General features: G+C 73.7%; 37 protein-coding genes and 2 riboswitches (1 of these 39 cut by a window edge). Of the genes, 27 read left to right on the top strand and 10 right to left on the bottom strand.

Translation table 11 applies throughout. The features are described from left to right. Nucleotides 1–79: 79 nt before the first annotated feature. The 3 genes from metE to ACFVFR_RS05760 all read right to left on the bottom strand — a co-directional run bounded on the left by metE (nucleotide 80) and on the right by ACFVFR_RS05760 (nucleotide 4,083). Complete coding sequence (gene metE / locus ACFVFR_RS05770; protein WP_383698398.1) at nucleotides 80–2,398, bottom strand: 5-methyltetrahydropteroyltriglutamate--homocysteine S-methyltransferase; 2,319 nt, start codon at nucleotides 2,396–2,398, stop codon at nucleotides 80–82. Between the two features lie 164 nt (nucleotides 2,399–2,562). Then, a riboswitch (cobalamin riboswitch) is annotated at nucleotides 2,563–2,782 on the bottom strand. A gap of 340 nt (nucleotides 2,783–3,122) precedes the next feature. Beyond that, nucleotides 3,123–3,443, bottom strand: a complete 321-nt coding sequence (locus ACFVFR_RS05765) for a DMT family transporter (protein WP_383698397.1) — start codon at nucleotides 3,441–3,443, stop codon at nucleotides 3,123–3,125. Nucleotide 3,444: 1 nt separating this feature from the next. Continuing rightward, entirely contained in the window at nucleotides 3,445–4,083 is a 639-nt protein-coding gene (locus tag ACFVFR_RS05760) for an FMN-dependent NADH-azoreductase (protein WP_383698396.1), read from the bottom strand. A 150-nt stretch (nucleotides 4,084–4,233) separates the two neighbouring features. On the opposite strand from ACFVFR_RS05760, the gene ACFVFR_RS05755 reads away from it, so the two are divergent. From ACFVFR_RS05755 to ACFVFR_RS05710, 10 genes are all read left to right on the top strand, one after another. Then, the gene (locus ACFVFR_RS05755; RefSeq protein ID WP_383698395.1) at nucleotides 4,234–4,824 is read left to right on the top strand and encodes a TetR/AcrR family transcriptional regulator; all 591 of its coding nucleotides are present in this window, start codon (nucleotides 4,234–4,236) and stop codon (nucleotides 4,822–4,824) included. A 186-nt stretch (nucleotides 4,825–5,010) separates the two neighbouring features. Next, entirely contained in the window at nucleotides 5,011–5,535 is a 525-nt protein-coding gene (locus ACFVFR_RS05750; protein WP_383698394.1) for a GNAT family N-acetyltransferase, read from the top strand. A 38-nt stretch (nucleotides 5,536–5,573) separates the two neighbouring features. Beyond that, nucleotides 5,574–5,772, top strand: a riboswitch (cobalamin riboswitch). A gap of 214 nt (nucleotides 5,773–5,986) precedes the next feature. Beyond that, the gene (locus ACFVFR_RS05745; protein ID WP_383698393.1) at nucleotides 5,987–7,486 is read left to right on the top strand and encodes a CoA-acylating methylmalonate-semialdehyde dehydrogenase; all 1,500 of its coding nucleotides are present in this window, start codon (nucleotides 5,987–5,989) and stop codon (nucleotides 7,484–7,486) included. After that, nucleotides 7,483–8,637 carry an acyl-CoA dehydrogenase family protein gene (locus ACFVFR_RS05740; protein WP_383698392.1) on the top strand — a complete coding sequence of 385 codons (1,155 nt, stop codon included), beginning with the start codon at nucleotides 7,483–7,485 and terminating at the stop codon, nucleotides 8,635–8,637. The genes ACFVFR_RS05745 and ACFVFR_RS05740 overlap by 4 nt, the downstream gene beginning before the upstream one ends. Then, entirely contained in the window at nucleotides 8,634–9,707 is a 1,074-nt protein-coding gene (locus tag ACFVFR_RS05735) for an enoyl-CoA hydratase/isomerase family protein (protein WP_383698391.1), read from the top strand. The genes ACFVFR_RS05740 and ACFVFR_RS05735 overlap by 4 nt, the downstream gene beginning before the upstream one ends. Before the next feature lie 80 nt (nucleotides 9,708–9,787). Continuing rightward, entirely contained in the window at nucleotides 9,788–10,825 is a 1,038-nt protein-coding gene (mmsB, locus tag ACFVFR_RS05730) for a 3-hydroxyisobutyrate dehydrogenase (RefSeq protein WP_383698414.1), read from the top strand. Then, complete coding sequence (locus ACFVFR_RS05725; protein ID WP_383698390.1) at nucleotides 10,822–11,685, top strand: enoyl-CoA hydratase; 864 nt, start codon at nucleotides 10,822–10,824, stop codon at nucleotides 11,683–11,685. Before mmsB ends, ACFVFR_RS05725 begins: the two co-directional genes overlap by 4 nt. A gap of 444 nt (nucleotides 11,686–12,129) precedes the next feature. After that, the gene (locus ACFVFR_RS05720; protein WP_383698389.1) at nucleotides 12,130–13,626 is read left to right on the top strand and encodes an alpha/beta fold hydrolase; all 1,497 of its coding nucleotides are present in this window, start codon (nucleotides 12,130–12,132) and stop codon (nucleotides 13,624–13,626) included. A gap of 357 nt (nucleotides 13,627–13,983) precedes the next feature. Beyond that, nucleotides 13,984–14,337 carry a DUF4190 domain-containing protein gene (locus tag ACFVFR_RS05715; protein WP_383698388.1) on the top strand — a complete coding sequence of 118 codons (354 nt, stop codon included), beginning with the start codon at nucleotides 13,984–13,986 and terminating at the stop codon, nucleotides 14,335–14,337. 975 nt (nucleotides 14,338–15,312) lie between these two features. Then, nucleotides 15,313–16,302, top strand: coding sequence for a sporulation protein (locus ACFVFR_RS05710; RefSeq protein ID WP_383698387.1), 990 nt, complete (start codon nucleotides 15,313–15,315; stop codon nucleotides 16,300–16,302). A 482-nt stretch (nucleotides 16,303–16,784) separates the two neighbouring features. Here ACFVFR_RS05710 and ACFVFR_RS05705 read toward each other — a convergent pair whose 3' ends face one another. Next, a complete protein-coding gene (locus tag ACFVFR_RS05705) occupies nucleotides 16,785–18,146 on the bottom strand; it encodes an MFS transporter (RefSeq protein ID WP_383698386.1) in 1,362 nt (453 codons plus the stop codon). A 678-nt stretch (nucleotides 18,147–18,824) separates the two neighbouring features. Here ACFVFR_RS05705 and ACFVFR_RS05700 point away from each other — a divergent pair. Together ACFVFR_RS05700 and ACFVFR_RS05695 are read left to right on the top strand one after the other, a co-directional pair. After that, the gene (locus tag ACFVFR_RS05700; protein ID WP_383698385.1) at nucleotides 18,825–19,586 is read left to right on the top strand and encodes a hypothetical protein; all 762 of its coding nucleotides are present in this window, start codon (nucleotides 18,825–18,827) and stop codon (nucleotides 19,584–19,586) included. Between the two features lie 830 nt (nucleotides 19,587–20,416). Continuing rightward, on the top strand, nucleotides 20,417–21,016 hold the full coding sequence (locus tag ACFVFR_RS05695; RefSeq protein ID WP_383698384.1) for an exonuclease domain-containing protein: 600 nt from the start codon (nucleotides 20,417–20,419) through the stop codon (nucleotides 21,014–21,016). A gap of 44 nt (nucleotides 21,017–21,060) precedes the next feature. On the opposite strand, the gene ACFVFR_RS05690 is transcribed toward ACFVFR_RS05695, so the two are convergent. Next, nucleotides 21,061–21,534: an Lrp/AsnC family transcriptional regulator gene (locus tag ACFVFR_RS05690; protein ID WP_383698383.1), complete on the bottom strand. Its 474-nt coding sequence runs from the start codon at nucleotides 21,532–21,534 to the stop codon at nucleotides 21,061–21,063. 81 nt (nucleotides 21,535–21,615) lie between these two features. On the opposite strand from ACFVFR_RS05690, the gene ACFVFR_RS05685 reads away from it, so the two are divergent. The 4 genes from ACFVFR_RS05685 (at nucleotide 21,616) to ACFVFR_RS05670 (ending at nucleotide 25,623) form a co-directional block, all read left to right on the top strand. Continuing rightward, a complete protein-coding gene (locus ACFVFR_RS05685) occupies nucleotides 21,616–22,632 on the top strand; it encodes an EamA family transporter (RefSeq protein ID WP_383698382.1) in 1,017 nt (338 codons plus the stop codon). A 1,002-nt stretch (nucleotides 22,633–23,634) separates the two neighbouring features. Then, nucleotides 23,635–23,856 carry a hypothetical protein gene (locus tag ACFVFR_RS05680; RefSeq protein ID WP_383698381.1) on the top strand — a complete coding sequence of 74 codons (222 nt, stop codon included), beginning with the start codon at nucleotides 23,635–23,637 and terminating at the stop codon, nucleotides 23,854–23,856. 106 nt (nucleotides 23,857–23,962) lie between these two features. Next, on the top strand, nucleotides 23,963–24,958 hold the full coding sequence (locus tag ACFVFR_RS05675; protein ID WP_383698380.1) for a sporulation protein: 996 nt from the start codon (nucleotides 23,963–23,965) through the stop codon (nucleotides 24,956–24,958). Nucleotides 24,959–25,080: 122 nt separating this feature from the next. Further along, nucleotides 25,081–25,623 (top strand): GNAT family N-acetyltransferase, encoded by a 543-nt coding sequence (locus tag ACFVFR_RS05670; protein WP_383698379.1) that lies wholly within the window; start codon nucleotides 25,081–25,083, stop codon nucleotides 25,621–25,623. A gap of 458 nt (nucleotides 25,624–26,081) precedes the next feature. Here the strand turns inward: ACFVFR_RS05670 and ACFVFR_RS05665 are convergent, their stop codons facing one another. Further along, nucleotides 26,082–26,657 carry a TerD family protein gene (locus ACFVFR_RS05665; RefSeq protein ID WP_383698378.1) on the bottom strand — a complete coding sequence of 192 codons (576 nt, stop codon included), beginning with the start codon at nucleotides 26,655–26,657 and terminating at the stop codon, nucleotides 26,082–26,084. A gap of 170 nt (nucleotides 26,658–26,827) precedes the next feature. Here ACFVFR_RS05665 and ACFVFR_RS05660 point away from each other — a divergent pair, with 170 nt between their 5' ends. Beyond that, nucleotides 26,828–27,058, top strand: coding sequence for a hypothetical protein (locus ACFVFR_RS05660; protein WP_383698377.1), 231 nt, complete (start codon nucleotides 26,828–26,830; stop codon nucleotides 27,056–27,058). An 81-nt stretch (nucleotides 27,059–27,139) separates the two neighbouring features. On the opposite strand, the gene tatA is transcribed toward ACFVFR_RS05660, so the two are convergent. Beyond that, nucleotides 27,140–27,433, bottom strand: a complete 294-nt coding sequence (gene tatA / locus ACFVFR_RS05655; protein WP_383698376.1) for a Sec-independent protein translocase subunit TatA — start codon at nucleotides 27,431–27,433, stop codon at nucleotides 27,140–27,142. A 147-nt stretch (nucleotides 27,434–27,580) separates the two neighbouring features. On the opposite strand from tatA, the gene ACFVFR_RS05650 reads away from it, so the two are divergent. Next, entirely contained in the window at nucleotides 27,581–29,176 is a 1,596-nt protein-coding gene (locus tag ACFVFR_RS05650; protein ID WP_383698375.1) for an LCP family protein, read from the top strand. 43 nt (nucleotides 29,177–29,219) lie between these two features. On the opposite strand, the gene mgtA is transcribed toward ACFVFR_RS05650, so the two are convergent. The 3 genes from mgtA to ACFVFR_RS05635 all read right to left on the bottom strand — a co-directional run bounded on the left by mgtA (nucleotide 29,220) and on the right by ACFVFR_RS05635 (nucleotide 33,114). Next, nucleotides 29,220–31,889, bottom strand: coding sequence for a magnesium-translocating P-type ATPase (mgtA, locus tag ACFVFR_RS05645; RefSeq protein ID WP_383698413.1), 2,670 nt, complete (start codon nucleotides 31,887–31,889; stop codon nucleotides 29,220–29,222). Next, on the bottom strand, nucleotides 31,879–32,241 hold the full coding sequence (locus ACFVFR_RS05640; RefSeq protein WP_383698374.1) for an ArsR/SmtB family transcription factor: 363 nt from the start codon (nucleotides 32,239–32,241) through the stop codon (nucleotides 31,879–31,881). Before ACFVFR_RS05640 ends, mgtA begins: the two co-directional genes overlap by 11 nt. A 294-nt stretch (nucleotides 32,242–32,535) precedes the next feature. Continuing rightward, a complete protein-coding gene (locus ACFVFR_RS05635; protein WP_383698373.1) occupies nucleotides 32,536–33,114 on the bottom strand; it encodes a TerD family protein in 579 nt (192 codons plus the stop codon). 1,807 nt (nucleotides 33,115–34,921) lie between these two features. On the opposite strand from ACFVFR_RS05635, the gene ACFVFR_RS05630 reads away from it, so the two are divergent. The 9 genes from ACFVFR_RS05630 to ACFVFR_RS05590 all read left to right on the top strand — a co-directional run. Continuing rightward, nucleotides 34,922–36,310 carry a nitroreductase family protein gene (locus ACFVFR_RS05630; RefSeq protein WP_383698372.1) on the top strand — a complete coding sequence of 463 codons (1,389 nt, stop codon included), beginning with the start codon at nucleotides 34,922–34,924 and terminating at the stop codon, nucleotides 36,308–36,310. Between the two features lie 4 nt (nucleotides 36,311–36,314). Then, nucleotides 36,315–37,754 carry a class I adenylate-forming enzyme family protein gene (locus tag ACFVFR_RS05625; RefSeq protein WP_383698371.1) on the top strand — a complete coding sequence of 480 codons (1,440 nt, stop codon included), beginning with the start codon at nucleotides 36,315–36,317 and terminating at the stop codon, nucleotides 37,752–37,754. A gap of 28 nt (nucleotides 37,755–37,782) precedes the next feature. Further along, the gene (locus tag ACFVFR_RS05620; RefSeq protein ID WP_383698370.1) at nucleotides 37,783–38,046 is read left to right on the top strand and encodes a phosphopantetheine-binding protein; all 264 of its coding nucleotides are present in this window, start codon (nucleotides 37,783–37,785) and stop codon (nucleotides 38,044–38,046) included. Next, on the top strand, nucleotides 38,039–38,755 hold the full coding sequence (locus ACFVFR_RS05615; protein WP_383698369.1) for a dihydrodipicolinate reductase C-terminal domain-containing protein: 717 nt from the start codon (nucleotides 38,039–38,041) through the stop codon (nucleotides 38,753–38,755). The genes ACFVFR_RS05620 and ACFVFR_RS05615 overlap by 8 nt, the downstream gene beginning before the upstream one ends. After that, entirely contained in the window at nucleotides 38,752–39,501 is a 750-nt protein-coding gene (locus ACFVFR_RS05610; RefSeq protein ID WP_383698368.1) for a class II aldolase/adducin family protein, read from the top strand. The genes ACFVFR_RS05615 and ACFVFR_RS05610 overlap by 4 nt, the downstream gene beginning before the upstream one ends. A 129-nt stretch (nucleotides 39,502–39,630) precedes the next feature. Beyond that, complete coding sequence (locus ACFVFR_RS05605; protein ID WP_383698367.1) at nucleotides 39,631–40,770, top strand: acyl-CoA dehydrogenase family protein; 1,140 nt, start codon at nucleotides 39,631–39,633, stop codon at nucleotides 40,768–40,770. Between the two features lie 67 nt (nucleotides 40,771–40,837). Beyond that, nucleotides 40,838–42,217, top strand: coding sequence for a condensation domain-containing protein (locus ACFVFR_RS05600; RefSeq protein ID WP_383698366.1), 1,380 nt, complete (start codon nucleotides 40,838–40,840; stop codon nucleotides 42,215–42,217). Continuing rightward, on the top strand, nucleotides 42,214–43,293 hold the full coding sequence (locus ACFVFR_RS05595) for a polysaccharide deacetylase family protein (RefSeq protein ID WP_383698365.1): 1,080 nt from the start codon (nucleotides 42,214–42,216) through the stop codon (nucleotides 43,291–43,293). Before ACFVFR_RS05600 ends, ACFVFR_RS05595 begins: the two co-directional genes overlap by 4 nt. A 328-nt stretch (nucleotides 43,294–43,621) precedes the next feature. Further along, on the top strand, nucleotides 43,622–43,820 hold the 5' end (the start) of the coding sequence (locus ACFVFR_RS05590; protein WP_383698364.1) for an MFS transporter. It continues 1,052 nt past the right edge of the window; 199 of the gene's 1,251 nt are visible here — the first part of the coding sequence; it begins with the start codon at nucleotides 43,622–43,624; its stop codon lies beyond the right edge, outside the window.

The following is a 43,820-nucleotide window of genomic DNA, read 5'->3' as shown; positions in this document are numbered from 1 at the left end:
GGGGCGGCGCCCCCCCCGCGGGGGCGGGGGGCGGGGGGGGTGGCCCCCCGGGCGGCCCCCCGCCGCGCCGCCCGCCCGGTCAGGCCCCGGACAGCTCCGCGCGGACCGTACGGGCCGCGGCGACCAAACTCGCCAGCGACTCCCTGGTCTCGGGCCAACCCCGGGTCTTGAGCCCGCAGTCCGGGTTGACCCACAGCCGCTCGGCCGGAATGGCCCTCAGGCCCGTCCGCAGCAGCGCGGCGGCCTCCTCCGCACTCGGCACACGCGGCGAGTGGATGTCGTACACCCCCGGGCCCGCCTCGCGCGGATAGCCGTGCGCGGCCAGCTCGCGGGCCACCCGCATGTGCGAGCGGGCCGCCTCCAGGCTGATGACATCGGCGTCCAAGTCGTCGATGGCCCGCACGATGTCGCCGAACTCGGCGTAGCACATGTGGGTGTGGATCTGCGTCGCCGGCTCCACACCGGCCGTGGTGAGCCGGAACGCCTCCGTCGCCCACGCCAGGTACGCGTCCCGGTCGGCGGCCCGCAGCGGCAGCGACTCGCGCAGCGCAGGCTCGTCCACCTGGATGACAAGGGTGCCCGCCGCCTCCAGGTCGGCCACCTCGTCCCGCAGTGCCAGCGCCACCTGGCGCGCGGTCTCGCCCAGCGGCTGGTCGTCACGGACGAAGGACCAGGCCAGCATCGTCACCGGGCCGGTCAGCATGCCCTTGACCGGCCGGTCGGTGAGGGACTGGGCGTACGTCGTCCACCGCACCGTCATCGGCGCCGGGCGGGAGATGTCGCCGGCCAGGATCGGGGGCCGCACATAGCGGGTGCCGTACGACTGGACCCAGCCGTGCTGGGTGGCGAGATAGCCGGTGAGCTGCTCGGCGAAGTACTGCACCATGTCGTTGCGCTCGGCCTCGCCGTGCACCAACACGTCCAGGCCAGCCGCCTCCTGGAAGGAGACCACCTCCCGGATCTCCGCCCGGACCCGCTCCTCGTATCCCGCCGTATCCAGCCGACCCGCGCGCAGGTCGGCGCGCGCGGTACGCAACTCCGTGGTCTGCGGGAAGGAACCGATCGTCGTGCTGGGCAGCAGCGGCAGGTTCAGCCGCGCCCGCTGTGCCGGTGCCCGCAGCGCGTACGGCTGGGAGCGGCGGGCGTCGGCCGCGGAGACGGCGGCGGCGCGCGACCGGACCTCGGGGTCGTGGGTGATGCGGGAGTGGGCGCGCGAGGCCAGGTCGGCGCGGTTGGCGGCGAGTTCGGCGGCGATCGCCTCCGTGCCCCGTGCCAGGCCCGTGGCCAGGGTGACGACCTCGGCGACCTTCTGCCGGGCGAAGGCCAGCCAGCGCAGGACCTGCGGATCGATGTCGCGTTCGAGCGCGGTGTCCAACGGAACGTGCAGCAGTGAGCAGGAGGCGGCCACGTCGACGCGGTCGGCCAGGCCCAACAGGGTGCCCAGGGTCGTGAGCGAGGCCGCCAGGTCACCCACCCAGACATTGCGACCGTCCACCACACCGGCGACCAGCCGCTTGCCGGGCAGCCCGCCGACGGCGGCGAGCGCCTCCAGATGGGCCGCCGCGCCCCGCGTGAAGTCCAGCGCGAGCCCGTCCACGGGCGCCTTGGCGAGCACCGGCAGGGCCTCGCCGAGCTGGTCGAAGTACGAGGCGACCAACAGCCTGGGCCGGTCGGTCAGCGCCCCCAGGTCGCGGTAGGCGCGCTCGGTGGCGCCCAGTTCGGCCGGCGAACGGTCCTGTGTGAGGGCGGGCTCGTCGAGCTGTACCCACTCGGCACCGGCCGCCCGCAGATCGGCCAGCACCTCCGCGTACACCGGCAGCAACCGGTCCAGCAGCGTCAGCGGGTCGAAGTCGTCGGCCACCCCCGGCGCCGGCTTGGCGAGCAGCAGGTAGGTGACGGGGCCGACCAGCACGGGCCGGGCGGTGTGCCCCAGCGCGAGGGCCTGCGTCAACTCCGCGACCTGCTGGGTGGAGTCGGCCGTGAACACCGTGTCCGGGGCCAACTCGGGCACCAGATAGTGGTAGTTGGTGTCGAACCACTTCGTCATCTCCAGCGGCGCCACCGCCTGGGTGCCGCGCGCCATGGCGAAGTAGCCGTCCAGCGCGTCAGCGGCGACGGCCGCCCGGTGGCGCTCGGGGATCGCGCCGACCATGACGGTCGTGTCCAGGACGTGGTCGTAGTACGAGAAGTCGCCGGTGGGCACCTCGTGGACACCGGCGTCGGCGAGCTGGCGCCAGTTCTCGGCGCGCAGCGTCGCGGCGGTGGTGGTGAGGGCGTCGGCGCTGGTCCGGCCCTGCCAGTAACCCTCGATCGCCTTCTTCAGTTCCCGGTTCCGCCCCTGACGGGGGTAGCCGTACACGGTGGCCCGTGCTGCCGCGGCTGCGGGCTTGGTGGTCACGGAGATCTCCTTCGCGAGATGAATCCCTGAGATCCCGGCGACCGGACGCGCGAACGAAGGAGTGGACCACCAGGCGGCGACGTCCCCGCGCGGCACAGCGCGACCGTTCGCCTGGTATGCACGCCGACCCTCCCGCGAGGTCACCGGAACAGCCGTCCGCGTGGGTACGCGCACGGGCAGCGGGCAGGTCTTCGGACTCGCGGGCGCGTCCCTGAACACGAGACACCTACTGGCCGTCGCTTCCCAGGTCCCAACGGACCCAGTGCGTATGACGGCGGTCGTTCCCACTCACCGCTGCGGGGCAGTCCCGGATTCCCACCGGGTTCCCTCTTACGACGCCTCCCGCCTGGCGGACGGGGGCGAACCTGCTGCACGGGGCAGCCTAACGGCAGACGCGACCGAGCGGCGAGAGCGCCCGTCACGCGCCGGGTGAGCTGGGCCACCCGACAAGGAGGCCGGCCGGCGACCGGGGCTTTGGCCACCGCCGTGTGGTCGCCGCCGTCCTGGCGACGGCGACCACACCCGCCAACTCCGCCTTGAGCGGGGAAGGGAAGGCGCGGCCGGACGTGGCCGTGCCCCGCCTTCCCGCCGACACACCCCCCGCCCCACACCCTCGGCCCCCACGTGGTCCGGCCGCACACACCGCCGCTCCACGCGGCCCCGGGTCGGACGGCCCGCGCCTACGAGCGGGAGGGCGCCGGGATGTGCCCACCCCGCCGCGGGCTCACTCCGGGTTGGTCACCCGGGCGAGGACGACGCCACCCAGGATGAGGGCCAGGGCGACCAGCCGGCCCACGGACAGGGGGTCCTTGTGGACCACGATGCCCAGGCCGATGGCGCCCAGGGCGCCGGCGCCGGTGAAGACGGCGTAGGCGGTGCCCACCGGCAGCGTCTGCATGGCACGGGAGAGGAAGTAGACCGCCACCGCCATCAGCACGAAGCACAGCAGGGTGGGCAGCGGGCGGGTGAAGTTCTGGGTCGGCTTGATCGACTGCGACCAGGCGATCTCGACCAGACTCGCCAGCCCGAGGAGGTACCAGGCCATCTCAGTACTCCCCGCCCAGCGTCCGGGCCCGCTCCAGCGCGTGGGCGTAGGACTCCTCGTGCTTCGCCCGCAGGTGGGCCATGTTCGGGTCGAGCCGCGCGTTGGCCAGCTCCGCGTTGACGAAGACGGTGTCCCGCACGGCGAAGTGCCCGGCGAAGAAGTCCCGCAGATACCGCTCCTGGTAGTCGAACCTCTCCTTCGGGGCGCCCGGCGAGTACGCACCGCCGCGCGCCGTGGCCACCACGAACCGCCGCCCCGCCAGCGACATCCTCGGGAACGTCACCTGGTCGAGCCACGCCTTCAGGGGCGCGGGCACCGAGTAGTTGTACATCGGTGTGGCGATCAGGACGGTGTCCGCGGCGACGAGTTCGGCGAGCAGCGGCTCGACCACCGCCCAGGCCGCGACCTGTGCCGGGGTGCGTGCCGCTGTCCCGAGGCGGTCGATGTCGGTGATCCCCTCGGCGATCACGTGGTCGCACAGCTCGGTCCACGCCTCGTCGATGAACGGCACCGGGTCGGCCGCGAGGTCGCGGTGGACGTAGGTGCCGTCCGGATGGGCCGCGCGCCAGGCGGCGGCGAACGCGTCACCCACCTCCCGACTCAGGGAGCGACGGCGGGCGCTGGTGTCCAGATGCAGCATCGAGTTCACAATCCGACTCCGTTCACGGTGCGTGTGTTGCGGTCCTACGGCGTAACGGCACGTGCCGTGCCGTACGAACGGGCTGATCGTGCAGCATGCGGCGATCTCATGTCAACGGCACGTGCCGTGCCGATGGGTTAGCGTGGGTGGGTGACAACTGCTCCCCAACCCCCGCCAGGCGGTCGCCCCGACCGCACCCAGGCCGTGCTCCAGGCCACGCTCGACCTCGCCCAGGAGGTCGGCTACGCCAAGCTCAGCATCGAGGCCATCACCGCGCGCGCCGGCGTCGGCAAGCACACCGTGTACCGGCGCTGGCCCTCCAAGGGCGCCGTCTTCCTGGACGCCCTGCTGTCCACCCTCCAGACCGACCTCAGCTATCCCGACACCGGCGACATCGTGGCCGACCTGCGCACCCAGATGAACGCCTCGCGATCACTGCTGAGCACGGGCTCGTTCGGGCCGCTGTACGCCGCGCTCGTCGGTGAGGCCCAGCACGACCCCGCCATCGCGCAGGCCCTGCACGACCGGTGGATCAAGCCACTGACGGACGGCACCCGCACGCGCCTGCGCGCGGCCCAGGAGGCGGGCCAACTGAGGTCGGACATCGACCTGGACACGGTGATCGCCCTGCTCTACGGCCCGATGTACTACCGCTTCCTCCTCATCCCCGGCCCCTACGACGCCGCCTTCGTCGACGCCGTCCTGGAGGTCGCGTTCGCCGGGCTGCGCCCGACGGTCTGAGCCCGCTGCCCCCCGGCGGCGGGGTCGAGGCGGCGGCCGGTGACAGGCCGCCGCCACACCCGACCGCCCGGGGTGGCGCCGCGCGCGCCCGGCGAGCCGGGCCGGCCCACCCGCGTGCCGGCAGGGCGCCCACCCGCACCAGCCCCGGGGCCGTGCGGGTGGGCGCCCGTCTGGCAGGCTGCCCCCGTGATCATCAGACGCGCGCAGGAGAAGGACCTTCCCAGCTTCCTGGGGCTGGCGGCCCAGGTCGAGCACTGGTTCGGACCGATGGTGGACGACCCCGGCTTCCACCGCGCCCTGACCGAGCACATCCACCGTTCGGCCGCGCTGGTGGCCACCCCAGCGCGGCCCGAGGCCGGGCCCGACGCCCCGCGCGACGCGGAGTCCGGCGCGGGCCCCGGCCCCGGAGTGGACCTCCTCGGCGGGCTGCTGTTCGGCGGCCAGGCCCCGACCTACCACGTGCACTGGCTGGTGGTCTCGGCCCAGGCGCGCGGGGGCGGCGTGGGGCAGGCGCTGATGGCCGAGGCCGTCCGTCGGTTCGGCCGCGAGCCGGGCCACATCGAGGTCGTCACCTTCGGCGCGGACCATCCGGGCGCCGTGACCAGCGGTGCCCGTGTCTTCTACGAGCGCCTTGGCTTCACCCCGGCGGAACCCGCCGAACCAGGCCCCGAAGGTGGCTCGCGACAGGTCTACCGACGGGCCGTCAACTGAGCGGAGTGGTTCGGTCCAGAAGGGTCTGGACTTACTAGGACGTCCAACTATATCGTCGTGACCAAGGCCCGCGGTGTCAGGGAAGCCGGTGCGATTCCGGCGCGGTCCCGCCACTGTGACCGGGGAGTGCGTGCTCAGGGAGCCGAACGCCACTGGTGGACGAGGTGTCCATCGGGAAGGCGGAGGGCGCGCGTTGATCCGGGAGTCAGGATACCGGCCGCGGGATGTTCCGTGTTTTCCACGAGGATGGAGCAGACACGCATGGCACCGGTCCCTACCCGTGACCCAGGCGAACCGACGGAGCGGGTGGCGTAGACACGCCCTCCTCTGACGCTCCGTGACGGCTCTTCGGCCTTCGCGTCCCACGGCACAGCCAGCGCGCCCGCCCCACCGGGTGGCGCCTTCGGCCTGCCGTGCCATCCCGGTTCCCACCTGACGAGAGCAGGCTCTCATGGTTCACGAACTCACCCACTTCGTCGGCGGCGCACCCACCCCGGGCACCTCCGGGCTCTTCGCCGACGTGTACGACCCGAACACCGGCTCCGTGCGAGCCCGCGTCCCGCTGGCCGGGCGCGCCGAGACCGAGGCGGCCATCGCGGACGCCGAGGAGGCCCAGCGGGAGTGGGCGGAGTGGAACCCGCAGCGGCGCGCGCGGGTGCTCCTCAGGTTCCTGCGACTGGTCGACGACGAGCGCGACGCGCTGGCCCGTACGCTCTCCGCCGAGCACGGCAAGACCGTGGCCGACGCGCACGGGGACATCCAACGCGGCCTGGACGTCGTGGAGTTCGCCGCCGGCATCCCCCACCTGCTCAAGGGAGAGTTCACCGACAACGCGGGCACCGGCATCGACGTGCACTCCCTACGCGCGCCGCTCGGCGTCACCGCCGGCATCACACCGTTCAACTTTCCCGCGATGATCCCGCTGTGGAAGGCGGCCCCGGCCATCGCCTGCGGCAACTCCTTCATCCTCAAACCCTCCGAACGCACCCCCTCCGTCCCGCTGCGCATCGCCGAACTCTTCCTGGAGGCGGGCCTCCCGCCGGGCGTGCTGAACGTCGTCCACGGCGGCGAGGAAGCGGTGAACACCCTCCTGGAGGACCCGCGCGTACAGGCCCTCGGCTTCGTCGGGTCCACCCCGATCGCCGCGAAGGTGTACGCCACCGCCGCCGCCCACGGCAAGCGCGCCCAGTGCTTCGGCGGCGCCAAGAACCACATGATCGTGATGCCCGACGCCGATCTCGACCAGGCCGCCGACGCGTTGATCGGCGCCGGCTACGGGTCGGCGGGCGAGCGGTGCATGGCGATCTCGGTGGCCGTACCCGTCGGCGAGGAGACCGCCGACGCGCTCGTGGCCCGGCTGCGGGAGCGTATCGGTGCCCTGCGGATCGGCCGCTCCGACGACCCCGAGGCCGACTTCGGCCCGCTGGTCAGCCGTGACGCCCTGGACCGGGTGCGCCGCTACGTCGACATCGGCGTCAACGAGGGCGCCGAACTCGTGGTCGACGGACGCGAGGTCACCCTCCCCGGGCACGAGGACGGGTTCTTCGTCGGTGCCACCCTCTTCGACCGGGTCAGCCCGCGCATGCGGATCTACCGCGAGGAGATCTTCGGCCCGGTCGTGACCGTCGTCCGCGCGGCCGACTACGCGGAGGCGTTGCGACTGCCCAGCGAACACGCCCTCGGCAACGGTGTCGCGCTGTTCACCCGCGACGGCGACACCGCGCGCGACTTCACCCGCCGGGTCAACACCGGCATGGTCGGCGTCAACGTGCCGATCCCGGTGCCCGTGGCGTACCACACCTTCGGTGGCTGGAAGCGGTCCGGCTTCGGCGACCTGAACCAGCACGGGCCCGACTCCGTCCGCTTCTACACCCGTACCAAGACCGTCACCTCGCGCTGGCCCTCTGGGGTCAAGGAGGGCGCGAGCTTCACCCTCCCGACGATGGGATGAGCACGGTGACCGGCGCACTCACCAAGGACCAACTCGCCCTGGCCGAGGTCACCCTGGACTTCGCCGAGGAGCACCTGGCCCCGCACGCCCTGGCCTGGGACCGCGACAAGCACTTCCCCGTCGACGTGCTCCGCGCGGCGGCGGCCCTGGGGCTGGGCGGCGTCTACGTCCGCGAGGAGGCGGGCGGCTCCGCCCTCAGCCGCGCCGACGGCGCACTCGTCTTCGAGGCCCTGGCCACCGGCTGCCCCACCATCGCCGCGTACCTGTCCATCCACAACATGGTCGGCTGGATGATCGACCGCTACGGCGACGAGCGGCAGCGCGAGCGCTGGCTGCCCTCGCTGTGCAGCGCCGCGTCCCTGGGCAGTTACTGCCTGACCGAACCCGGGGCCGGCTCGGACGCGGCGGCGCTGACCACCCGGGCCGAGCGCGACGGCGACCACTACGTCCTGACCGGCGTCAAGCAGTTCGTCTCCGGCGCCGGCGCCAGCCACGTCTACCTCGTGATGGCCCGCACCGGCGCCCCCGGGGCCGGCGGAATCAGCGCGTTCGTCGTCGAACGGGACGACGCCGGGCTCTCCTTCGGGCCCAACGAACCCAAGATGGGCTGGAACGCCCAGCCCACCCGACAGGTCGTCCTGGACGGCGTACGCGTGCCGGCGGACCGCCTCCTGGGCGCCGAGGGCGACGGCTTCCGCATCGCCATGAACGGACTCAACGGCGGCCGGATCGGCATCGCCGCCTGCTCGCTGGGCGGCGCCCAAAGTGCCCTGCACCGCAGCCTGGCCTACCTCACCGACCGGCAGGCGTTCGGCAAGCCCCTCGTGGAGGCCCAGGCCCTCCAGTTCCGGCTGGCCGACATGGCCACCGAGCTCGCCGCCGCCCGCGCCCTGGTCCGCGAGGCCGCCGCCGCGCTCGACCGGGGCGACGCCACCGCGCCGCACCAGTGCGCGATGGCCAAGCGGTTCGCCACCGACACCGGCTACTCGGTCGCCGACCGGGCCCTGCAACTACACGGCGGCTACGGCTACCTGAGCGAGTACGGCGTCGAGAAGATCGTCCGCGACCTGCGGGTCCACCAGATCCTGGAAGGAACCAACGAGATCATGCGCGTGATCGTGGCGCGAGAACTGACCGGAGCACGGCGATGAGCACAGCCGACGACAGCGTCCTGCTACGCCGGGAAGGGCGCGTGGCCCACCTCGTCCTCAACCGCCCGCAGGCCATCAACGCCCTGACCCACCCCATGGTGCGCGCCATCGACGCCGCCCTGACCGCCTGGGCACAGGACCCCGGGGTCGAGACGGTCGTCCTCACCGGCGCCGGCGAGCGCGGCCTGTGCGCGGGCGGCGACATCCGGGCCATCTACCAGGACGCCCGCCAGGGTGGCGACGCCTCGCGGGCCTTCTGGCGGGACGAGTACCGCCTCAACGCCCGTATCGCCCGCTACCCCAAGCCGTACGTCGCGATCATGGACGGCATCGTGATGGGCGGCGGCGTCGGTGTCTCCGCCCACGGCAGCTCGCGCGTGGTCACCGAACACTCCCGGGTCGCCATGCCCGAGACCGGCATCGGCTTCGCCCCCGACGTCGGCGGTACCCACCTGCTCGGCCTGGCGCCCGGCGAACTCGGCACCCACCTGGCCCTGACCGGCACCCCGGTGTCGGCGGGCGACGCGCTCCGGTGCGGCCTGGCCGACCACTTCGTCCCGCGCGTCGCGCTGCCCGCGCTGCTGGCCGACCTGGCGCGACACCCCGTACGCGACGCCCTCGCCCGGCACGTCCAACCAGCGCCGGCCGGTCAACTGGACGCGGCGCGCGCCTGGATCGACGCGTGCTACCAGGCCCCGACCGTGGAGGAGATCATCGCCGAACTCCTCGCCCACGGCGCGCCCGAGGCCAGGGAAGCCGCCGAGACGCTGCTGGCCAGGTCGCCCACCGCGCTGAAGGTGACCCTGACGGCGATCCGTCGGGCGCGCCGCCTGGGCTCCCTGGAGGCGGTGCTCGACCAGGAGTACCGCGCCTCGTGCGCCGCCCTGACCTCGCACGACCTGGTGGAGGGCATTCGCGCGCAGGTCATCGACAAGGACCGGGCGCCGCACTGGCGCCCCGGCACGCTCGCCGAGGTCAGTGACGCGCACGTGGCCCGCTACTTCGCCCCGCCCGGCGACCAGGAACCACGCCTGGCGGCCGACGCCCCGACCGTGGAGGTGCCGTGGTGAGCGGCCAGGGCGACACGACCGGCGACCGGCACCGCGAGCCGCCCGCCGGCGGCGCCGGGGGGAGCGGTGGCGCGGGCGATCTGGCCGGCGCCCGGGACATCGCGTTCGTCGGGCTCGGCCACATGGGTGGCCCGATGGCCGCCAACCTGGTGCGGGCCGGCCACCGGGTGCGCGGCTTCGACCTGTCGGCCGCGAGCCTGGCCGCCGCGGCCGAGGCCGGCGTGCGGCCCGCCGCGTCCGCGGCCGAGGCGGCGGCCACGGCACAGGTGGTCATCACCATGCTGCCGGCCGGCCGTCACGTCCTGGCCCTCTACCAGGAGGAGGGCCTCCTCGCGGCGGCCCGGCCCGGCACGCTCTTCCTCGACTGCTCCACCATCGACGTCACCGACGCCCGCCGCGCCCACCAGGCGGCCGGCGCCGCGGGCCACCGCGCGCTCGACGCCCCGGTGTCGGGTGGCGTGGTGGGCGCCGAGGCGGGCTCCCTGACCTTCATGGTCGGTGGCGGGGAAGAGGAGTTCGCCGCCGCCCAGCCGCTGCTGGCCGCCATGGGAGGGAAGGTGGTGCACTGCGGTGCGGCGGGGGCCGGCCAGGCCGCGAAGATCTGCAACAACATGATCCTCGGCGTCTCGATGATCGCCGTCAGCGAGGCGTTCGTACTCGGCGAGAGCCTGGGCCTGAGCCACCAGGCCCTCTACGACGTGGCCGCCACCGCCTCCGGCCAGTGCTGGGCGCTGACCACCAACTGCCCCGTGCCGGGCCCGGTCCCCACCAGCCCGGCCAACCGCGACTACCGACCCGGCTTCGCGGCCCCTCTGATGGCCAAGGACCTGGGCCTGGCCGCCGACGCCCTGCGCGCGGCCGGCATCCCCGCCGAACTCGGTGTGCGTGCCGCCGAGTTGTACGCGGGTTACGCCGCCGACGGCGGAGCCGACCGGGACTTCTCCGGCATCGTCGAGACCCTCAGGAGGCGACCGGCCGACAGCGCCCCGCGCGCGGCGGAGCCGGCGACGAGCGGGCCCCACACCGACTCGGCTCACCCGGGCTCGGCGCACACCAACTCGGCCCACCCGGACACGCGCTACCCGGACGCGCACCACGAGGAGAGGAACGGGACATGACGGACCGCACCCACCCCACGGGCTCCGCAGGCCCCACCCACGCCGCCGAGCCCGCGTCCACCGCAGCCGCCCCGCCCGACGACCTCCCCGCGTACGAGACCGTACGTGTCGAGCGCATCCGCCGCGTGGCCCTGCTCACCCTGAACAGGCCGAAGGCGCTCAACGCGCTGAACCTGCGACTGATGACCGAGGTCGTCGACGCCACCACCCGGCTCGACCGGGACCCGGGCGTGGGGTGTGTCGTCATCACCGGATCGGCCAAGGCGTTCGCGGCGGGTGCCGACATCAAGGAGATGCGCCCACGGGGCTATCTGGACATGTACCTCAGCGACTGGTTCGCCGCCTGGGACCGTCTCGGGTCGCTGCGGACGCCCACCGTCGCGGCGGTCTCCGGATACGCCCTGGGTGGCGGCTGTGAGCTGGCCATGCTCTGCGACATCCTGCTCGCCGCCGACACGGCCGTCTTCGGACAGCCGGAGATCAAGCTCGGCGTCATCCCCGGCATCGGCGGCTCCCAGCGGCTGACCCGCGCGGTGGGCAAGGCCAAGGCCATGGAACTGTGTCTGACCGGCCGCACCATGGACGCGGAGGAGGCCGAACGGGCCGGCCTGGTCTCCCGCGTGGTACCCGCCACGGAACTGCTGACCGAGGCCCTGGCCGTCGCCGAGACGGTGGCCGGGATGTCGGCACCGGTGGCGATGATGGCCAAGGAGGCGGTCGCCCGATCCTTCGAGACGACGCTGGCGGAGGGCGTCAGGTTCGAACGCCGCCTGTTCCACGCGGTGTTCGCCACCGAGGACCAGAAGGAGGGCATGGCCGCCTTCGTGGACAAGCGACCACCCGCGTTCCGCCACCGCTGAACGGGGCGGCTCCGGGGCCCGCCCTCCGGGGCGGGATGGGTGAGCGCCGGCCTTGGCGCCCTTCGCCTCACATGGTCACGACCGGGTCCGGATCCGGTTCGCCGGTGATGCCCGAACTCTCCGGCCCACACCCGCCCCCGTGGCCTACGCCCGCCGTGAGGCAGGCGCCCGCGTGTGCCGTACGGCGTGACCCGGCTCGTCGGCCGGAGGAGTTCGACGGGCCGGGTCGCGCCGAGGGTGGGGCGCCCGTATCCGGTGACAGGCTCGCGCGCCAGTGGCCGGGCGGACCGGGGTGTGGGAGCACGCGCCCCCGTGGCGCCCGAGGCAGGGTGTGACGCCGTGCGCTCACGTCGTGCCGGAACGGGGTATGAGCCATGCGCCTTGTTACGTTCCCATCATGTGCCCATCGCGGCACCACCATGCGTGGCCGAGACAGTGACGGCCATGAACACGAGCTTGCTCACGGGCACGAGCCCGCGACCGCGACGGCGGGCACCCGCCGTCCTGCTGGCCCTGGCGGCCTCCGCCACCCTGGCCGTCCCCGGCGCGGCAGCCGCCCACCAGCCGACCGGGACCACCGCCCCCGCCTCGTCGATCCGCTGGGGCGCCTGCCCCAAGGGCGACCCGCCCTACCCCGACCCCAGCCCCAGGGCCCGGTGCGCGACGGTCAAGGTCCCCCTGGACTGGTCGAAGCCGAAGGGGCCCACGATCGGCCTCTTCGTGGCCCGTTACCAGGCCACCGACCCCGCGCGGCGGATCGGCGTGCTGACGTCCAACCCGGGCGGCCCGGGTGCGCCCGGCGCCGACGAGGCGCTGTACGCGGACGACCCCGTCAGCGGCTACGACCCCGCCATGCTCCGACGCTTCGACATGATCGGCTTCGACCCGCGCGGCATCGGCCACAGCCAGGGCGCCCGCTGCGACGACTCGATCACCGACGCGCTGCCCACCCGCCCGCGCGACACGGCCGACTTCGCGCGGCTCCGCACCCTGAACGGCAGGCTGGCCGACAGCTGTCTGCGGCGGACCGGGCCGCTCGCCGCGCACATGGACGGCGAGAGCGTGGCGCGCGACATGGACGCCATCCGCACCGCCCTGGGCGAACGCCAGATCAGCTTCATCGGCCACTCCTACGGCACCTTCCTCGGAGAGCGCTACGCCCGCCTGTTCCCGGCGAACCTGCGCGCGCTGGCCCTGGACAGCGCGATGGACCCGAGCCGGCCGAGCGCGGAGCGCTATCTCACGGACGGCAGCGTCACCACCGAGAAGACCCTGAAGCGGCTCGCGACCTGGTGCGCCAAGAACGCCTCCTGCGCACTCCGGGGCAGGAACGTCACGGCCGTCACCGACGAACTCTTCGCCCGCGCCGACGCCGGCACCCTCCGCGAGCCGGGCCCGGACGGGCCGACATCGGCCACGGTCGACGCCGACGCGCTGGCCAACTTCCTCACCTTCGCGCTCGGCAAGGGCAGCCAGCCGGAGGCGGCGCGGCAGTTGGCCGCCCTGCACTCCGGCACGGGCGAGGTCTACCTGACTCCCGCCGGCATCAACGTCGACAGCCAACTCGTGCTGTGCCGGGACTACGACTTCCGCATCCGCGACTTCGCCCAGTACCAGGCCATGTTGCGGCGGGTCGCCCAGGCCGCCCCCCACGTGCGCTACAACGCCCAGGCCCTGGACACCGTCCTCGGCTGTCAGGGTTGGACCATGCCGCCCAAGCCCCGACCCGCCCAGGCGGCGGGCGACCTGCCACCGGTCCTGGTGGCCAACGCCACCCACGACCTGGCCACCCCGCTGCCGGGCGCGCGCCGCATGGCCCGCGCCTTCCCGAAGGCCACCCTGCGCACGGTGGACGTCGTGGGGCACTGGCTCTACCGCAGGGGCGCGACCGAGTCGACGATGCGCGCGATCGACACGTACCTGACCCACCCCCGGGGCTAAGCCCCACCTACCCCAGCCGGGCCCGGACGCCGTGACGTCCGGGCCCGGCCCCGTGCCACCCGGCTCACCCTGGACCCCGGCGAGGTGTCGCGCGCTCGGACCCGGCCGACCTGACCGGCGTCGAGAGCGGCCGGCACGCGACCAGGCGCACGCGAGCACGCGAGACCGCCGCCCCCCACGGGCGAGGGTGAGCGCGGGAAAGAAGCGGGAGTGCCGTAGCATCCAGCGCCGGGCGTGGGGCGCGAGACCGTCACCGCCGACACGGCGTCGCGGAGCGAGTGACGGAGGCCGGACGCCGGGGCCGACGCGAACAGGGAACGAGGGGGAGACGCCGTGCGGGGTGCCGAGGGTGTGCGGATGGCCACGGACGAGGCGGGGGAGGGCAGGCCGCGAGGGGCCGGGCGCAACCGCCCGGCGCGGACCAGCGCCTACTTCGCGCTCGCCAGCTTCGGCTCACTCGCCAACCTCGCCGGGCCCGTCGGCTGGGTCAACCCCGGAATCTTCGTCGTGATGGCGCTGCTGTGCGCGCTGGTGGCCGTCGTCGCGGGCCATCTGGGACGCTTCCGGGGCCGCCGACTGGGCGGCGAGGGACGCGGGTTGGCACTGGTGGGCCTGCTGGCCGGATGGGTGCTGTTGGCTGTCTGTCTCCTGCTGCTCCTGGCGGTCGTCGGGCTGGTCGCGGGACTGGCCGTACTTGTCGACAGCGCGTGAACGACCAGGCGTACGGGGGCCGGGACGTGCCCGGGGACGGGGTTGTGGAGTCGTCGCCTGGTCCGGTGGGTGGACGGGCGCGCGGCCGGCGGGCCCGTGTGAGGGTGTCCCGGTGGGGCGGCCGGCTGTCCGCCCGATCACCCGCGTACGCCCCCGGGCCGGGGACAACGCGCTGATCGGCGGCTTTTGTGTGGCCCATCCAAGTGCGTGCGCCACAGCCGCCGTTCGGTCTGAGCGCCGTCCCGGGGCGGTGCGCGCGGGCGTGTGGGGGCGACACAGGACGCGCGGTCGCGGGTGGGAAGAGGCATGATGGCGCCAGCCGGCCCCGCACGGTCGGCCCCTGGGAGCGGATGAGTACCTGTTTTCGGACGTTGTGCGGCCGAGGCCGCTGGCGTACGCGAGGGCGCGGGCGTCGCTCTATGCTTCTACAGCTGTGTAGAAGCTGGGTTCGGGGAGGCACCGCCGTGCGGCGCGAACAGGGGCAGGGGAGGGACGCGGCACCATGAGCGTCCCCGGCGCGTGCCCGTTCGCCCCGGCGCCGCGTCCTCGGCGAGCGCCGTCCCACGCCGTGGTGCGGCGGCCCGGGTCCGCGCGCTCCGCCGCGTCCGGCGTCGGGACCAGGAGCCGTGCGACGGGAGGGCAGTTGACCCGTGCCCGGGCGGACGCGCCCGCGCACCCCAGGGCGCACGCCGCCGACCGGGCGCAATCCCCGGCCGAGGCGCGGGGTGGACCCGGGCCCGACGGGGCACGCACCGGTTGGACCCCCGGCGCGCGCCCGACACACGCGAACCCGGGAGCCCACCGGCGTCGCCGTGGTCACCCAACCCACCGGCGTGCGCACCGTGTTGCCCCGCGAACCGGCGGGGTGCCACGGGCGCTTCCCGTACCGCCGGTGCGTACCGCGCGACCGGACCGGCTCGCCCGTGCGACACCACCCACCCCGCCCCTGTTACCCATGTGAAGGAGAACGCCGCGATGGTGTTCACGAACGCGCCCACCCCCCTCGGCAGGGGCGGCCCCAGCCTGTTGACGACCCTCATGCCGGGGGCCGCGCTGCCGGGAGGCGGCCTCACCGGCCAGATCCGCCTCCAGGGCGGCGTCGCCGACTGCGACATCGAGCGCCTCACTCTGGAGCTGATCGCGCGGGTCGGCGGCGCGGCCCCGGCCGAGCGGCCCGAGGGGGAGGTGGTCTGTGGGCGGTTCACCCTGCCGGGCAGCTTCCGGCTGGGCCGGGGCGAGCAACGCAGCCTCCTCTTCGACATCCGGCTGCCGTGGGAGACGCCCGTCACCTGCCTGGCCGGGCGGGCCCTGGGCGTCGCGCTCGGCGTCCGCACCGAACTCGCCGCCGTCGGGGCGAAGGGCAGGAGCGACCTGGTCCCGCTGGCGGTGGCCCCGCCGCCGGTGCAGGACTCCCTGCTGACCGCGTTGGACCGGCTCGGCTTCGGCTTCCGCGCGGCCACGTTGGAGTACGGGCTCGTCCACGGCACGAGCCAGCGCCTGCCGCTGCACCAGGTGTTCGGGCTGGCCCCGGCGCCCCGGTACGCGGCGGTGATGCGGGAGCTGGAGGTGACGTTCCTGACCAACCCGGGTGGCGTGGAGGTCATCCTGGAGGCGGACAAGCCCGGTGGCCTGTTCGCCCACGGCCACGGGCAGCTCAACCGACATCTCGTCAGCCACGGTGACGCGGCGCGCCGCGACTGGGACACGACGGCCGAGATGTGGGTGCGGCAGATGCTCGCCAGCCACGGACACCACAGCCTGCCCGCCCCGGCCGGGCCCGGCGGCAGCCCGCGCCGGGCACGCGCGGACGAACGGCAGGCGGGGCGGGAGCGGCGGCGGGCCGAGACAGGCGCCGGCCCGAGCGGCGACGCCGTCGGCCCGCCGCGCCAGGCGGCGCGTACCGCCCAGGCCCCGGCGCTGGGCGCGGGCAGCGCGGACGCACCCCGCACCGGCCCACCCGCGTAGCGGGACGCGGTGGGCCCGTGCCGATCGAAGGCGTCGGCCCGGAGTGAGCCCGTCGCCCACCGCACCGGAACGCGACCGGCCGGTGACGGCGACAGGGGGCGCGCCCGGTGGTTGTGTCAGGTGGCGGCTGGCGGCGGTGGCGTCGCGTGGACGGGTTGGGACCTCACGGCCGGCCGAGGGCGCCGCGCCGACCAGCGGCGGTAGCGGTCCGGAGCACGCCCGCGCGCGGGGCAGGGTGGCCCGACGGTCGGTGGACGCGGACCCAGCCTGGCGCGCACGCGAGGTGGGATCGCGCTTCACACCCGCGCGCCCACCCGTGTGCGGCCACGCACGCCCACGCACCCACCCGCGCGGCCCCGGGCCACCGGTCGGGTGGCGGGGGCGTGAGACGGTGCGCCTCGCCGACGCGGGCGCGGACGCTTGTCGCGGGTCCACGCGGCGGGTTGGCCTCCGGCACACCCGGCGCGGCGGACCGGTCGGACTCAGGGCACGTGTGGGCGAGGGGGCCAGCGTGTGTGGAGGTCGTCGATGACGAACGGGTGGGTGTGTCGCCAACCGGGGCCCACCGGTTGGGCGTCGGCCAGATGGGGGTGCCCGCGCGCCAGGGTGGTGTGTACGTGCGGCACGCGGGAGGCGTCCGGTGTCGGCCACAGACGCCAGCCGACCAGCGCCGCGCCCAGGGCGACCGCGCCCAGCACCAGGGCCACCGGGGCCAGGCCCAGGGCGACCCCGAGCCAGCCCGCCACCGGGTAGGTGAGCAGCCAGCAACCGTGCGTGAGGGAGAACTGCGCGGCGAAGACGGCGGGCAGGTCGGCGGCCGAGGCCGAGCGGCGGATCAGGCGACCGGTGGGGGTCATGACGACCGACTCCGCGACACCCAACGCCCACCAGGCGGCGAGCAACGACGGCCACCGCCAACCACCCGGCCCGGCCCAGGTGAGCGCGGCGAGCCCGAGCAGCAGGACGGCGGAGGTGAAGGCGGCGGGCAGCATCAGCGTCGGCTCCCCGACGCGGCGCAGCAGGGTGGGGAGCAGCAGCGCGGCCACGATGGAGCCCGCCCCGTACGCGCCGAGCGCCACCGGCACCTCGGAGGTGGCGCGGCCGAGGACCTCGCGTACGTAGACGATGGTGTTGACCATCACCATCGCGCCACCGGCGGCGATGGCGAGGGTGAGAGCGAGCAGCGCCCGCAGCCTGGGTGTGGCGACGAAGACGCGGATGCCGCGCGTGGCACGGGCGGTGAAGCCGGCGGCGGCCCCGACCGGGTCGGGCGTGGGCCGGGGGAGCGCGGCGGACAGCACGAGGCCGGCCGAGGCGAGGAAGCCGGCCACGGTGCCCAGGAAGAGCCAGTCGTACGTGATGCGCGACAGCAACGCGGCGGCCAGCAGCGGGCTGAACAGGATCTCCAGGTCGTACGCCAGCCGCGAGAGGGACAGGGCGCGCGTGTAGTCGTCCTCGGCGGGCAGCAGTCGGGGAATCAGCGCCTGGAAGGCGGGCGTGAAGGTGGCCGACGCCGCCTGGAGCGCCAGGATCAGCACGTAGACCTGCCACACCTCGTCGACGAACGGCAACGCCAACGCGACCACGGCGCGTACCAGGTCGGCACCCACCAGCACGGGGCGCGGCGGCAGCCGGTACGCCAGAGCACTGACGAGGGGGGCGAGCCCCACGTAGGCCACCATCTTGATCGCGAGCGCGGTGCCGAGCACCGATCCGGCGTGCGCTCCGGCGAGGTCGTAGGCCAACAGGCTCAGCGCCACCGTGGCCAGGCCCGTCCCCACCAAGGCGACGACCTGCGCGGTGAACAGACGGCGATAGCCGTGGTGGCGCAGCACGGACAGCATGGGGCCTCCCTCGTCGACACCCTGACGCCTCGCTGTGCGCCTGCCACTGTAATCAGTGGGTGCGCACGAGCGCACCTGTTGACGCGACCTCACCGCTGGCGCCCCGTCAGGCCGCCATCCGGTGGCATCCGTTGACGGCATCCGACCCGTGTGCGGGGCCGCGTGTCGGGCGCGGGGCGGCCGGGCCCCGCGCTTCGCCGTTGCGGGCGGGGTGGGCGGCGACGGGGCTGTCGGTCGGTGCGTGGGGGCCGGTGTCGTGGTGGCGCCGTCGGGCGGTGGTCCGGGGGGCCCGGTTCGGTCGTTCTGGACCTCGCTTCCGGTCCGACCCGGTGGTGGCCGTCGCGTGAGGCGGCCCGGGTCGCGGAACGTGCGGCGATCTCACGGGCCCACGGGCGCGGTGGCGTGCTCGTAGTGCGCGGGTCGTGGGGCGTGCGCGAGGGCGCGCCCGGCCCGGAGCGGACGGCGTCGGCCGCTGGCGCATTCCCTCCCCTTGGTTTCTACAGTGCTGTAGATTCTGGAGCCTTGACGAGAACAGCGGAGCCGAGGGGTGAACATGACACCTGCGCGAAACCCCTGGCCGCGAGGGCGCGCTGACGGAGACGGGGCCCGGCGACGCCGGGCCGGGCCGACCGGTCCGGGCGCGCCCACCCCGCCCCTTCCGACGACCGGGGGATCACCATGACGAGCACGCCGGACCTGCGCGACGAGGACCAGGCCAACTTCGACCGCGTGCTGCGCCAGGCGTTGGCCACCGCCGAGATACGGGCGTCGCTGCGCCAAGGCGTCCACACCACCGTCATCACCGACTGGCTGCGCGAACGTGTCGAGGAGGGGCGAGCGGAGATCGCCGCGCACGCGGCGCCGGAGTACGCGCGCCACCTCCGGGCGCGCGACGCGGTGGCCGGCGCGTCAACCGCGTCCCGCTCCGGCCGTGGTCCGCTGGTCGGCCCGCTGGCGCGGGCGCGCCGCAGACTGCTGCCCGCGCTCGCGGTCCTCGCGCCGCTGTTGGCGACCATGGCGGCCGTGGTCTTCCTGCTGCTCGGATACGTCCTGGAGGCCGCCGACTCCGGGCCGGAGCTGGCCGACGCGCTCGTGCGCGCCGGCTGGGCCGCGGCGGTCATCGCACTGCTCACCGGGGCGGTCGCGGCGGCGGCCCTCCTGGTCACGGCGTTGCGACACCGCTCCGCACCGCTGGCCGGCCCGGACCGTGCCGCGCGGAGCGCCGCCGCCGACCGGGCCCGCGAGGACTGGCAGCGGGCCCTGTTGGAGCGCGGCATGATCCCCTTCCTGCGGGCGCGGCTGCGCGAGCGGGAGCAGCCGGGCCCGGGGCAGCGGGCCGAGCGCCGCCCACCCCGCTCACGCATCGGCTACGCCAGCCCCGACTACGCCAGCCCCGACTTCTCCGGGCCGCGCGCCGACCGGCACGACGCCGACGCCTGACCGTCCCCGACCTCGCGACCCTTCGCGGGCTGTGGCGCCGCGCCCCGTACCCCGTCGCTCGACCCACACCAGGTGGTGGCCCGCGCCATCGCCCAAGCCCCCCGACGTGGCACTTGGCCACCGCACCCGGCGCTCCGAGGGGAACGCGCAGGACCGTGCTCGGCCTCGGCGGACTCGCCCTGCTCCTCGTCGTCGTGGTCTGGTCCTGGGCGCGAAGCGGCTTCCGGAGTCGGTCCGGTCGACGGGAAGGGCGTCCCGCGTCCTCACGTGAGAGGCCAGGGCGTCCGTGTCGGAGGAGCGCGAGCGCGGGAGGCCCCGCGCGATCCGGCTCGACCCCCGCGCCGTCGTCACCGCACACGCCACCGACGATCCGACCAACGCGCCGCCCCGCCCCGGCGGATGGCGGCCCCGCCCGTCCGCTCCGGCGGCCGACGCGGGCGGCGTCCACCTCCGCGTCACTCACCCGCGCGCCGCTCGCCCCCGACCGAACGGGGCGGACGGCGCGTCGGTCCGCGTACGGCCGGCGACGCGCGGAAAGCCGCATCGAAACGGTGAGTGGCCAATCGGTGACGAAGTGCGAAGGAAGGCGGTGTAGCGGCATCGGCCGTCGCTAGCATGACGCCCGGATCTCCGTGCCCCGCGCCGCGCGCCGTTCCCGCGTACGGGAAAGTGCGCGGGAGTCGCCTTTCGGGGCAACCGCCGCCACCGCCAGGAAAGGTGGGCATGCCGAGAAGGCGTCGCCAGTCGATCGGCACCATGTGTTCTCCGTACGCTGTGCTCGCGCGCAACACTGGGGATTTCCCGCGCACCCGCCGCAAGGAGGAGCCGCTTTGTCGACCTTTGTTCTCTTCGATCTCGAATTCACCACCTGGTCCGGAGCCCTGGAGCAGGACTGGTCGGCGCCGGGCCAGCTCCGCGAGATCGTGCAGATCGGAGCCTTACGTCTGCGCGACGACCTCAGCATCGTCGAGGAGTACGAGGTGCTGGTGCGTCCCGTGGTCAACCCGGAGCTGTCCCCGTACTTCACCGAACTCACCGGCATCACCCAGCGGGAGGTGGACCAGGACGGGCTTTCCCCCGCCGCCGCGCTCGGCGATTTCCTGACCTTCTGCCGTGGTCAGTCCGTCCTCTCGTACGGCAATGACATGGTCGTACTCGGCGAGAACGTGGGCTGGGCGCGGGCACGCGGAGAAGAGGTGAAAAGCGGCTTTCTCGCTGCCAATTTCCTCAATATCCGGCCCTGGTTGAACGCCCTCGCGCCCGCCACCGCCACCGCGAATGTCGGGCGGCTGTGGAAGGTGCTCGGGCTGCCGAAGCCCTTCACCGGCGAGGAGCACTCCGCGCTTTTCGACTGCTATTCCTTCGCCGCCGCCCTCAGGCACCTGTACGCGGGCGGCGCCACGCTGCCGCCGGGCTGCGTCCTCGCCTGACCCCGACCCGAGGCGGTCTCGCGGTGGACGCGAGGGGGCGGACATCACTGGGCGCACGTGGTGTCCGGCCCCAACGGGCGCTCGAAGACCGTACGCAGCACGATGGTGGTGCTCGTGCTGCGTACGCACGGGATCGCGCGGATGCGGTCGAGCGCCTCGGCCAGCGCGTGCGTACCCGAGACACGCACCTTCAGCCAGTAGCAGTCCTCACCCGCCACCTCGTGGACCTCCAGCACGCACGGCTCGTGTTCGAGCCGCTTGTTGATCACGTCCTTCGCCTCCTGGTTCGGCTCGAAGCGCACGGCGACGAACGCCGCCGTGGTCGCGTCCACGCTGGCCGGGTCCAGGGCCGCGCGGTAGCCGAGAATCACCCCGTCGCGTTCAAGTCGCTGGAGCCGTTCGCGAACTGACGGTTCGGACAGCCCGACGATCCGAGCCAGTGCCCGGACGGTCTGCCGACCGTCCGCCGTCATCGCCCGCAGGATCGTCCGATCGATGTCGTCCAGCTGTCGCCTCATAATGACAACTTGCCCTTCGTGGCGGATCAACTTACCCTCGCAGAGCCATACTACGTAGCTTGCCTTAGTAAATGAGGCCAGATGCTCACTGAGCCTAAGTTGACGTCTACGCGGAACTCCCTCCTCCCCTGGCTGGCGTTGGTCACGGTGTGGGTGGTCTGGGGGTCCACGTACCTCGGCATCCAGATGGCCGTCGACACCATCCCCCCACTCCTCATGGCCGGATTCCGGTATCTCATCGCGGGCGTGGTGATGTACGCGATCGTCGCGCCCCGCCACGCCAGTGGCGCGAATCGGCCGTCCAGGTTGCACGTACGCTCCGCTCTCATCGTCGCCGCCCTGATGCTGGTCGGCGGCAACGGTCTGCTCAGCGTCGGCGAGACCACCGTGGACTCCGGGCTCGCCGCCCTCATCGTGGCGACCGTCCCGGTCTGGATGGTCCTGATCAACGCGGCGGTGACCAAGACACGGGTCACGCTCACGATGGCCCTCGCGCTCGTCCTCGGGACGGTGGGCGTCGGCGTGCTCGTGGGCGGGCCGGGCGCCGACGTGGACACCGGTGGGGCCGTGCTCGTCCTCATCGGGTCGCTGTGCTGGGCGGCGGGTTCGGTCTACGCCCGCCGCGCCCCGCTGCCCCCGCACCCTCTGGTGGTGGCGTCGCTGGAGATGGTCATCGGCGGCGTCCTGCTGGTGGTCATCGCCGGAGTCAAGGGCGAGTTCGGCGAGATGGAGTTCGCCAACGTCTCCACCGAGTCGATCGTCGGGTTCCTGTGGCTGGTCGTGGCCGGCTCCATGCTCGCCTTCACGGCGTACGGCTACGCCAACGCCACCCTGCCCAACGACACGCTGGCCACCTACGCCTACGTCAACCCGGTGGTCGCGGTCGCCCTGGGGACCCTGCTCGGCGAGGAGGACCTCAGCCCGAACCTGCTGCTCGGCGGGGCCGTCATCGTCAGCGCGGTGGTCCTCATCGTCGGCGGACGGGCCATCGCCGAGCGCGTCAAACGTCGGGGCGCGCCGCCCGTCGGCCCGCCCGACGCGGCCACCGACGCCGACGCGGCCAACCAGTCGTCGCTGCCGAAGGGTTCGTCCCGATGAGCCGAAGACGCGTCGAGTGTCGCCGGCGTCCGGACGTACCGCGAGCCGAGGTGCCGTAGCGCCGCACGGTACGTCGAGCGCACAGCCGCCCTGACAACGGTGTCTGGCTCTGGGGGCCCGCCCCTGGAGCGGACGGGACGTCGAGTCGCGCGCGACCCACCACCGGGCAGGTCAGCCCCCCCGCAGTACGGGCGGAGCTGGCCGGCCCGGCGTCGTGCGGGCCGCGACCAGCACCCACGGCCCGAGCGGCTCCCGAGGCCCGCTGCCCGTACGCGGGGTGCGGGGTGCCGCTTCGAGGGCGCGCGCGTCGAAGGGCCGTGCGCCGGAGGCTTCCGCCGGTCCGCGCGCGTTCGTCGTTCCCTGGTGGATCTCCCGGCGCGTCAGGAGCCGTCGTGGCGCGCGGGGTTGGACGGTGCCCGCCGCTGGCGCATTCGCTCCCACCCGTCTCTACAGTGCTGTAGATTCTGGGATCTCGTCAGGTGGAGCGAACCGGAGGATGGTCGTGGCAGTCGTGCTGACGCGGGGCGCCGACGGGTGTGCGCGGACGCTGGACCTGAGGATGACGGTAGCGCCCGGCCGGGTGCGCCGCGAGGTGCCCGAGGCCGGGCCCGTCCGGCAGGCCCGTACCGTGCCGACCGCCGGGCGCCCCGCCCCCGTCCGATGTGAGCGCCGGCGCGCCGGCCCCCGCGTCGACTGACGCCGCGCCCCTTCGGGCGGCGCACCCCCACCCACCGAACGGCCCGGCCACCAGCCAGCGGCCACCCGACGCGCACCCGCCTCACGCGAGGCCACGCGGCCGGGGAGCCGCGCGGGACGCGAGGGGCCGTGACCTGGTGGGCGGAGGAATCCTGACAGACCGTACACACGTGGCGCGCGCGACCAGCGTCACGTCCCGGACGGCCGCGCCTTACCCGGACCGCCGGGCGGCGCGGGCCGGTTCGACGGCGGACCGCGCCGTGGTCCGTTCGAGGCACTACCGACACGACACCCAGGGAGATGGCGATGGCGGCGATAGATCTTGGCAAGGTGCTCGACAAGGCGTGGGCGGACAAGGATCTCCCGGAGATCCTCGCCGCGCCGGTCTCGGCCCTCAAGGGCGTCTCGGACCGCGACGGCGAGTTGCTCCAGGAGGCGTTCGGGGTCAGGACCGTGGCCGATCTGGCCAAGGTGAAGTACTTCCACTGGGCCGCGTCCCTCGCGGCGCTGGACGCCACGACCTCGTAGGCCAGGTGGTGGGCGGCGGCTCCCGGACAGTGGGGGCCGCCGCGGCCGTGCGCGGCACGGCACAACGGATCACGACGTGAGAGCGATGGAGAGGGAGAGCGCCGCGATGGTGTTCACACGACTGCTGAGAGCCTTCGGGGTGGGTGGCCCCTCGGTGGATACGGTCCTGGACGAGGGTGCGGTGCTGCCCGGTGGTGTGCTGTCCGGCCGGGTGCGGGTGGTGGGCGGATCGTCCGCCGTGGAGATCGAGCACGTCACGCTGGAACTGGTGGCCCACGTCGAGGCGGAGGGCGGTGACGAGGAGCGCGAGGGCCTGGTGGCCTTCCAACGCGCCACGGTCGACGGGGGGTTCCGGCTGGCCGAGGGCCAGGAGCGGGAGGTGCCCTTCACGCTGTCGCTGCCGTGGGAGACGCCGGTGACCGAACTCCACGGGCAGGGCCTGGGAGTGGTGCTCGGCGTCCGCACCGAACTCGCGGTCTCGGGCGCCAAGGACAAGGGTGACCTGGACCCGCTGCGCGTTGGCCCGCTACCGCTCCAGGAGGCGGTCCTGGAGGCGTTCGGCCAACTCGGCTACGGATTCGTCTCCGCCGACCTGGAGCTGGGGCACATCAACGGCACCAGCCAGAGCCTGCCGTTCTACCAGGAGATCGAGCTGAGCCCGCCGCCGGAGCACGCGCACGCGGTGCAGGAGATCGAGGTGACCTTCCTGGCCACTCCGGCCGGCATGGAGGTGGTCCTGGAGGCCGACAAGCGCGGCGGGCTCTTCTCCGACGGGGGCGATGTCGTCCACCGCTTCACCGTGGCCCACCAGGACGCCGACCGACCGGATTGGATCGCGGTGGTGGACTCCTGGGTGCGCGGCATGGTGGAGCGCCGTGGCCAGGCGTACCAGGGCGGGCACGCCTCCTACGAGGGGCACCCCGCCGCGCACCACCCCGTCGGGCACCACGCCGACGGACACCGGTCCGGTCCCGGTACGGGGGCCGTGGTCGCCGGGGTGGCGGCGGGCGTGGCCGTCGGCGTCGTGGGTGGCTTCGTCGCCGCCGAGGTCATCGACGAGATCGGCGACGCCTTCGAGGGGGACGAGGGCGAGGAGGACTGACCGCACACGGGGTGGCGGCCGGCGCCGCCGGCGCCCTCCGCCGCCCCGTATCGCCACCCCACCTGCGGTGACGGCTGATTATTGGTTTGCCGCCAGCACGTCCGGCCGGGTAGGAAGCTCGCATGCTACGAGGCAGCAAGGTCGGGCTCCGGGCCCGGCACGAGGACGACGTTCCGATCCTTCGGACCGAGCTCTACGACGACGTGGTCAACGCCGCGCGGGCCGAGGGCGGACCGCCGCGGCCGATCAAGCCCGACTCGAAGGACCCGCGACTCGTGGTGGACGAGTCGCAGCAGGGGGTGGTGTCGTTCTCCGTGGTCGAGCTGGAGCGCGGCTCGCTGGTCGGGACCGCGACGCTGTGGGGGATCGACACCCACAACCGGGCCGCCCACATCGGCCTCGGCCTGCTGCCGTCCGCCCGTGGCAAGGGATACAGCACGGACGTGGTCGCGGTGCTGTGCTACTACGGCTTCGCCGTACGCGGCCTGCACCGGTTGCAGATCGAGACGCTGGCGGACAACACCGCGATGCTGCGCTCCGCCGAGCGCAACGGCTTCGTCCGCGAGGGTGTGCTCCGCGGCTCGTCCTGGGTGCTCGGCGAGTTCCTGGACCAGGTGCTGCTCGGGCTGCTCGTGGAGGACTGGAAGCCGGAGGCGTCGAGCTGAGGCGGGTGCGGGCCGTCGGCCCGTGCCCGTTCGCCGGCGGGGCGACGATGGGGGGCGGGCAGCACGGGGAACCCGGGTGCGGCGGCGAACAGCCGCCTCCTGGAGTGGGTGGGTGAACCGTGCGCGCCTCGGCACGCCGGTGAGGCCGACGCTCCGGGGCCATGGCGGGTTCGCCAACCGGAGGTACCGGCTCGACACCGACCAGCGGTCGTTCGCGGTGAGGGAGCTGAACCTCGTCGAGCGTCGCTGGACCCCTCCCGTCGAGGACGTGTTCGCGTGCGAGCGGGCGGCCTCGCAGCCGGCGTCCCGATACCGGAGCCGATCTCGGCCAGCCACACCACGCGCCCGCACCGGTACCTGACGGCCTCGCGCGCACGCGCGTGGGGCCGTCAGGTACCGGTCGACCGGGCCGCCGGAGGGCCCGGAGGCGGCGGCCCGGTCGGGCCGTGGGGGTGGCTCTAGACGTTGACGCCGAAGTCCGAGGCGATGCCGGCCAGGCCGGAGGCGTAACCCTGGCCGACCGCGCGGAACTTCCACTCGGTGCCGTGCCGGTACAGCTCGCCGAAGACCATCGCGGTCTCCGTCGAGGCGTCCTCGGACAGGTCGTAGCGGGCGATCTCGACGCCGCCGGCCTGGTTGACCACGCGGATGAACGCGTTGCGGACCTGGCCGAAGCTCTGGCCCCGGGCGTGGGCGTCGTGGATGGAGACCGGGAAGACGATCCGCGTCACCGTGGGGGGCACGGCCGCGAGGTTCACCTTGATCGACTCGTCGTCCCCCTCACCCTCGCCGGTCAGGTTGTCGCCGGTGTGCTCGACCGAACCGTCCGGGCTGGTGAGGTTGTTGTAGAAGACGAAGTGCTGGTCCGAGAGCACCTTGCCGGACTCGCCGCACAGCAGGGCGGACGCGTCCAGGTCGTGGTCGGCTCCCGTCGTCGTCCGGACGTCCCAGCCGAGGCCGATCAGGACGGCGGACAGGCCCGGTGCCTCCTTGCTCAGCGAAACGTTGCCACCCTTGGACAGGGAAACACCCATTGTTCCTCCTTCGTCATGCGATGTGTCGCGTTTGTTCCCGCACCCGACTCCAACGTTGGGTGCGGCACCAAAGTTCCTATGATTGCGCAACTCTCGATCTAATCGAGTGCGGCATGCGTCACGCGCCTCGCGGGCTGCTTCCATTGTTGCGCAACATCTAAAGTGTCGGCATGGACGCTGACGCGAAGACAGGGCGGGAGCTGGCGCGGCTTGAGGGTGGGCCCGCGCACGGGGTGCGCGTGTGGGTCGCCGAGGGCTCGCCGGTCCTGCAGATCGCCTATCCCTGCGAGTTGGAGGGCGCCCCGCCGCGCGTGCGGGCCGACGCGCTGTACATCTACCGCCTCGCGCCCCGCGTGGCCGGCGCGCCGCCGCGTTACGGCTTCGACGGGGCCAGCCCCTGACGGGTGGGGCGGCGGCGGATCGGGCGCTGAGGGGTTACTCCTCGGCGGAGTCGGAGGGGTCGGCGGGTTCGGTGCGTCACGCTAGCGCGCGACGTCGCCGGGCCCGTGGCTCCGTACGCCGCCGGGTGGGGCGTCAGGGGTGGGCGCGGGGGTGGGGGTACCGGCGGGGATGACGCGTGGCGTGGGCTCGGCGGGAGCGTCGGGCGCGGTGGACGCCGCGTCCTCCTCGCGCATCGCGCGGGCCTCGCTCTTGAGGATGCGGAGCGACTTGCCCAGCGCGCGGGCGGTGTCCGGCAGCTTCTTGGAGCCGAACACCACGGCGATGACGAGTCCCACCATCAACAGGTGCCAGGGCTGTAGGGCGTTGCGGAACACCGCTTCACCTCTTTCTCTCTTCGACTGCGGAGCGGCCGGGCCGCTGGGGTCGGCCACTGGAACTTTATTGCTATATTGCGCAACTGTACAACTGTTGTGGTGGGTGGGAACCCCGCGTCGGCGGGGTGGGACGGGGGAGTGCGCACGATGACAGGCAGTCGCCGACGCAGGGCCACACCGCCGCGCGAGCGGACCGACGGGCCCCTGGGCCCCACCGGCCGCGCTCCGGGACCCGCCGGCCAGCCTTCCGGTCGGGCGGCGGCCCGGGCGGCGACTCGGGCCGCGGGGCGCACCGGGCGGCGGAGCCGACGGCGGCGTGGGCGGTTGGTGCTCGGGATCGTGCTCGCGCTGGTGGTGGTGATCGCGGCCGGGGCGGGGTGGATCTACCTGCGGCTGAACGCCAACATCGAGACCTTCGACGCGGACGGCATCGCGGACCACCGCCCGCCCGCCGCCGCTCGGGGCGAGAACGTCCTGGTCATCGGCTCGGACGCGCGCACGGACGGCAACAGCGAACTCGGCGGCGGGGACAAGGGCGACGTGGGGCGCTCGGACACCGCGTTCCTGCTGCACGTGTACGGCGACCGTGAGCACGCCGTCGCGATCTCCATCCCCCGTGACACCCTCGTGGACATCCCACCCTGCCGGCTGCCCGACGGGACCTGGACCGCGCCCCAGCCGCGCACCATGTTCAACGCCGCCTACTCCGTGGGACAGACAGCCAAGGGCAACCCCGCGTGCACCCAGAACACCGTGGAGAAGCTCACCGGGCTACGCGTGGACCACACCCTGGTCATCGACTTCAAGGGCTTCGCCAAGCTCACCGACGTCGTCGGCGGTGTCGACGTCTGCCTGCCGCAGGACGTGTACGAGAAGGACCTCAACCCGCACCGCACCACCCGGGGCAAGCGCCTGTTCGCCAAGGGGGAGCAGCGGGTCGCCGGTCAGCGGGCGCTGGACTACGTACGCATCCGGCACGGCATCGGCGACGGCTCCGACATCGGCCGCATCAAGCGCCAGCAGGCTTTCGTGGGCAGCCTGTTCAAGAAGGTCAAGAGTGACGGGCTCACCCCGACCAAGGTGCTGCCGCTGGCGGATGCCGCCACCCGGTCCATGACCGTCGACCCCGGGCTCGGCTCCGTCGACAAGCTGGCCTCCTTCGCCCTGTCGCTGAAGAACGTCGACCTGCACCACACCAAGTTCCGCACCCTTCCCTGGCGGTACGAGGGCGCGCGGGTGGCCGTCGTCGAACCGGAGGCCCGGGCCCTGTGGGACGCGCTGCGCCACGACCGGACCCTGGACGGCGCGGACGCCAGCGGCAAGGGCCCGGATGGCGAGCGCCCCACCCCGACCCCGAGCACCGCACCGCCCGTCTCCGGCGCCGGCATCGCCGTCGCCGTCTACAACGGCACCTCCGTGCCCGGCCTGGCAGCCGACGTCGCCACGCTGCTGCGCGACCACGACTTCACGGTCACCGGGACCGCCACCGGCCAGGGCCGCGCCACCACGGCCGTCGAGTACGGCCCCGGCCAGCGCGCGCGGGCCCAGACGGTGGCCCGGCTGCTGCCCGGCGCCGAACTGCGCCCCGGCAGCGGCCCCGGCCTGAGCGTCCTGATCGGCCAGGACCACGCCGAGCGCCCCTCGCCGACACCCACCACCGAGCCCCCCACCCCGCCGGCCCACCTGACGAAGGACGTACGCGCCGCCGACGACGACCTGTGCGCGGACCTCTCCTACGGCTGACCACCCACCCCACCCCACGCCACGCCCCGAGCCGCCGAGGGCGTCACCAGCCGGGCCGCTCCAGGGTCGCCTGGCGACGTGCGTAGCGCCCCCGGAGCGCCACCAGGGCCACCGCGTACAGCCCCAGGACGCCGGCGAGCAGCGGGTAGTACGCGGCCGGTGGTGGGGCCATGCCCCACAGCGGGCCCAGCGGAGTGAGCGGGAGCAGGACGCCGAGTGCGGCCAGCGCGGCGGCGGCCCAGCGCACCGGGCTCGGGGCCCGTCCCTCGGCGGCGTGCCGGCCGGTGCGCAGGAGGACCATCACCAGGGCCTGGGTCAGCAGGTTCTCGGTGAACCAGCCGGCGTGGAACGCGGCCTGCCCCGCGCCGCCGAGCGAGCCGTGTACGCACCAGGCCAGGACCGCGAAGGTGGCCAGGTCGGCCACGGCTCCCAGCAGTCCGAAGCCGGTGATGAAGCGCAGCAGGTCGCGCGGGCGCAACAGGACCGGGCGGCGGAGCGCGCGCGGGGTGGGCCGGTCGTAGGCGAAGGCGAGCTGTGCCGCGTCGAAGCACAGGTTCTGCACCAGGACCTGGGTCGGCAGCATCGGCAGGAACGGCAGGATCAGGCCGGCCGCGAGCATGGCGATGACGTTGCCGAGGTTGGAGGAGAGGGTGATGCGCAGGTAGGTGGAGATGTTGCCGCTGCTGTGCCGGCCGGCCAGGACGGCGTGGTCGACGGCGGTCAGGTCCCGGGTTGTCAGCACCGCGTCGGCGCTCTCGCGGGCGAAGTCGGCCGCCCCACAGGGGGCGATGCCCACGTCGGCGGCGCGCAGCGCGGGCAGGTCGTTGACGCCGTCGCCCAGGAACCCGGTGGTGTGCCCGTGCGCGCGCAGCGCGGCGATGACGCGGGCCTTGTGCGCGGGGGTGCAGCGGGCGAAGACGGTGGTGCGCCGCGCCAGGTCGGCCAGCTCGGTGTCGGTGAGGGCGTCGATGGTGTGCGCCGAGCACACCTCGCCCGGGCCGACGGGCAGGCCGAGGTCGTGGCAGGCGCGGGTGGCGGTGCCGGGGTGGTCGCCGGTGAGGACCTTGACGCTCACGCCGTGGTCGGCGAGCGCGGCCAGGGCCTCGGGCGCGCTGGGGGCGAGCGCGTCACGGAAGGTGAGGAAGCCGTGGAAGGTGAGGCCGCGTTCGTCGGCCGGCGTGTAGTCGCGGGGGCGGGCACGGCGCTCGGCGGTGGCGACCGCCAGGACCCGGAGCCCCTGGTCCGCGTAGCGGTCGGCGGCCTCCAGCAGGCGCCGCCGCGCGTCCTCGGCCAGCGCGCAGCGCTCCAGTACGGCCTCCGGGGCGCCCTTGACGACCAGGGTGTGGGTGCCCAGCGCCGGGCCGCGCACGACGGCGGTGCTCACCCGGCGCAGCGCGTCGAAGGGCAGCGCGGCCACCCCCTCGTGCGCCACCAGCGCCTCCTCGTCGACGCCGTCCGCCGTCAGGATCGCCTCGTCGAGCGCGTCGGGCGCGGGCAGGTCGGCCAGGTGCAGGGTCCACCACGCGTTGACGGCGGCCCAGTGCGCGACCGTCTCGTCGGCGCGGCCCTTCGCGTCGTAGGCACCGGCGACCACCGGCCGGTCCTCGGTGAGCGTGCCGGTCTTGTCCAGGCACAGCACGTCCATGGCGCCCAGGTCGTGCAGGGCCGGCAGCCGGCGCACGATCACGTCGTGCGCGCGGGCCAGCCGGGACGCGCCACGGGCCAGGCACGTGGTGACGATGACGGGCAGCATCTCCGGGGTGAGCCCGACCGCCACCGCGACGGCGAACGGCAGGGTCTCCAGGCCCCGCCCGCGCAGCGCCGCGCCGGCCATGAGGACCAGTGGCGGCGTCAGCAGCATGAACCGGACCAGCGTCCAAGAGATGCCGTGCACCGAGCGGTCGAAGGCGCTCGCCCGCTGGGGGCCGACCGGCGTGTGGGCGCGGGCGAACTCGGTCGCGGAACCGGTGGCCACCACCACGGCGGTGGCCGTGCCCGTGGCGACGCTGCTGCCCTGGAAACACAGGTGGGGCCGCTCGAAGGGGCCGTCGGCCAGCGGGCCCGGCGCGTCGACAGCCGCCTTGGCGACGGGCACGGACTCGCCGGTGAGGGCCGCCTGGTGCACGCTGAGGCCGCTCGCGCGCAGCAGGCGTACGTCGGCGGGGACCAGGTCGCCGGCGCCCAGGCGGATCACGTCGCCCGGCACCAGCTCGTCCACCGGGAGCTCGCGCGCCCGGGGCGCGGTCCACGGGTCGTCGCGGCGCAGCACGGTCACGGTGGCCGCGACCAGCTCCCGCAGCGCGGCCATGGAACGGGCGGCCCGGTGCTCGCCGCTGGAGCGCAGGACGCAGCTGACCACCACCAACGCCAGGATCACGCAGGCGGTGCCCCAGGAGGCCACCGCCGCCGAGACCAGGCCGAGGACCAGCAGGACGGTGGTGAAGGGGTCGCGCAGACTGCGGACGAACCGTCGCGGCCAGGGCACGGTGCGCCACGCGGGCAGGGTGTTCTCGCCGGTCGCGGCCAGCCGCGCGTCGACGTCCTCGTCCGTGAGGCCGCGTGGCCCGCTGTCGAGCGCGCGCAACACCTGGAGGGCGGTCAGGGGAGCCAGCCGCGCCGTGACCCCGGCGGGGGAGGTGGCGGTGCCGTGCGGTGCGGCCGGTTCGGGCGAGGAGGGGTTCGCCGCCGGCGCCGCCGCAGGCTCAGGCACCAGCCCGACGGAGTCTGCGGGGCGCGGCGTTCTCCTCGGCGGCGCGGGCGGCGAGCTGGCCGACCATCAGGCGCACCACGGTCACCACGTCGGGGTCGTCGACGTAGTACACCTGGCGTCGGCCCTCGCGGCGGGAGGAGACCAGGCCGGCCAGTTTGAGCTTGGACAGGTGCTGGCTGACGGCGGGCAGTGCGCCGCCCACGCGCTCGGCGAGCCCGGTGACGTCGCTCTCCCCCTGGGCCAGGGCCCAGACGATGTGCAGTCGTGCCGCCGCGGCCAGCAGCCCGAACGCCGCCGCCGCCTCGGTCAGCACCTCGGCCGGAGGATCATCGAAGTCACCGACACGTCCGGACACGCTACCTCTCCCATCCGGGGCGCCCCGTGGCCCCAAGCTGACCAAGTCTAGGCGCCGGGCGGGCACCGCCGACGCCAGCGGCCGGCACCGGTCGGGGTGGAGCACGGCGGGAGGTGCCGCGTCCGGTCACCGGTCGCCGCCGGTGCCGCCGGCGCGCGGTGACGTCGGCCCGCGCGGGTATCGCTCCCCGGCGGGAGCCGTACCGAGCCCTCACTACAAGGATTGCGCAACCGAGCAGGGGAGGGCAACGGGGTGGGGTGGCGCCCGGCGGTGTCGGGCACCACCCGGTCGGGGTCAGCCGACGGAGACGCCGTAGTCCTCGGCGATGCCCGCGAGACCGGAGGCGTACCCCTGGCCGATGGCCCGGAACTTCCAGTCGCCGGCCCTGCGGTACAGGGCGCCGAAGACCATGGCGGTCTCCTCGGCGGCGTCGTAGGACAACTCGTAGCGACACATCTCGCGGCCGGTGAGGTTGTCCACGACCCGGATGTACGCGTCGCTGACCTGGCCGAAGTTCTGACCGCGCGCGATCGCGTCGTGGATGGAGACGGTGAAGACGACCTGTTCCACGTCGCCGTCGAGCCGGTCCAGGTCGATCAGGAGCTGCTCGTCGTCGCCGTCTCCCTCGCCCGTGGTGTTGTCGCCGGTGTGCCGCACGGCGCCGTCCGGGCTGGCGAGGTTGTTGTAGAAGACGAAGTGCGCGTCGGACAGGACCTTGCGGTCCGCGCCGCAGATGACGGCGGACGCGTCCAGGTCGATGTCCGCGCCGTGGGCCGGCTGGGCGTCCCACCCCAGGCCGACCGTGACATCCGCGAGCGGGGTGCCGTCCTGGTTGAGGACGACGTTCTGGCCCTTGGCGAGGCTCACGCCCATCAGTACTGCTCTCCTTCGTCTGCTCCGGCTGCGCGGCGCGGGCGACGAACGGGGTGCCCGCGCGACGCCCTCACCCGCCCCCAACGGCGGACAGGGCGTCATAGTTCCCAGGTTGCGCAAGCGATGAAGGGTGAGTGTCGCCGCTGTCGCGCGGGCGCCGCGCACGGCCGGGCACCGGGTCGGCGTGCCACCGGAACGCGGGCATCCGGAAGGGTACGCGGCGCTCCCCGACCACCGATCCGCGCCCCCGCCGCTCCGGCGGCGCGCTGCGCGGGGTCGTGACCCCGTCGGCCGGCCGGGCGGCGGTGGTGGTGGCTGGCGGCGTCGGGGCCGTCCGGTGCGCGGCGGGGTGCGAGGGGCCGCACGCCCGTACGCAGGCGCTATGCGTTTTCCGTATGGCGATCCGGATGGAATTCCGTTTCTGTGCGCCGCGTGGTCGACGTCCGTGAAAGACGGTCACGGCGGCCGTTCCCGCGTCGTTTTCCCGGTCCGCGTACATGTATTGCGGAGATCTGTGATCGGGGCCACAGGGATCACCCCGGCGAAGGGAAATTCTTGGTAAAGGTGCCCATGGAAAGTTGCCGCCGGGGCGCGCCGCCGTGTAACCGGGGGAGTGCTGTCGTCGTGAGTGCGAGTACGCATGGGTGGGTTTCGACTCCGCGTCGGCGGGGGCGGGCCGAATCGCGTGAAGGTCACTATGCGTGGTCGATTCAGGTGCGGTGATCTCAATTGGTGGGATGAGTGCAGCGCCGGAAGTTATTTGACACTCGTGGAAATATCTGAGCCGCGCTCCGATGTGGAAAGGCGCACACTTTCGTGCGCGATCGCATGGACCGGACTTCCGCGCTTCGGCGTCGGGGCGCGCGCCCCGTTCCCCGTCGCCGGGCGAGTGTGCGCGCGGGGCGACGGCAGCCTGGGGCGGGAGGGCGACGTGTTCGACGGGTGTCGCGTTTGACCTGGTCAGACGGCGTGGGCGAGGGGTGGCGAGGCGGGTGCCGCGCAGCCGGGGGCGCAGGCCCGCGGCGCGCGTGGGGCGGGGGCCCGCGCGATGTCGGCGGTGGTCGTGGGTACCTCGTTCGTGGTGGGTGACGCACGCCGGGCCGAGTGCGGGGTCGGTGTGGGACGTGACCGCGGCCCGGCCCCGCGGGCTCCGCTCCCCGGGGTGCGTTCGGGAGAAGGCGTCGCCGGGCCCGATGAGCTGCCGCACGTCACGCGGTCGGTGTCACGCCGCGTCGGTGGCGTGACGCGGCGGATCGACGCCCCTGACCGCTCGGCCCGTCATGGGCGAACGAGCGCCGTGGGTCGCCCCGGGAGGGCCGCGCGGGAATAGCAGAATCCAGCATTCCGGATTGATGTCCGATTTATTGCATTCACTCGGTTGGTTGGCATTAATTAAACAGCCTTGTTCTTAATGGTCTTGACCAATGCCCAAGATGCTTGGCATGCTGGCAATGGCCGTGGCCGATTATGCGCTCTCGCGATGTGAGGCGTTCCGTCGGGTGCGCGCCGTGTTCTGGCGTTGAAAGGTCACATCACCCGTCTCGCGATCCGAGAGCGCACCACGTCCCGACTAAAGCGCGGCCATTAGTCCCGCAAGGGATGTCGTAACCGTAAAAGGTGCGCCCCTCGCATTCCTCAATGGTGCATGAGGCCCACGAAATCAATGCGGATTGTGCTGCCCGCCTCATGCGTACCTCGTGAGCTGTCAGAGAGTAGGAGGTCTGCGTCAGACGTGCAAGGAAAACTGATCACGCAAAACGCCGCATCAGTCGCATACGCGCCCGAGCGCGATTCCTCGGGCCGCACCGTGGACCTGTGGGCCCGGGTGGCCCTGCCGGCGGCCTCGCCCGAACCGCCCGCCGAACCCGTCGTGGCCCCCGGCCTGCGACTGGCCCTCTCACTGCTGGAGGAAGGCGCGCTGACCAGCCGCGCCGACCGCTCCGGCGGGTCGTACGTGGGCCGGGCCGTGCCGTCGGCCGGGGCCGTGTACCCGTACGAGTTCGCCGTCCTGGCCGTGGAGAACGGCGTACCGGCGGCCTTCCGGATCGACGCCGACCGCCGCACCTGTGCCCGACTGGCCGTCGGGGCCCGCGTCGTGGCCGCGCTGGAGGCGTCCGGGCTGGCCGTTCCCGAGGACGGCGGGGCGCTGGTGGTCACCCTCACTCGCCCCTGGCTCTCCATGCGCAAGTACGGCGACCGTGGCTACCTGTACACCCAACTCGACGCCGGACACGCGGCGGGGAACCTCGTCCTGGCCGCGGCCGGCCGTGGCGTCACGGGGGCGCTACGGCTGCGGTTTCCCCGCGAGTCCCTCTCCGAACTGTTGGAAGCCGGCGAGAACTGCCGGGAGGTGCACTCCGTGGTCCTGGTGCCCACCAGCGCGGCCGACGCGTCGTGGCAGCGCTGGACCGTGCATGACGGCACCGACCGGGAGCTGCGCGGACCCGCCTGGCGGTCGTGGCTGGAGAGCACCTGCTGGGACTCGCTCACCGGCTGGACCGAACACACCGGCCCACCGGCCCAGGGCGCCGTGCCCGCCCCGCTCGCGCACCTGGCCACCGAGGGCAGGCCGCCCGGCGACCACAGCGGGTTAGGCGACCCGTCCGGATGGCCCGAGCTGATCGGCACCCGGCTGTCCAGCAAGGCGTTCACGGGCGAACCTGTCGTGGCCGACGCGGTCTGGCGGGCGGTGTCGGCCCTCTCCACCCCGCTGCGCACCGACCTGCCCGACGTCTCGCCGCTGTCCGCGACCCTCGTCCTGCGCTCGACGACCGAGCCCGCGCGGGACGCGGTGTACCGGCTGGACACCGGGGAGCGACAGCCCACCCGGCTGCCCTCCACCGACGAGGTGGCCCGCGCCTGCATGCAGCAGCGCGCCCTGGCCGGCGCCGCCGCCATCCTGCTGCTGCACGTGCCGCGCACCTCGCTGGTCGGCGTCGACTCCACCGAGGGCGCCGAGAGCCTGCGCGAACTCGCCTTCCGCTGCGGCGCCCTGGGACAACTCCTCTACCTGGGCGCCAACCGCGCACGGGTGGGGGTGACCGCCATCGGCGGGTTCGACACCGTGTTGTGGCGCGAGCTGACCGAACTGCCGGACGACGACGAGATCCTCTACGCCCTGCTCCTGGGCAGCCCGGACGACTCGGGCGTCAAGCTCGACCGGCTGGCCATGGCGCACGCACAGAACGAGCGGTGAGCCGATGAGCGCCATCCTTCCCGAACTCCTCACCGAGGTCCTCGCCCGTCACGGCGACCGCGTCGCGGTCTCCGACGCCGACGGCTCGCTCAGCTACGCCGAACTCGCCCAGCGCGCCCACGCCGCCGCGCAGCACCTCGCCCGGCGCGAAGCGGGGGACGAGCGGCCGAGGGTGGGCCTGTACGCCACCAACTCCGTGGACTACGTGGTCGGCTACCTGGCCACGCTGTTCGCCGGCGGCGTACCCTTCCTGGCCGACTCGGCCTTCGGCCCGGGCGACCTGGCGCGGATCGCCGAGGACTGCGGGCTGGACCTGCTCGTCCACGCTCGGGGCGCCGACGTCGACAGCGTCGTGACCGAGACCCTGACCGACGACGGCGAGTTCGGCGTCCTCGTGGTCAGCCAGGTGCGTCGCTACGACACCCCCCGCCCGCGGCTGCTGGCGGACACCGAGGTGTGCCGGTTCACCTCCGGCTCCACCGGCCGGCCCAACTGCATCGAGTTCTCCGGCGCGGCCGTCTCCGCCGCCGCCGCCAACTGGGCCAAGGGAACCGGCCTGTCGGCCGAGGACCGGATCGCCTGCTTCGCCGCGCTCTCCAACGGCCTGGCCTTCAACACCTCGCTGCTCGCCGCCTTCCTGCCGGGCGCGTCCCTGCACCTCTCGCACGGACTGCCCACCGCGTCCCGGGTCGTGCGCCTGCTGGAGAGCACGGGCGCCACGCGCCTGGTGGCCTTCCCCGCGCTGTACGACTCGATCGTGCGCCGCTCCCCGAAGGAAGGGTTCGCCGCCGTGCGGACCGCGATCTCCTCGGGCGCCCCGCTGCGCGAGACCGTACGCGAGGAGTTCACCCGCCTCACCGGCGTACCCATCCACAACTACTACGGGGTCGCCGAGGCCGGGCCGCTGACCTACGCGACGGCCGGGGCCGGCAGCGGGCTCGGAGCGCCCCTGCCCGGCGTCCACCTGCTCGCCGAGGAACAGGGCATCCGGGTCCGCAGCGAGTCGATGGGTTCGCGCTACCTCAACGCGCCCGGCGTCTTCGAGGAGCGCGTGGACGACGAGGGTTACTACCACACCGGCGACCAGGGCCACCTGCGCGACGGCGCCCTGCACCTGACCGGGCGCACCAGCCGGCTGGTCAACGTCGGCGGGCGCAAGATCGACCCGATCGAGATCGCCGACGTGCTGCGCGCGGCACCCGGCGTGCTGGACGCGGTCGCCTTCGAGGCCGACAACCAGCACGGCGAACCCACCCTGGCCGCCGTGGTCGCCGTCGAACCCGGCGTCAGCCCGCGGGACCTGCGCGCGCACTGCACCGCCACGCTCCCCACCTACAAGGTGCCCGGCATCCTGCGACTGGTGGACCAGATACCGGCGAACTCGATCGGCAAACCGTCCATCGAGCGCCTACGCCGCCTGCTCGACACCCCGCAGAGCAACTGAACCCCCCTCCGAGACACAGGGATTCCCCATGGACAGCAGCGCCCTTCGCACCAAGATCCTCGACCTGGCCATCGAGGCGGGCGACGGCAGCGTCACCGCCGACGAACTCGCCGGCGCCAACTACTCGCTGCGCGACGTCGGCTACTCCTCGCTCTCCTACATGCGTCTGATCGACAGCATCGAGAACGAGGTGGGTGTCTACCTGGACCCGGAGGCCCCCACCGAGCACTACGAGACCATCGACTCCGTCACCGCCCTGGTGGTCGCCAGCGGCATCGGTGCCGATGCCTGACGGCCCCCCGGACCAGGCCGTCACCGTCGGCATCGTCGGCCTCGGGCGGCTCGGCTCGGCCCTGCGCTCGGCCTGCCGGGCCGCCGGCGCGCGCGTGAGCCTGACCGCCTCCCGGCGGACGGGCTGGTCGGTGTCGGCGGTGCCCGACGTGCTCGTCGACGCCAGCGCGCCCGAGGCGCACGCCGAGGTCCTCGACCACTGCGCCACCCACCGGGTGCCGCTGGTGGCCTGCGTCTCCAACCTGTCGGACATCCAGTGGAAGGCGCTGGCGGAACTGGCGGAGACGGTGCCGGTGGTCCGCGCCACCAACCTCTCCTTCGCCCACTACCTCCAGACACGCGTCGCCGAGTTCACCGCCACCCTGGCCACAGGCCACTTCGCCGCGACCACCACCGTGCGCGAACGGCACCCGCTGGGCAAGGCACACCGCCCCAGCGCCACCGCCCTGTCCCTGGCCCGCACCTGGTCCCGGGCCAGCGGCCAGCAGGTGGCCGACATCGCCGACGAGCGGGCCGGACTGCCGGTCAGCGAACACGAGCTGACCCACACCTGGGACGGCGAGGCGCTGCACGTGCGGCACCACGTCGGCAGTTGGGCCGTGCCCGCCCGGGGCGCGCTGGCCGCCGTCCACTGGGCCCGTACCGCGCCGCCGGGCCTGGTCACCATGCGCACCGTCTACGACGACCTGACAGCGAGGAACACGGCATGACCACCGATGAACCGCAGCCGCTGAACCCGGCCGAGCGACGGCTCGTCCTGCAGGTGGCCGTCGGCGCCCGGATGCTCTCCCTGGACGGGCACGACGACTTCAACCAGGGCCAGATATCGGCCCGGATACCCGGCCGGGACGAGTTCTTCATCAAGGGCGCGCTGGTCGGCTTCGACGAGGCCGCCCCCCAGGACGTGGTCCGCTGCTCCGTGGACCACACCCAGCCCGCGCCCTCGCTGGCGCCGCCCGAACTGCCGCTCCACCAGGCCATCTACCGGGCCCGGCCGGATGTCAACGGCATCGTCCACAGCCACGCCCCGTACACCCTGCTCTTCGGCGCCACCGACCTGCCGATGCGTCCCATCTCCCACGACGGGGCCTACTTCCGCGACCGGATCGGCCTGTTCACCGAGACCAGCAACACCGTCCTGGACATCGAGACCGGCGACCACATCGCCAAGGACCTCAGCGAGCACCCGGCCGTCCTGCTGCGCAACCACGGCGGGGTGATCGTCGGCAAGAGCGTGCGGCACGCCGCCGTCTTCGCCCAGGTCCTGGAGCGGGCCTGCCGCCTGCAACTGACCGCCGAGGGCACCGGCATCCCCTACGCCTGGTCCACCGACCAGGACGTGGCCGCCAAGCAGGACTTCATCTACGCCGACCTCTCCGTCCGCTCCTACTGGGACTACGCCGTACGCCGGGTCGGCCGACACTGGCCCGAGACCACCGCGTGGACCCGGAGCTGACCGCACCCACCCCGGCCGCTCCAAGGTGCCCCCGCCCCGGAGCAGCCCCGGAGCAGGCGGGCCCGCGCCCCACGGGCGGGGGCCCGCCCGCCCCGCTCACCACACCCGAACCCGCACGGAGGTCGTCCGATGAAGGTCCAGCGCATCCTGCCCACGGAGGAGGCGGCCGAGCTCCTCGGCCTGGTCAGGGAGATCGCCGCCGGTGAACTCACGCCGCACATAGCCGAGTTCGAGGCGGCCCACGCCTTCCCCCGGGAGATCGTGCGCACGCTGGGCAAGGCCGGCCTGCTCAGCCTGCCCTACCCACAGGAGTACGGCGGCGGCGGCCAGCCGTACGAGGTCTACCTCCAGGCGCTGGAGGAGATCGCCTACCACTGGTTCGCGGTGGCCGAGGCGGTCAACGTGCACACCCTCGCCTGCTTCGGCACCGCCACCTACGGCACCCAGGCCCAGCGCGAGGAGCTGCTCCCGGACATGCTCGGCGGCGAACTCCTCGGCGCGTACTGCCTCTCCGAGGCCGAGGCGGGTTCGGACGCCGCCTCGCTCACCACCCGGGCGGTACGCGAGGACGACGGCTACCACGTCACCGGCACCAAGTCCTGGGTCACCCACGCCGGTCAGGCCGACTTCTACAACGTCTTCGCCCGCACCGGCGGGCCCGGCGCCCGGGGACTGTCCTGCCTGGTGGCCCCCGCCGACACAAGCGGCATGGTCTTCCACGAGCCGGAGCGCAAGCTGGGTGTGTGGGCCAACCCCACCGCCCAGGTCGGCTTCGAGGACGCGCGGGTGCCGGCCGAGCGGCTGATCGGCCGCGAGGGCAAGGGCTTCCTGATCGCCATGGGCGCCCTGGACTGCGGCCGGCTGGGCATCGCCGCCTGCGCGGTGGGCATCGCCCAGGCCGCCGCCGACTACGCCGTGCGCTACGCCAAGGAGCGCCAGCAGTTCGGGCAGCGCATCATCTCCTTCCAGGGCGTCGGCTTCCTGCTGGCCGACATGGCCACCCAGATCGCCGCGGCCCGCGCACTCACCCTGGCCGCCGCCCGCCTGAAGGACGCCGGCCTGCCGTACTCGCTGGAGGCGGCCAAGGCCAAGCTGTTCGCCACCGACATGGCGATGAAGGTGACCACCGACGCGGTGCAGGTGCTCGGCGGCGCCGGCTACGTCGCCGACCACCCGGTCGAGCGCTGGATGCGCGAGGCCAAGCTGTTGCAGATCGTCGAGGGCACCAACCAGATCCAACGCCTGGTCATCTCCCAGGGCCTGGACTAGCCACAACGCGTCCACCCAACCCCCAGGCGTCGCACGAGGCAACCCAAGAGAAGGTGTGGAACACACGATGACCACGGTCGAGCAGCGGACCATCACGCTGGACTCCGCGAGGGCCGGCACCGGCCCGGCCACCTGGGGGCAGCGGGCGATCTGGGGCGTGGTCACCCGCCTGGGTGACGACGCCCCCCGGTACAACCTGCGGCTCAACCTCCCCCTCGACCCACCCCGCCCCGCGATACGCGTGCTCGCGGACCTCACCGAGCTGCTGCGCATGCACGACAGCCTGCACACCCGACTGCTGCCGGTCGGCGAGGACGGCCTGACTCAGGTCGTGGACGGCACCGGCCAGCTCCCGGTCACCGTGCGCACGTGCGCGCCGCACCAGGCACGGGGCGTCGGCGACATACTGATGGAGGAGTTGGCGGGGCGCTCCTTCGACCACGCGGAGCAGTGGCCCCTACGGGTCGGCCTCGTCGAGTGCGAGGGGCGGGCCCACCGGCTGGTGCTGGCCGCCTCGCACGCCGCGATGGACCTGTGGGCCGAGGGGCGCATGCTCCGCGACCTGAAGCTGATCGAGTCGGGCGAGAGCGCCGAGGCACTGCTCCGGGCACGCCCCGCCCTCCAGCCCCTGGACGCCGCGGCGGTCCAGGCGTCACCCCTCGGCCGCCGTCGGGACGAGGGGGCCCGCCGCTACTGGCGCGAGCGCCTGACCGCCGGCCCCCGCACGATCTTCCTGAACCCCGCGGCGCCGGAGCTGGCCAAGAACGAGCCGGGCCGGATGTTCCCCAACGCGCTGCTCAGCTCGCCCGCGCTGGCCGTCGCCGTCGAACGGGTGGCGGTCACCCTGGGCGTCAGCGACGCCGCGGTGCTGCTCGGGGCGGCCTCCCACCAGTTGGCCAGGATGTCCGGGAGCTCCGACGTCCTGTTCCAGGTGGTGGTGAGCAACCGCTTCCAGCCGGCCGCCGCCGAGTCGGTCAGCTCGATGGCCCAGGAGGCCGTCTTCCACCTCCCCGACGCGGACAAGGACTTCGAGGACGCGGTACGCCGCACCCGATCCGTCTCCTTCACCGCCTTCCGGCACGCCGGATACGACAAGTGGGCACTGGACCGGGAGGTGGCCGGCCTGGTCGCACGCGGCGAGGCGGCCGACCACTCGTGCTGGTGGAACGACACCCGGGACCCGGGCAGCGGACCGTTCGAGACCGTCGAGCGGCCCGAGGCGCCGCTCAGCGCGCTGCGTGAGCGCACCCGGCTGAGCTGGCCGACGGAGTTCCTGCCCCGGGTGAACGTGTCGGTGGCGGTGGACGCCCTGACCGCCCCCGGCGCCCTGGAGCTGGCCATGACCGCCGACCCGGCCGTCCTGTCCCGGCAGGACATGGAACGGTATCTGCGGGGGATCGAGGAACTGGTGGTCGCCGCGGCGATCGCGGGGGAGGAGGCGGCATGAGCAAGTGGTACGCGGGAATCGCCTGGACGGACGCCGGCTACGAGGTCGAGATCCTGGACGCCGCGGGGCACCGGGTGGTGGAGCCGAGCGCCTGGCGCGCCGACCAGGTCGCCGCGCTCATGGGCTGGCTGGCGGACCTGGGCCGCGACGAGCCGGTGGGCGTCGTGCTCGACAGCACCAACGGCCTGCTGGACGGCCCGATGACGGCCGCCGGCCTGGAGGTCTACCGGGCCGACCCCTGGCTGCTGCCCGCCCGGCCCCGGTTCGGGTCCGTCGCGGCCGGCCGGCTCGCGGAGCGGGCGGTCCACACGCCCGACGCGCTGGCCCCGGTGACCGCCGAGGGCGGCACCCTCACCGGCCGCGCCGAGGAGTACGACGACGGCGTGCGGGCCGCCGCGCCCCTGCGGGCGGAGCTGACGGCGACCGGTCGCTGCTTCGAGCACGGCCACCGGGACACCCCGCGCGTCGCGCTCACCTTCGACGACGGGCCCGACCCCGTGCACACCGGTCAGGTGCTGGAGATCCTGGACCGCTACGACGTGCGCGCCACGTTCTTCTGCGTCGGCCACCACGTCGTGGCCCTGCCCGACCTCGTACGCCAACTCGCCGCCGGCGGCCACGAGGTGGGCAACCACACCTGGTCGCACCCCTTCCTGCCGGACCTGACACCGGACCAGCTGCGCGAGCAACTGGACCGCACGGCGGAGGCGGTGGAGCGGGTGACCGGCCAGGCCCCGGCGCGCTTCCGCCCACCGTACGGCGGGGTGAACCCGGAGGTGCTGGCCACCCTGGCGGAGCACCCTTCCACGCTGACGCTGTGGGACGTGGACTCCCACGACTGGTCGCGGCCCGGCCCGGAGCGGATCGCCGAGACCGTCCTGAGGGCGGTCGAGCCGGGTTCGGTGGTGCTGATGCACGAGGGCGCCGGCGACCGTGGCCAGACCGTCCTGGCCCTCCCGACGATCATCGAGGGCCTCTTGGAACGCGGCCTGGAACTGGTCACGGTGAGCGACCTGCCCGCGCCGACCCGGATGGCGGGCGACCCCGCACCGGCGACCCCCGCCGCCCGACCGTGACCGCCGCCCCGCCCCGGTCGGCCCCGACGGGGCGGGGCGGGCGAGCCCCGACGCACGCCGCGCACCACCCGGGCCGGGCCACGGCCACCGTGCCGTGGCACCCTGTGGCAGCCGTCGCCGCACGCGTACCACCGGACGCCGCGCCGCGCCCACCGGCCACCGGGTCCACGCGCACCACACGACCCCGCAGCCGCGCGCGGCCCACGACCTCCATGACGCCCGCGGGCGCCGCGCCGCGCACGACCACCCCGCAGTCCACGCACGTCACGACCTACGACTGGAGAACTGAAGAGTCATGGAAGATCGCTCGGCAGAGCCCACCGCGGCGATGACGTCTGCGCAGACCCAGGACCGGCCCGCCGAGGCGCCGCCGGCCGGGGAACCGGCGATCTGGTCCCGTAACTTCCAGTTCTACTTCACCGCCCGCAGCTCCGGTCTGCTCGGCTGGGCCATGCTGCCGGTCGCGGTCTCGGCCGGACTGCTCAGCTCCGGGCACAGCCTGAGCACGGCGGGCTACGCGATGGCCT

The sequence above is a fragment of the Streptomyces sp. NPDC057702 genome (genome assembly GCF_042799315.1).
Lineage (GTDB): Bacteria > Actinomycetota > Actinomycetes > Streptomycetales > Streptomycetaceae > Streptomyces.
This window is presented reverse-complemented; position numbering and strand designations above follow the sequence as displayed.

Bases quoted from the DNA above. Each gene is read 5' to 3' on its own strand.
- ACFVFR_RS05765 (WP_383698397.1), bottom strand. From the start codon at position 3,443: ATGGCCTGGTACCTCCTCGGGCTGGCGAGTCTGGTCGAGATCGCCTGG.
- ACFVFR_RS05760 (WP_383698396.1), bottom strand. From the start codon at position 4,083: ATGCTGCATCTGGACACCAGCGCCCGCCGTCGCTCCCTGAGTCGGGAG.
- ACFVFR_RS05745 (WP_383698393.1), top strand. From the start codon at position 5,987: ATGGTTCACGAACTCACCCACTTCGTCGGCGGCGCACCCACCCCGGGC.
- ACFVFR_RS05740 (WP_383698392.1), top strand. From the start codon at position 7,483: ATGAGCACGGTGACCGGCGCACTCACCAAGGACCAACTCGCCCTGGCC.
- ACFVFR_RS05735 (WP_383698391.1), top strand. From the start codon at position 8,634: ATGAGCACAGCCGACGACAGCGTCCTGCTACGCCGGGAAGGGCGCGTG.
- ACFVFR_RS05725 (WP_383698390.1), top strand. From the start codon at position 10,822: ATGACGGACCGCACCCACCCCACGGGCTCCGCAGGCCCCACCCACGCC.
- ACFVFR_RS05720 (WP_383698389.1), top strand. From the start codon at position 12,130: ATGAACACGAGCTTGCTCACGGGCACGAGCCCGCGACCGCGACGGCGG.
- ACFVFR_RS05715 (WP_383698388.1), top strand. From the start codon at position 13,984: ATGGCCACGGACGAGGCGGGGGAGGGCAGGCCGCGAGGGGCCGGGCGC.
- ACFVFR_RS05710 (WP_383698387.1), top strand. From the start codon at position 15,313: ATGGTGTTCACGAACGCGCCCACCCCCCTCGGCAGGGGCGGCCCCAGC.
- ACFVFR_RS05705 (WP_383698386.1), bottom strand. From the start codon at position 18,146: ATGCTGTCCGTGCTGCGCCACCACGGCTATCGCCGTCTGTTCACCGCG.
- ACFVFR_RS05700 (WP_383698385.1), top strand. From the start codon at position 18,825: ATGACGAGCACGCCGGACCTGCGCGACGAGGACCAGGCCAACTTCGAC.
- ACFVFR_RS05690 (WP_383698383.1), bottom strand. From the start codon at position 21,534: ATGAGGCGACAGCTGGACGACATCGATCGGACGATCCTGCGGGCGATG.
- ACFVFR_RS05685 (WP_383698382.1), top strand. From the start codon at position 21,616: ATGCTCACTGAGCCTAAGTTGACGTCTACGCGGAACTCCCTCCTCCCC.
- ACFVFR_RS05680 (WP_383698381.1), top strand. From the start codon at position 23,635: ATGGCGGCGATAGATCTTGGCAAGGTGCTCGACAAGGCGTGGGCGGAC.
- ACFVFR_RS05675 (WP_383698380.1), top strand. From the start codon at position 23,963: ATGGTGTTCACACGACTGCTGAGAGCCTTCGGGGTGGGTGGCCCCTCG.
- ACFVFR_RS05670 (WP_383698379.1), top strand. From the start codon at position 25,081: ATGCTACGAGGCAGCAAGGTCGGGCTCCGGGCCCGGCACGAGGACGAC.
- ACFVFR_RS05665 (WP_383698378.1), bottom strand. From the start codon at position 26,657: ATGGGTGTTTCCCTGTCCAAGGGTGGCAACGTTTCGCTGAGCAAGGAG.
- ACFVFR_RS05660 (WP_383698377.1), top strand. From the start codon at position 26,828: ATGGACGCTGACGCGAAGACAGGGCGGGAGCTGGCGCGGCTTGAGGGT.
- ACFVFR_RS05650 (WP_383698375.1), top strand. From the start codon at position 27,581: ATGACAGGCAGTCGCCGACGCAGGGCCACACCGCCGCGCGAGCGGACC.
- ACFVFR_RS05635 (WP_383698373.1), bottom strand. From the start codon at position 33,114: ATGGGCGTGAGCCTCGCCAAGGGCCAGAACGTCGTCCTCAACCAGGAC.
- ACFVFR_RS05625 (WP_383698371.1), top strand. From the start codon at position 36,315: ATGAGCGCCATCCTTCCCGAACTCCTCACCGAGGTCCTCGCCCGTCAC.
- ACFVFR_RS05620 (WP_383698370.1), top strand. From the start codon at position 37,783: ATGGACAGCAGCGCCCTTCGCACCAAGATCCTCGACCTGGCCATCGAG.
- ACFVFR_RS05615 (WP_383698369.1), top strand. From the start codon at position 38,039: ATGCCTGACGGCCCCCCGGACCAGGCCGTCACCGTCGGCATCGTCGGC.
- ACFVFR_RS05610 (WP_383698368.1), top strand. From the start codon at position 38,752: ATGACCACCGATGAACCGCAGCCGCTGAACCCGGCCGAGCGACGGCTC.
- ACFVFR_RS05605 (WP_383698367.1), top strand. From the start codon at position 39,631: ATGAAGGTCCAGCGCATCCTGCCCACGGAGGAGGCGGCCGAGCTCCTC.
- ACFVFR_RS05600 (WP_383698366.1), top strand. From the start codon at position 40,838: ATGACCACGGTCGAGCAGCGGACCATCACGCTGGACTCCGCGAGGGCC.
- ACFVFR_RS05595 (WP_383698365.1), top strand. From the start codon at position 42,214: ATGAGCAAGTGGTACGCGGGAATCGCCTGGACGGACGCCGGCTACGAG.